Consider the following 57,671-nt stretch of genomic DNA (forward strand, 5'->3'; position numbering starts at 1 on the left):
CTGTCGGCCAAGGCGGCGCTGGACACGGCGCGCATCAACCTGGTCTACACCAAGGTGCTGTCGCCCATCGACGGCATCATCGGCCGTTCGGCGGTGACCGAAGGCGCGCTGGTCACGGCCAACCAGACCACCGCCCTGGCCGCGGTGCAGCAGATCGATCCCATCTACGTCGACGTGACCCAATCCAGCGTCCAGCTGCTGCGCCTGCAGAACGCGCTGGCCAGCGGCCTGCTGAAGAAGGCCGACGGCGAGCAGGCCGCGCTGGTGACGCTGACCCTGGAAGACGGCTCGCAGTACGCCCAGCCGGGCAAGCTGCAGTTCTCCGAAGTCACGGTGGACCAGGGCACGGGCTCGGTCACCTTGCGCGCGGTGTTCCCCAATCCGGAACGCCGCCTGTTGCCGGGCATGTTCGTGCGCGCCCGCCTGGCTGACGGCGTGGCCGCCGACGGCCTGCTGGTGCCGCAGCGCGGCGTGACGCGCAACCAGCGCGGCGTCCCGACGGCGCTGGTGGTCAACGCCAAGAACCAGGTAGAACTGCGTGAACTGAAGACCGACCGCGCCATCGGCGACAAGTGGCTGGTCACCGACGGCCTGGCCGCTGGCGACAAGGTCATCGTGGAAGGTCTGCAGATGGTGCGTCCGGGGGCTGAAGTCGTCGCCACCGAAGCCAGCGCCGCGCAGCCGGCGCAGCAGCCGCAAGCAGCCGCCGCGGCGGCCAAGCAGTAGTAGTCAGGAGCCTTGCATGGCAAAGTTTTTTATCGATAGACCGGTCTTCGCATGGGTGATCGCGATCGTGCTGATGATGGCCGGCGCGCTGTCCATCCTGAAGCTGCCGGTCTCCCAATACCCCAACATCGCGCCGCCAGCCATCGGCATTGCGGTGACCTACCCGGGCGCTTCCGCGCAGACCGTGCAGGACACCGTGGTGCAGGTGATCGAGCAGCAGATGAACGGCCTGGATGGCCTGCAGTACATCTCCTCGGAAAGCAACTCCGACGGCAGCATGTCCATCACCCTGACCTTCACGCAGGGCACCAACCCTGATACCGCGCAGGTCCAGGTGCAGAACAAGCTGTCGCTGGCGCAGCCGCTCTTGCCGCAGGAAGTGCAGCAGCAGGGCATTCGCGTCACCAAGGCCACCAAGAACTTCCTGATCGTGGCGGGCTTCGTGTCCACCGACGGCTCGATGACCAAGGACGACCTGGCCGACTATGTCGCCTCCTATGTCCAGGATCCCATCAGCCGCACGCAGGGCGTGGGCGACTTCCAGCTGTTCGGCTCGCAGTATGCGATGCGCATCTGGCTGGATCCCGCCAAGCTCGTCAACTACGGCCTGACCACGGTCGACGTGGTGGCGGCGATCAAGGAACAGAACGTGCAGGTGTCGTCCGGCCAGCTGGGCGGCCTGCCGTCCGTGCGCGGCCAGCAACTGAACGCCACCATCATCGGGCCGTCGCGCCTGGAGAAGGCGGAAGACTTCGGCCGCATCCTGCTCAAGGTCAACGCCGACGGCTCGCAAGTGCGCCTGGGCGACGTGTCCTCCATCGAACTGGGCGGGCAGACCTACGCCATCGACAGCTTCTACAACGGCAAGCCGGCCTCGGGCCTCGCGGTCAAGCTGGCGCCGGGCGCCAACGCGCTGGATACGGCCCAGGCGGTGCGCGACACCATCAACAACCTGAAGCCTTACTTCCCGCCGGGCATGGACGTCGTCTATCCGTACGACACCACGCCGTTCGTCAGCCTGTCGATCCACGAGGTGTTCAAGACGCTGATCGAGGCCATCATCCTGGTCTTCCTGGTGATGTACCTGTTCCTGCAGAACTTCCGCGCCACCATCATTCCCACCCTGGCGGTGCCGGTGGTGCTGTTGGGCACGTTCGGCGTGCTGGCGGCGTTCGGTTATTCCATCAATACCCTGACCATGTTCGGCATGGTGCTGGCCATCGGCCTGCTGGTGGACGACGCCATCGTGGTGGTGGAAAACGTCGAGCGCGTGATGGCCGAAGAGGGCTTGTCGCCCAAGCAGGCCACCCGGAAGTCCATGTCGCAGATCACCGGCGCCCTGATCGGCATCGCCATGGTGCTGGCGGCCGTGTTCATTCCCATGGCCTTCTTCGGCGGTTCCACGGGCGTGATCTACCGCCAGTTCTCCATCACCATCGTGTCCTCCATGGTGCTGTCGGTGATCGTGGCCATCGTGTTCACGCCGGCCTTGTGCGCGACCTTGCTCAAGCCCATCCCCAAGGGCCATCATGGTTCCAAGAAGGGTTTCTTCGGCTGGTTCAACCGCGCGTTCGACCGCAGCAGCCACGGCTATGCCAATACCGTCGCTCGCGGCCTGAACCGCACCAAACGCCTGATGGTGGTGTACCTGGCGCTGGTTATCGCCATGGGCTGGATGTTCACCCGCATCCCGACCGCGTTCCTGCCGGACGAGGACCAGGGCATTCTGTTCGCCCAGATCCAGACGCCTGCCGGCGCGACGGCGGAAAGCACCAAGGCCGTCATCGACGACGCCACCAAGTATCTGCTGACCGAGGAAAAGGACGCAGTCACCTCGGTGTTCGCCGTCAACGGCTTCAACTTCGGCGGCCGCGGCCAGAACGCGTCCATCCTGTTCATCAAGCTGCGCGACTGGGAAGAACGCGGCGACGCGCGTCTGAAGGCCGGCGCCGTGGCGGGACGGGCCAACGCGCACTTCCGCAAGACGGAGCGCCGTGCGCAATTGTTCGTGGTGCCGCCGCCGTCCGTGATGGAACTGGGCAACGTCACCGGCTTCGACTTCCAGTTGATGGACCGCGCGGGCGTGGGCCATGAGCGGCTGCTTGCCGCGCGCAACCAGCTGCTGGGCGAAGCCGCCAAGAGTCCGGTCCTGCAGGGCGTGCGCCCCAACGGCATCGAAGACGCGCCGCAGTATCAGCTGGACATCGACCGCGAGAAGGCGCGCGCCCTGGGCGTGGCCGTCTCGGACATCAACAGCACGCTGGCCACGGCCTGGGGTTCGTCGTACGTCAACGACTTCATCGACCGCGGCCGCGTGAAGAAGGTGTTCGCGCAGGGCGAGGCGTCGTCGCGCATGCTGCCGGAAGACCTGAACAAATGGTACGTGCGCAACAAAGAGGGCGACATGGTGCCGTTCTCGGCCTTCGCCAAGGCCACCTGGAGCTACGGCCCGCAAAAGCTGAACCGCTATAACGGCGTGCCGTCGTACAACATCCAGGGCCAGGCGGCGCCGGGCTACAGCTCGGGCGCGGCCATGGAGGAAATGGAACGCCTGGCGAGCAAGTTGCCGGTGGGCGTGGGCTTTGAATGGACCGGGCTGTCGTTCGAAGAACGCCTGTCCGGCGCCCAGGCGCCCGCGCTCTACGCGATTTCGCTGATCGTGGTGTTCCTGTGCCTGGCTGCGCTGTACGAAAGCTGGACCATCCCGTCGGCGGTGATGCTGGTGGTGCCGTTGGGCATCATCGGGGCCTTGCTCGCCACCATGATGCGGGGCTTGTCCAACGACGTGTACTTCCAGGTGGGCCTGCTCACAACCATCGGTCTCGCGGCCAAGAACGCCATCCTGATCGTGGAGTTCGCCAAGGAGCACTACGAGCATGGCGCCAGCCTGACGGAATCGGCCATCCACGCCGCGCGGCAGCGCCTGCGTCCCATCCTGATGACGTCGCTGGCGTTCATCCTGGGCGTGACGCCGCTGGCGATCTCGTCGGGGGCGGGTTCGGGCAGCCAGAACGCCATCGGCACGGGCGTGATCGGCGGCATGCTGACCGGCACCTTCCTGGCCATCTTCTTTGTTCCGGCCTTCTTCGTGATCATGCTGCGCGTCTTCAAGGTCAAGCGCATGAGCGAAAACGTCGACGAGCACGACACCAGCGCCAACGGCACGCAGGGCGTCTCGACGGAGGGCCAACCGCAATGACATTCCCGATGAGAACCTTGCTGTCTGTTTCCCTGGCGGCGGCCCTGGCGGGCTGCTCGCTGGCCCCCACCTACGAACGGCCGGACGCGCCGATCGATGCGGCCTATCCCACGGGTCCGTCCTACCAGGCGGCCCAACCCGCCGACGCGGGCGGCCTGATGACGGCCGATATCGGCTGGCGCGATTTCTTCGGCTCGGATCCGCTGCTGCAACAGCTGATCGAACAGTCCTTGGCGAACAACCGCGACCTGCGCGTGGCGGCCCTGAACGTAGAGGCGGCGCGCGCCCAGTACCGCATCCAGCGCGCCGACCTGATGCCCAGCATCGGCATCGCCGGCCAGGAATCGGCCCAGCGCTCGCCGGCCGACTTGTCGGCCAGCGGCCGCGCCACCACCAGCCACAGCTACCAGGTCGGCGCCGCCATGTCGGCCTGGGAGCTGGACCTGTTCGGCCGCATCCGCAGCCTGAGCGACAAGGCGCTGGAATCCTATCTGGCGCTGGATGAAACCCGCACTGCGACCCAGCTGACGCTGATCGCCGAAGTGGCCAATGCCTACCTGACCCTGCGCGCCGACCAGGAACTCGTCGGCCTGACGCGCGACACGCTCAAGAGCCAGCAGGATTCCTTCAAGCTCACGCAGCAGAGCTACGACCAGGGCCTGTCCACGGCGCTGGACCTGAGCCAGGCGGAAGTGTCGCTGCGCACCGCCGAGCGCAACCTGTCGCAATACACGCGCCAGGCCGCGCAGGACCGCAACGCGCTGGTCCTGCTGGTGGGCCAGCCGCTGTCGCCCGAGCTGACGGCGGCGCTGGACAACGCCGTCCAGCTCGACGATGGCATGTTGCCGACCACCTTGCCCGCCGGCCTTCCGTCGGACCTGCTGGCCCGCCGCCCGGACATCCGCGCGGCCGAGCACCAGTTGAAGGGCGCCAACGCCAATATCGGCGCGGCGCGCGCCGCCTTCTTCCCGACCATCAGCCTGACGGGCTCGGCCGGCACCGCCAGCGCCAGCCTGGGCGGGCTGTTCGAAGGCGGCTCGGGCGCCTGGAGCTTCGTGCCCCAGATCACCGTGCCGATCTTCGCGGGCGGCTCGCTGCTTGCCGGCCTGGATCTGGCCAAGGTGCAGAAGAACATCCAGGTCGCGCAGTACGAGAAGTCGATCCAGACGGGGTTCCGCGAAGTGGCGGACGCCCTGGCCGGACGCGGCACCCTGGACGAGCAAATCCAGGCGCAGCGGCTCCTGGTAGCCGCCAACCAGCGCGCCTACGACGCGTCGGACCAGCGTTTCCGCCAGGGTATCGATGACTACCTGAGCGTGCTGGATTCGCAGCGTTCGCTGTACACCGCGCAGCAGGCGCTGGTGGATACGCGCCGGGCCAGGCTGTCCAATCTCGTCACCCTGTACAAGGTGCTGGGCGGCGGCTGGACCGAACGCACGGCGACCGCGCAGGCCCAGCAGCAGTAAGGGCAGGCGAAAAAAACGGGCCGATCTTTCGATCGGCCCGTTTTCATTTCAGGTCCAGCAGAACGTCAAGCGCGTTTCTTGGCGATCAGGCCAACCACGAACAGCACGACGATCGCGCCGACGACCGATCCGATCCACCCGGCGGGTTCGCCCGGCGCGTACCAGCCCAGCGATTGGCCCAGGAAGCCGGCGACGACCGAACCGACGATACCCAGGATGGTGGTCATGATGATCCCCATGTTCTGGTCTCCGGGCATGATGGCGCGGGCGATCAGGCCCACGACGAACCCGACGATGATCATGATGATTATGCTCATGCGCGTACTCCTTGCTGGAAGTAAAAGGGGGCAGTGTGGCTAGATGATACTCACGCCCCGCGCACAGCGGCTGTAACAACTGGTGTATGGGGCGCGTGGGCAACATCGCGCCCTGCTGGCGCTCAGGAAGTCAGGTCGATCAACTGGCGCACGTCCTTGGTCATGGCCTCGATGCTGTCGGTATCCGAAGCCAGCAAGCGCGCCTTGCCGTCCTTGTCGAATATATACACGCCGCGGCTGTGCGTGACTTCGTACATATCGGCGTCGTCCCCGGGGCGCGGCTTCTCGATCTGGTAGGCCACGCGGTAGCGGCGCGCCAGGTCGGCGATCTGCTTTTCATCGCCGGTCACGCCGATGGCGTTGTTGTTGAAGGCGTTGACGTAGGCCTGCAGGATGTCCGGCGTGTCGCGGTGCGGGTCCACGCTGACGAACAGGATGCGCACGTCGCGGGCCTTGTCGCCCAGGTTCTGCAGCACGGCCGTCAACTGCGCCATGGTGGTGGGGCAGACGTCCGGGCAACTGGCGTAGCCGAAGAACAGCAGCACGGTCTTGCCCTTCAAATCGTCGCTGCTGACCATCTTGCCGCCCGCGCCAGGCAGGGAGAACTTCAGGTCGGGCAGGTGCCCCTTCACGTTGTACAGGGTCCAATCGACGTTCCTGTCGCCGCAGGCAGCGAGAAACACGCACAGGGTCAGCAGCAGGCTGCGCAGGGCGCGGCCGGAAATGAGGTGTCGCATGAGTCCAAGGGCCGGTAGGGGGTAAACCTTTTGATTCTACCCGCAAGCCGCGGGCAGGGCGCAGCGGGCAAGGGGCGCCAACTTGGGGGCGGCTTGTCCTGGCGCAAGCCGCGGGGCCGCCCCGCCCACTTGTAAAGCTTTGTCTAGTTATTGTTTGGAAGTGGCGAATTCTCCAGACCGGGTGCCATGGCTGCCGCTACATTCAGGGCCGTGTCAGATTTCAAGATCTAGAGGCGCCACATATGGACATGCCGGTCAGGAATTCCTTGGGCTATCCCTACTATCCGTACTACCCCGTCGTGCTCGACATCCTGCGCAGCCGCCTGGCGGATTCCGTGCTGGACGCGCCTTGCGGATTGGGCTGGCTGGGCGACATGCTGCCCGCCGCCAGCGGCCGGCAGGTCGATATCGATGGCGTGGGTCTGTGGGAGTTTCCGCCGGCGGACGGCGGCTACCGCCAGGTGGCGGAGCACGACCTGGAAACGCCATTGACGGTTTCCGCTGCCTACGATGCCGTGGTCTGCTGCGAGGCGATCCACTTGCTGACCAACCCCGGCGTGCTGATGCAGAGCTTTTATCGCGCGCTGCGGCCGGGCGGCACGCTGATCGTCACCACGCCTAACACCTGGTACTTCCGTTCGCGCCTGCAGTTCCTGCTGCGCGGCTTTCATTCGGGGTTCCGGCCCATGGTCGGACGGCAGCGTGGCGAGGATTACGTCACATACTTTCCGTGGAGCTTTCCGCAGTTGCATCTGCTGTTCAAGCACTACGGCTACACCGACATCACCTTGCACGACGTGGACGAGAACAAGCCCAAGCGCATGGCGGAGCATGTGCTGGCCGTGCCGTCCCGGCTCTACTACGGCCGCAGGCTCAAGCAGGCGCAGGACGAGGAAAGCCGTCGCTACTGGAAGCAGGCCGGTTCCGACCAGTCCGTGCACGGGCGCTGGCTGGTGATGTCGGCGCGCCGGCCGGTGGACGATTCCGCCGCGGCATAGAAAACGGCCCGCCAGGGCGGGCCGTCGGATTGCGCGCGGAGGCGCGGACGCTCAGGCAGGCGTCATGCCGCTATGGCGCAGCAGGGCGTCGATGCGCGGCGCGCGCCCGCGGAAGGCGGCGAAGGACTCTGCCGCCGGGCGCGATCCGCCCACGGCCAGCACCTCGCGGCGGAAGCGTGCGCCCGTTTCGGGATCCAGCGTGCCCAGCGCGTTGCCGGCCTGACGGGCCGCCGCCTCTTCGAAGGCTTCGTAGGCGTCGGCCGACAGCACCTCCGCCCACTTGTAGCTGTAATAGCCCGCGCCGTAGCCGCCCGCGAACAGGTGCGAGAAGGCGTGCGGCAGGCGGTGCCAGGCGGGCGGGAACAGCACGGCCACTTCCTGGCGCACTTCCTGCAGCAGGGCCAGCACTTCGGCAATCGACGCGCCCTGGGCGCGGTCATGCATCAGCATGTCGAACAGCGCGAACTCGATCTGGCGCACGGTCTGCATGCCGCTCTGGTAATTGCGGGCGGCGACCAGGCGGTCATACAGCGCGCGCGGCAGGGGCTCGCCCGTGTCGACGTGGGCGGACAGCTTCTGCACCACCGCCCATTCCCAGCAGAAGTTCTCCATGAACTGCGAGGGCAGTTCGATGGCGTCCCATTCGACGCTGGCGAAGGCCGCGGCGCCGGGTTCGTCCACTTCGGACAGCAGGGCGTGCAGCGCATGGCCGGTCTCATGGAACAGCGTGATGACGTCGTCATGCGTCAGGACGGCCGGCTTGTCGCCGTTGGGGCGCGAGAAATTGCAGGTCAGGTAGGCGATGGGCGTCTGCACCTTGCCAGCCACGACGCGGCGCGTGCGTTCGCTGTCGACCCAGGCGCCGCTCTGCTTGCCGGCGCGGGCGTACAGGTCCAGGTACAGATAACCAATGAGTTCGCCCTTGGGGCTTTCCACGCGCACGCCGCGCACGTCGCCATGCCAGGACGAGACGGGCGTTTCCGCCAGGCGCACGTCGAACAGGGTCTCGATGACCTCGAACAGGCCGGACAGCACGCGCGGTTCGGTGAAATACTGCTTCACCTCGTCTTCGGAATAGGCATAGCGCGATTCGCGCAGGCGCTCGGAAGCGTAGGCCACGTCCCAGGGCTGCAGGTCGTCCAGGCCCAGCTCGCCGGTGGCGTAGGCTTTCAGCTCCGCCAGGTCGCGCTGGGCGTAGGGCTTGGCGCGCGCGGCCAGGTCGCGCAGGAATACGGTGACTTCCTGCGCGTCGCGCGCCATGCGCGTTTGCAGGCGCAGCGCGGCGAAGGTGCCCAGGCCGAGCAGGCCGGCTTCTTCGGCGCGCAGGGACAGCAGCTCTTCGATGAGCGGCGAATTGTCGAACTTGCCATCGCCGTGTTCCGACGCCACGGTGCCGTAGCCGCGGTACAGCGCTTCGCGCAGCGTACGGTCCTGGGCATACTGCATCACGGGCAGGTAGCACGGCATCTTCAGCGTCAGCTTCCAGCCCGGCTTGCCGTCTTCCTCGGCCGCGGCGCGGGCGGCGGCCCGCACGTCGGCCGGAATGCCTGCCAGGCGGGCCTCGTCCTCGACCAGCAGCGACCAGGCGTCGATCGAGTCCAGCACGTTTTCGGAGAATTTCTGCGAGGCCTGGGCCTCGCGGTCGGAAATGGCGGCGTAGCGTTCGCGGTCGGCGCCTTGCAGCTCCACGCCGCTCAGGCGGAAGTCGCGCAGGGCCATTTCCACGATGCGGCGGCGCACCGGCGTCCAGGACGCGAAATCGGGGGCGGCGGCCAGGCGCTGGTACTGCTTGTACAGGCCTTCGTGCAGGCCAACCCAGGTGGAGAATTCGGTCACCAGGGGCAGGGCGGCGTTATACGCTTCGCGCAGCTCCGGGGTGTTGACCACGGCATTCAGGTGGCCGGCGACCGACCAGGCGCGCCACAGGCGTTCCGAGGCGGTATCCAGCGGCTCAACCACGGCTTCCCAGGTGGGCGCCAGCGCAGGGTCGGCGGCGCGGTCCACGGCCAGGCGGGCGATGCCCAGCAGCTCCTCGACTGCCGGCACGATGTGTCCGGGTTTGACGGCCGCATAGTCGACGAGGTCGGAAACAGGGGCGAGCAGGGGATTCTGGGACATGGCGGTAGCGGCGGGAATAGGGACAAGAATCAGTTTGGGGCGATTCGCCGGAATGCAAGTGCGATGGGCGCGGCGCGGGAGTTCTGGCAGAAGAACTCCCGCGCCGCGCCCATGACATGCAAAGTATCAGCCTGCGGCGCGTTCCGCGGCTTCGATGGTGTTGACCAGCAGCATGGCGATGGTCATGGGACCCACGCCGCCCGGAACGGGGGTGATGGCGCCCGCCACTTCCTTGGCCGAGGCGAAGTCCACGTCGCCGCACAGCTTGCCGTCAGCGCCGCGGTTGATGCCCACGTCGATGACGACTGCGCCGGGCTTGATCATCGAACCGTCGATCATGCCGGGCTTGCCGGTGGCGACCACCAGCACGTCGGCGCGGCGGGTCTGGGCCGCCAGGTCGCGCGTCTTGGAATTGCAGATGGTGATGGTGGCGCCGGCCTGCAGCAGCAGCATCGCCATGGGCTTGCCGACGATGTTGCTCGCGCCCACGATCACGGCTTCGGCACCACGCAGCGTCACGCCTTCCGATTCCAGCATCTTCATCACGCCATAGGGCGTGCAGGGGCGGAACAGGGGCTGGCCGGTCATGAGCAGGCCGGCGTTGCTGATATGGAAGCCGTCCACGTCCTTCTCGGCCGCGATGGCTTCGATGACCTTGTGGGAGTCCATGTGCTTGGGCAGCGGCAACTGCACCAGGATGCCGTGGATGGTCGGGTCCTGGTTCAGGATGGCGATGCGGGCCAGCAGCTCGGCCTCGGTCATGTCCGCGGGGTACTGTTCCTTGACGGAATGCAGGCCGGCCTTTTCGCAGGCCGCTACCTTATTGCGGACGTACACCTGGGAAGCGGGGTCTTCACCCACCAGCACCACGGCCAGGCCGGGGCGGGTGCCCTTGGCGGCCAGGGCCGCAACGCGTTGGGCAGCTTCTTCGCGAATGCGCGCCGACAGGGCCGCGCCGTCGATAATCCTTGCAGTCATTCGGCGGCCTCCGCGCTACGCGCTGCGGTATTCGCCTTGGGATCGGCCCGGCGGCTCATGCCGTCGCCTCGGGTTTGGCCAAGGCCACTTTCATCAAATCAGCTACGGTGGTCACTTCAAGTTTTTCCATGATGTTGGCGCGGTGCGCCTCTACGGTCTTGATGCTGATGCCCAGGTCGTCGGCGATCTGCTTGTTCAAGCGGCCCGCGACGATGCGCTCCAGCACCTGCTGCTCGCGCGCGGTCAGGCGCGCCAGCATGGCTTCGTGGTCTTTCTGGGCCTGGTGCTTGCTCACGCGTTGCGTGGCTTGCTCCAGCATGCGCGCCACGATCTCGCGCAAATCGGATTCATTGAACGGCTTTTCCAGGAAGTCGACCGCGCCTTTCTTCATGGTGGACACGGCCATCGGCACGTCGCCGTGGCCGGTGATGAACACGATGGGCAGCGGGGCATTGCGGGCGATCAACTGTTCCTGCAGTTCCAGGCCGCTCATGCCGGGCATGCGCACGTCGGCGATCAGCACGCCGATCTGGCTGGCGTCGTAGTCTTCCAGGAAGGACTCGCCGCTGGCGTAGGCGCGAACGCGATAGCCATTGGCCTCCAATAGCCAGCGCAGCGAATCGCGGACCGCTTCGTCGTCGTCAACAATGAAAACCGTGCTCGACAGGTGGGGCGTGTTCATGCGTGCAACTCCTCGGACTGATCGTTCTGGGCCTGCGACTGGGGTGCAGCGCAGGGCAGGGTAAAGCGGAAAATGGTGCCGCCGGCGGGATTGGGATCCGCCCACAAGCGGCCATGGTGCGATTCAATAATGGTACGGCAGATGTTCAGCCCCATGCCCAGGCCCTGGGTCTTGGTGCTGAAGAAGGGTTCGAACAGGCGTTCGGGTTCGGCCAGGCCGTGGCCGCGGTCCACGACCGCGACCTCGATGTGCTGTTCGTGCAGGATCACGGCGACCTTGAGTTCGTCGGATTCGCTGTTTTCCATGGCCTCCAGCCCGTTCTTCAGCAGGTTCAACAGCACCTGCTCGATCAGGATGGGGTCGGCCAGCACGTCCGGCGCGTTCGATGGCACAAAGCGGTCGATGCGGATGCGGCGCTTGCGGGCGTCGATCTCGGCGAAGCCGATGGCATTGTCGACGATCCGGCTGATGGTCACGCGCTGGCGGCGGGGCTCGCTGCGCTTCACGAATTCGCGGATGCGGCTGATGATCTTGCCGGCGCGCTCGGCCTGCGAGGCGGCCTTTTCCAGGGCCGGCAGCAGCATGTTGGGGCTGGTGTGGCCGGCCTTGACCAGGGCGACCGCGCCCATGCTGTAGTTGGCGATGGCGGTCAGCGGCTGGTTCAGTTCATGCGCCAGCGAGGAGGCCATTTCGCCCATGGTGGTCAGGCGGCTGGTGAGCTGGATCTTTTCCTGCTGCACGCGCGAGGCTTCCTCGTGCACGCGGCGCTCGGTGATGTCGCGCGCCACCTGCATGCGCACGCGGCGGCCATCGGTCCAGGCCAGCATGCGGTGGTGCACTTCGAACCAGCGCTGAACCGAGGGCGCGAAGACTTCGACGGATTCGTCGGTGAAGCGGCCGCGGCGGCCGGCCAGCAGCTCGTCGTGGCCGCCGGTCTGCGCGCCGAACACGCGGCGGTAGGTGCGGTTGGCGAACAGCAGCTCCAGGCCGTCGTGGGTGTCGGCGGTGACCGAGATGGCGTCGTCCAGGCCTTCCAGTACCGTCATGAAGCGTTCGTGCGCGGCGGTCAGGGCCTCGCGGATGCGCTTGGGCTCGGTGATGTCGGTCATGGAGGTCATCCAGCCGATCTGGTTGCCGTTCGGGTCCAGCAGCGGGGACACGTACATCCGCGCCGTGAAACGCGAACCGTCGCGGCGCTGCGCCTCGACTTCCAGGCCGCTGCTGGGCGTCTTGCCGGACATCAGCACGTCCAGGGTGTGCTGATGCTGTTCGTGGCGACCCGGCACCCAATAAGGGAAGGGCGGGCTGCGGCCGATCAGGTCGGCCTCGTTCCAGCCGATCATGCGGCAGAAGGCCGGATTCACGTAGGCGATGCGGCCTTCCATGTCCAGCACCCGCATGCCCGTGGACATGGAGTTCTCCATGGCGCGGCGGAAGCCCGTCTCGGCGATCAGGGCGGCTTCGGCCGCCGAGCGGAAACGGGTATAGCGCCACAGCATCAGCAGGCTGATGACGATCACACAGGACAGGGCCAGCACCACCCAGATCAGGCGCTGCTGGCGCATTTCCTGGTCGATGGTGACAAACATGACGCTGTCGTCATGGATGCGTTGCAGCCAGAAGAACACCGCCATCACACAGATATAGAGGATCAGCACCATGGCTGGCGTGACCCAGTACACCCCGCGTCGGCGAGTGCGGGCGTGATCGTGGAATGGCGTAGGAATATTGGACTTGGGCGCGCTGGACATGGAATTCGGGCCGGATAGACCGCGCATTTTAGTGCGTGTTGGCAGGGATTTGCCGGGAATCGACTCGTCCTTTTGGAGTCCCTGGGTAAAAGTATGACGCCAAAGCGTTCAGCTTGCTTTAAATTTTTCGTATTATGAAATGCCGTACCGCAACATGAAATTTTGCTTGCGACCGGTTAACCTTCTTTCTTAGAATGCCCGCTGATAGGGAACCGACCCAGTAGCAGGTCTCTAGAACAACCCGACCCCATGCCTTGCATGGTAGCCCGGATGATCCCGGCTACCATGCAAGGTCCGCGAGTAGATAAGTAAGCGGGTGCGGTCACGAACAATCCAACAGGAGACACACGATGTCCTCTTACGCCCAGGCTGGCGCCGTACAGGCTGCCAACGACGAAGACACCCTTGAAACCCAGGAGTGGCTCGAAGCCCTGGCGGCTGTCCTTGATCGTGAAGGACCGCAGCGCGCCCACTATCTGCTCGAACGCCTGATCGACGAAGCCCGCCGTTCCGGCGCGCATATCCCGTTCTCGCCCAACACCGCCTACGTCAACACGATTCCCCCCGGCCTGGAGCCGGCCCACCCGGGCAACCTGGAGCTGGAATCGCGCATCCGCTCGTACGTGCGCTGGAACGCCATGGCCATGGTGGTCAAGGCCAACAAGCACAACCCGCCGGACGGCGGCGACCTGGGCGGCCACATCGCCTCCTTCGCCTCGCTGGCCACCATGATCGGCTGCGGCCAGAACCACTTCTGGCACGCCGAAGACGAAAACCACGGCGGCGACCTGGTCTACTTCCAGGGCCACACCTCGCCCGGCATGTACGGCCGCGCCTACCTCGAAGGCCGCCTGACCGAAGACCAGCTGAACCACTTCCGCCAGGAAGTGGACGGCAAGGGCCTGTCCTCGTACCCGCATCCGAAGCTGATGCCGGACTTCTGGCAGTTCCCGACGGTGTCGATGGGCCTGGGCCCGCTGATGGCCATCTACCAGGCCCGCTTCCTGAAGTACCTGCACGCCCGCGGCATCGCCGACACCAGCAAGCGCAAGGTCTGGGTGTTCTGCGGCGACGGCGAAATGGACGAACCCGAATCGCTGGGCGCCATCGCCCTGGCTGCCCGCGAAAAGCTGGACAACCTGATCTTCGTCATCAACTGCAACCTGCAGCGCCTGGACGGTCCGGTGCGCGGCAACGGCAAGATCATCCAGGAACTCGAAGGCGACTTCCGCGGCTCGGGCTGGAACGTGATCAAGCTGATCTGGGGCGGCTACTGGGATCCGCTGCTGGCGCACGACAAGGAAGGCATCCTGCGCAAGATCATGGAAGACACCGTCGACGGCGAGTACCAGGCGTACAAGGCCAACGACGGCAAGTTCGTGCGCGAACACTTCTTCGGCAAGCATCCGAAGCTGCTGGAAGCCGTGTCGCGCATGAGCGACGAAGACATCTGGCGCCTGAACCGCGGCGGCCATGACCCGCACAAGGTGTACGCCGCGTTCAACGCCGCCGCCACCCACGAGGGCCAGCCCACCGTCATCCTGGCCAAGACCATCAAGGGCTACGGCATGGGCCACGTCGGCCAGGCCAAGAACCCGACCCACCAGCAGAAGAAGCTGGAGCTGGACTCGATCCGCGAATTCCGCGACCGTTTCGGCATCCCCATTCCGGACGACCAGCTGGCCGACCTGCCGTACTTCAAGCCGGCCGAAGACTCGCCCGAAATGAAGTACCTGCACGAGCGCCGCGCCGCGCTGGGAGGCTATCTGCCGCGCCGCCGCGCCAAGGCCGACGAACATCTCAAGGCCCCGGCCCTGGACGCCTTCAAGGCCGTGCTGGAACCCACCGCCGAAGGCCGTGAAATCTCCACCACCCAAGCCTTCGTGCGTATCCTGAACCAGGTGCTGCGCGACAAGGAACTGGGTCCGCGCGTCGTGCCGATCCTGGCCGACGAATCGCGTACCTTCGGCATGGAAGGCCTGTTCCGCCAGATCGGCATCTACGCGCCGGAAGGCCAGAAGTACACCCCGGTCGACAAGGACCAGGTCATGTACTACAAGGAAGCGGCCGACGGCCAGCTCCTGCAGGAAGGCATCAACGAAGCGGGCGCGATGAGCTCCTGGATTGCGGCGGCCACGTCGTACTCCTCGAACAACCGCATCATGATCCCGTTCTTCATCTGCTACTCGATGTTCGGGTTCCAGCGCATCGGCGACCTGGCCTGGGCCGCCGGCGACATGCAGGCGCGCGGCTTCCTCCTGGGCGGCACCGCCGGGCGCACCACGCTCAACGGCGAAGGCCTGCAGCACGAAGACGGCCACAGCCACATCCTGGCGTCCACCATCCCGAACTGCGTCTCGTACGACCCGACCTTCGGCCACGAACTGGCCGTGATCATCCAGCATGGCTTGAAGCGCATGGTGGAAGACCAGGAAAACGTCTACTACTACCTGACGGTGATGAACGAAAACTACCCGCAGCCCGGTCTGACCCAGGGCGACGAGGAAGGCATCATCAAGGGCATGTACAAGCTCAAGTCGCACGGCAAGGGCAAGAACCGCGTGCAGCTGATGGGCTCGGGCACCATCCTGCGCGAAGTCATGGCCGCGCAAGAACTGCTGGAAGCCGACTGGGGCGTGGCTTCGGACCTCTGGAGCGTCACCAGCTTCACGGAACTGCGCCGCAACGGCCTGGACGCCGAACGCCACAACATGCTGCACCCCGACGAAAAGAAGCCGCAGGTGGCTTACGTCACGGAACAGCTGGCCAAGACGGAAGGCCCGATCATCGCGTCGACCGACTACATGAAGCTCTTCGCCGACCAGATCCGCCCGTTCGTGCCCAAGGGCCGCGAATACAAGGTGCTGGGCACCGACGGTTTTGGCCGCTCGGATTTCCGCTCGAAGCTGCGCGAGCACTTCGAAGTGGACCGCCACTTCGTCGTGGTCGCCGCGCTGCGCGCGCTGGCCGACGAAGGCAAGGTGCCGGTTGCCAAGGTGGCTGAAGCCATCAAGAAGTACGGCATCAATCCGAACAAAGCCAACCCGCAATACGCCTGAGGGTAAAGAGACATGAGCAACATCGTGCAAATCAAGGTTCCCGACATCGGCGACTTCAAGGAAGTGGAAGTCATCGAAGTGCTGGTGGCGGTGGGCGACACGATCAAGGCCGAACAAAGCCTGATCACGGTCGAATCCGACAAGGCCTCGATGGAGATCCCCGCGTCGCAAGGCGGCGTGGTGAAGTCGATCAGCGTCAAGGTGGGCGACAAGGTTGCCGAAGGCACGGTCGTGCTGGAAGTGGAAGCGTCGGGCGCGGGCGAAGCTGCGGCCCCCGCGGCCGCGCCGGCCAAGGAAGAGGCTCCCAAGGCCGAAGCCAAGGCTGCCGCGCAGCCGGCCGCTGCCGCCGCTGCGCCGGCCGCCTCCAGCGGTCCGGTGAACATCGAAGTGCCCGACATCGGCGACTTCAAGGAAGTCGAAGTCATCGAAGTCATGGTCGCGGTGGGCGACACCATCAAGGCCGAGCAAAGCCTGATCACCGTCGAGTCCGACAAGGCCTCGATGGAAATCCCCGCCTCGCAAGGCGGCGTGGTCAAGGAAGTGAAGGTCAAGGTCGGCGACAAGGTCGCCAAGGGCTCGGTCGTGGTCGTGGTGGAGGGCGCCGCACCCGCTGCCGCCGCGGCCCCGGCCCCGGCCGCCAAGGCGGAAGCCGCTGCCGCGCCCGCCGCCAAGACCGAAGCGCCTGCGCCCGCCGCGCAGCGTCCGGCTCCGGCCGCCGCGCTCGAAGACGCCAACCTCAAGCCGGGCCAGCTGCCGCACGCGTCGCCCTCGGTGCGCAAGTTCGCGCGCGAACTGGGCGTCAACCTGAGCAAGGTCAAGGGCTCCGGTCCCAAGGACCGCATCACCGCCGACGACGTGCGCGGCTTCGTCAAGCAGGCGCTCGCCGCCGGTCCGGTGGCCGCTACGGGCGGTTCGGCCGATGGCGCCGCGCTGGGCCTGTTGCCGTGGCCCAAGATCGACTTCACCAAGTTCGGCCCGATCGAAGCCAAGCCGCTGTCGCGCATCAAGAAGATCTCCGGCGCGAACCTGCACCGCAACTGGGTCATGATCCCGCACGTCACCAACAACGACGAAGCGGACATCACCGACCTGGAAGCGCTGCGCGTCACGCTGAACAAGGAAAACGAGAAGTCGGGCATCAAGGTCACGATGCTGGCCTTCCTGATCAAGGCCGTGGTCGCGGCCCTGAAGAAGTTCCCCGAGTTCAACGCCTCGCTGGACGGCGACAACCTGGTGCTCAAGCAGTACTACCACATCGGCTTCGCCGCCGACACGCCCAATGGGCTGGTAGTGCCGGTGATCCGCGATGCCGACAAGAAGGGCATCCTGCAGATCGCCCAGGAAATGACCGACCTGTCCAAGAAGGCGCGCGACGGCAAGATCTCGCCCGCCGAAATGCAGGGCGGCTGCTTCTCGATCTCGTCCCTGGGCGGCATCGGCGGCACCTCGTTCACACCCATCATCAACGCCCCTGAAGTGGCGATCCTGGGCGTGTCGCGCTCCGCGCACAAGCCCGTGTGGGACGGCAAGCAGTTCGTGCCGCGCCTGATCGTGCCGCTGTCGCTGTCGTACGACCACCGCGTCATCGACGGCGCCTCCGCCGCGCGCTTCAACGCCTATCTGGGCGCCTTGCTGGCCGACTTCCGCCGCATCGCGCTGTAAACGGGGAGCCCCATGAGCAATACCGTTCAAATCAAAGTGCCGGACATCGGCGACTTCAAGGAAGTGGAAGTCATCGAAGTGCTGGTGGCGGTGGGCGACACGATCAAGGCTGAACAAAGCCTGATCACCGTCGAGTCCGACAAGGCCTCCATGGAAATCCCCGCGTCGCAGGGCGGCGTGGTGAAGTCCATCAACGTGAAGGTCGGCGACAAGGTCGCCGAAGGCACGGTCGTGCTGGAAGTGGAAGCTGCAGCGGGTGCCGCAGCCGCCGCCGCGCCTGCCGCCAAGGAAGCCCCCAAGGCCGCCGAGGCGCCCAAGCAGGCTGCCGCGGCGCCTGCCGCCGCGCCCGCCGCGGCCAGCTTCAAGGGCTCGGCCGACGGCGAGTACGACATGCTGGTGCTGGGCGCCGGCCCCGGCGGCTACTCCGCCGCCTTCCGCGCCGCCGACCTGGGCCTGTCCGTGGTCCTGGTGGAACGCTACGACACGCTGGGCGGCGTCTGCCTGAACGTCGGCTGCATTCCGTCCAAGGCGCTGCTGCACAACGCCGCCGTCATCGACGAAGCCCGCGAACTGGCCGCCCACGGCATCAGCTTCGGCGAGCCCAAGATCGACCTGGACAAGCTGCGCGGCTACAAGGACAGCGTGGTCGCCAAGCTGACCGGTGGCCTGGCCGGCATGGCCAAGGCGCGCAAGGTCACCGTGGTGCATGGCGTGGGCGAGTTCGCCGACGCCAACCACCTGACCGTCAAGGCCGCCGACGGCAAGACCCAGACCCTGCGCTTCAAGCAGGCCATCATCGCCGCCGGCAGCCAGTCGGTGAAGCTGCCGTTCCTGCCCCAGGACGACCGCATCGTCGACTCCACCGGCGCCTTGCTGCTGCGTGAAGTCCCCAAGAAGATGCTCATCATCGGCGGCGGCATCATCGGCCTGGAAATGGGCACGGTGTACTCCACGCTGGGTGCGCGCCTGGACGTGGTCGAAATGCTGGACGGCCTGATGCAGGGCGCCGACCGCGACCTGGTCAAGGTATGGCAGAAGAAGAACGCCTACCGCTTCGACAACATCATGTTGAAGACCAAGACCGTGGGTGCCGAAGCCAAGAAGGATGGCATCTACGTCAGCTTCGAAGGCGAAGGCGCGCCCAAGGAGCCGCAGCGCTACGACCTGGTTCTCCAGGCAGTGGGCCGCAGCCCCAACGGCAAGAAAATCGGCGCTGACAAGGCTGGCATTGCCGTGACCGACCGCGGCTTCATCGAGGTCGATCGCCAGATGCGCACCAACGTGCCGCACATCTACGCCATCGGCGACATCGTCGGCCAGCCCATGCTGGCGCACAAGGCCGTGCACGAAGGCCACGTCGCCGCCGAAGCCGCCGCAGGCCAGAAGTCCTTCTTCGACGCCCGCGTCATTCCGTCGGTGGCCTACACCGATCCGGAAGTGGCCTGGGTCGGCTTGACCGAAGACGAGGCCAAGAAGCAGGGCATCAAGATCGAGAAGGGCGTGTTCCCCTGGGCCGCCTCCGGCCGCGCCATCGCCAATGGCCGCGACGAAGGCTTCACCAAGCTCATCTTTGACGCTGAAACGCATCGCATCCTGGGCGGCAGCATCGTCGGCACCCACGCCGGCGACCTGATCAGCGAACTGGCCCTGGCCGTGGAGATGGGCGCCGACGTCGTCGACATCGCCAAGACCATCCACCCGCACCCGACCCTGGGTGAATCGGTGGGCATGGCTGCCGAAGTCGCCGAAGGCGTCTGCACCGACTTGCCGCCGATGAAGAAGAAGTAAGAGGCGCGGCGGCCATGCCGCCCGTGCAAAGCAAAAGCGCCGGCCCTGGACAGGGACCGGCGCTTTTTCTTGTGCGCTTGGGTGTGACGTTCAGGCGTGCGTATCGATGCGCGAACCCAGTGTCGCGTCCACGGCCAGCGCGGGCAGGGATTGCATCAGCGTCAGGGCGGTATCCGCTTGCGCATTGATGGCTTTCTTCAGCACGCGGGCCTGCACTTCCTGCATGACATTCGCGTCCTGCAAAGCCAGGGCGTTATTGACGGTGTTGCTGATCGATGCGTCCATGCTCGGGGTGTCCTAGTGTGTGGATGGTGATTCAGGCCGACAGTGGATTATCGCGTGGACGGCGGCGCAATGCACGGAATTCGTGGCTGCGTAACCTGATATTCATGCAGCGACGGCGATACCCGGATCCAGCAACACGTTAGCCCTGCCTGGGGGATGTTCCTTGTCATTGCGTGCTTCTGCCGGACTCGTACTGGCCCAATATGCAAGCCCTGGCGCCTCACGGCCGGGTAGGACATTCCTTGACGGTGCCCCAGGCGCGATTAGGCTCGCAGAATTGCGTGCGCGCGGCCCAGGAACAGTCGGGGCGTTCAAAGAAACCGAGCGTTGCACAACGCGCCAGCTCGCTCTTCAGCTCGTCGACCCAGGCCATGGGGTCTTCTGCGGGTATCTCGGTTACACGCAGGGTGGACCTGGGAGTGGCGTCCGCCTCGTCCGTCGTGCTTGCTGCCGCGCGCGGCGCCGTTGCGTGCTCGGGCTGCGCAGGGGGGGCAGATTGAGATTCGGCAGACGTGGGCTCTGAGGCGGAGTGGGATCTAGACTGGGGTTCTGCCGAGTCCGAACCCGAATTCGAACCTGGACCGGGATCGGAACCCGGAACGGGTACTGGCGTCGCCGCAGGCGTCAGTTGTTGCTGACTGAGCGCGGGTTCTGTGTGCGGAGGTGGAGCGGGCGTCAGGGGGACTCGTACCGGACCGGCAGCCGTGGCGCCGGAAACGGTCGTGTTCGGTGAACTCCACGAAACCACCAACAGCACCAGCGCGCCGTAGATCGCCAGCGTGTAGAGCACGGTCAATGTGGCATAGCCGACACGTTTGCCGGTAATCGGCCGCGCGTCTTCGCGTCCCACCAGGGCGCGCCAGCTGACCAGCGCGGCGCCAGGCGCGGAAATCAGCCACCAGAACAGCCGCCGCAGCGGACCGGGTTCCTGTGGTGGGGGAGTGGCCTGCGCCTGCGCAACTAGCAATTCACGCAGAGCGCGGTTCTCTTCGCGCAGACGCAAGGTCTGCTCGTCCATCGGCGCCTGGGTATCGGGATCCGTGGTGCTGCCGTGCTGCGTAGCGAGTGGATCGGGAGGCGTCGCGGTCATCTTGTGAAAAATATAGATACAAAAACGTGCAAGCGCGAGTATGAGGCAATCGGAAGAAGTGAAAAAGGGGAATAGTCTGAAAAAAATGGGCTTGATTGGGACTCGGACGACGAGAGGATCAGCGACACGCCCGCAACCGCCTTGCGCGGCTGCGCCGCCATGCCGGTAAGGGACGGCGGGGCTGGCGGGAGGAGTAAGTCACGCATCCCCCGAAAAGAAACAAGCCGGCGTATGCCGGCTTGTTGGTCTCGACGAGGGCGTGAGGGCCCTCGGTCGGTATCGGGAGGGCAGGGCCTTGCGGGGCCCTGCGTCTGCCCGACCGTCAGGCGTTGCGGCGTGATTAACGCAGCAGCGACAGAACGGTTTGCGGCACTTGGTTGGCTTGCGCCAGAACCGAGGTACCAGCTTGCTGGAGGATCTGAGCCTTCGACATGTTCGACACTTCCGTGGCGTAGTCCGCGTCTTGAATACGCGAGCGAGCCGACGACAGGTTGTTCACGACGTTGTTCAGGTTGGCGATCGTCGATTCCAGACGGTTCTGCACGGCACCCAGTTCACCCGTCAGCTTGTCCAGCTTGGTGAAGGCAGCGTCCAGGATCTTCAGCGGGTCGGTAGTCTTGTCGCCCTTGCTGGTGGTTTCGAAGGTCATCGTGCCGTTAGCGCCGATGTACAGCTGCTTGCCGTAGTTGGCGGCATTTTGATCAACTGCCGAAGTGGTTCCGCCAATGGTCGTCGTGCCGCCAGCGATCGAATTGATCTTGCCGGAAATTTGATCAAATTGATAAACGCTGGTGTACGACTGGATGTCCGTCAATTGTCCCTTGCTATCGACTTGAATGGTATCGGTAGCCGCGCCCGTCTTGGTAACGGCACCGCTCGCAAGGATGTCGAGGGTATTCGACAACAATCCTTGACCCATCTTGACCGTCGACGTCGCGCCGGCAGCAGCGATCTTGGACAGGACGACGTCCTTAGAGGCGGTCGCGTTGTTGGTAATCGTGTCATCGCCACCGTTCTTGTAGGTGGTATTGCCAATCGTCAGGCTAGCCGTACCAGCCGTCGCGCCGCTCCCGGTGCCAGCAGTTTTGTCGGCCATGTACGCCGTCAGATCTGACAGTTTGGCTTGCGAATAGGGCGTGCCCGACGAGCCGTTGTCCGTGCTGACCAAGTTGCCCTTGGTATCGGAGTAAAGTTTATTGCCGTTGACGTCGGTGATATTGCCATTGCCGTCAATCTTGATCGAGACCGACTGGGTGCTATTGGTGTAGGTCGCCGTTATCGGAGTGTTGCCAATTTGCGATTGAATGCTGGTATTCAGGGCCGTAGTGTTGGCACCCTTCGTGGTAACGGCTTGATAGTCGTAATTGTCGTTCTTGGCGTTGTAGGTGTACGTAACGCCTCCAGCAGTCACGCTGTCGCCATCCTTGAATTGACCCAGCACGTCGGCGGCTTTCGCGGCAGTGTTGGTGGTCGTCACCGTGTACTTGTTGACGTTTGCGCCGGTGCCTGCTACGACGTTGGGGCCGGTCATGTCGTTCACGTTGGCGGCACGATTGTCGATAACGCCGGAGCCGTTCACGTTGAAGCCATTCAGACCCAGCGTCTTGACGCTGATTTCCGACAGGTTGATCGTGATCGTTTCGCCGTCATTGGCGCCGACTTGCAGCGTCAGGGGCTTGGCCGAACCCGACAGAACCTTCACGCCGTTGAAGTCGGTTTGCTGCGAGATGCGGTCGATGTCCGACAGACGCTGGTTGATTTCGTCTTGCATCGAGTTCAGCTGTTCTTGCGAGTAGCTGCCGTTCGAAGCTTGCACCGACAGTTCGCGCACGCGCTGCAAGTGGGTGTTGATTTCGCCAGCGGCGCCTTCCGTCGTCTGGGCCAGCGAGATACCGTCGTTGGCGTTGCGGGCGGCTTGGGTCAGACCCTTGACGTTCGCGGTGAAGCGGTTGGCAATGGCCATACCGGCGGCGTCGTCCTTGGCGCTGTTGATGCGCAGGCCCGACGACAGGCGTTCGATGGCGGTACCCAGGGCGGACTGGGACTTGTTCAGGTTGTTTTGAGCAACCAGCGACAGGTAGTTGGTATTGATGACTGCAGCCATGTTTAGGCTCCCAAGGAGAGAAAGGCTTCTTCAAACCGGGCAGCTAGGCCGCCCAACTGTAACGAGAAGGTATCGACGTTGTTGCTGAAACTCTTCCGTTGCCAGGATAACGACAGCCTCAAACCAATCTTTAGGCCAAATTTGCGAAGGCCGCACGATTTATTGATTTGGCCTTTTTATGCGGGCTTTCAGCGAAACGGAGGCTCAAGGCCTCCGTCAGCGTGTTACAGGATGGAGCTGGGTAGGGCTGCGCTTATCGCAGCAGCCCTTGGCCACGCAAACCCGCCAGCACGTCGTTCAACAAGGTTTGGGCCACTGGTTCAAGGTTGCGAACCCGTTTCATCGATTTGCCGGAAGGATGGGCAATATCGCCTGCCGCCAAGGCATCGCGAACCAGAGTGCGCAGATCGGAAGTGGAGTGTTTCCCGTCGATGTGGCGGATGATGAACTGAGCGGCCTCGTCGCTGGGTAGCTGCGCGTTTTGATGCCAGAGGTTATACAGGCCTACGGGCAGGTTGCCGTTGGCGGCGCGATCGCGCAGATGTTCCAGTCCTGGGATCCACTCGGGCTTGGGCGCGGAGGCATCGTAGGCGACGCGCTCGAATCGATACTCAAGCGCGTTGACGTTCAACAAGGTTATCAGGTGGTTGAGGACGAGTTCGCTCAGTTGGTCGGGCGGCGTGGCTTTTTTTGCCTTCGCCCGGGCGGCTTCCAGGAGGTCGCCGTACGCAAGGGGTTGGGGCCAGGCGTCACGGAGCGCATCGGCGACCGCGACGAAGGTCGGTTCGATCGAGCCTATGCCGGTGCCTGCCGTGGTGCGGTAGTGGCGCTCTTTCTGGCGAGCATTGGCGGGAGACTTTTGTGCAAAAAGGCGTGCCGCCAGATGCATGCTTTCGAATGCGTTGGCTTCCGGGCGTTCCAGTATGGCGCCGGCCCTGTCTGCATGGACCAGAAGGCTCTTTCGAAATTGACGGCCAATGGCAAAGTCCAGATATTGTTCCCGCATTTCCCGAGCTGCATCAGCAGACAGGGCGTTTTGCAAGATGGCGACGTTGTCGCCGTAGTTGGATGCAATCGAGGACTGGGGTTCGGCGTCGGCCAGATATGCCAGACCCGCTTCCTGTGCTGCGGCAACAAATTCCAGGAAGTAGCACGGCGCGTTGACGGCTTCCAGGTGTTCGTGCATCAGGTAATAGTCGGACTGCTTGCGCAGTTGGCGTACCGCCTGTTGCAAGGCGGAGCCCATGGGATTGCCGCTGGATAGCCCATGTTCCAGCATGCCAAGCACATCCTTGGCCCGCTTAAGGCGTTCCTGCGGGCCATTGGCGCCAAAGCTATTCAGAATCATCGCATCCCGGACGATGTCCGATGCCTTCCAGCCCGGGTACGTGTTGTAGCTGATGTACGCGACGCCCTCGGGCGTCAGATTTTCGCGGCATACGCGCATAATGGCCTGCCGTACTTCGGGAGGCACCCAACTGAAGACGCCGTGGACGATGATGTAGTCGAACTGGCCGAATTCCGGGGTGATGTCGGTGATGCTCATGCCCCGCAGTTCGAGATTCTGCAGCCCCATCGCCTTGACGATGGATTGTCCCGCCTGGACCTGCTGGGGCGACAGATCAATGCCGACGATGTGGGCGTCTGGGTGGGCGACAGCGAAGGGCAACAGATTGCCCCCGGCCGCACATCCCAATTCCAGCACGCGAGCATTCTCTACCGGAGGGGCACTTAGTCCATATAGCGCCGCGATCGCCCGCAAGCGTCCCGGTGCACTGATCGAGAAAGCGTTCGATTGATAGGGGGTCTCGTCGTAGGCGTCGGAGAGAACCTGGGTGAGCACATCGGTGTCGGACATGGAAATTCCTGGGCTTGATGGGGCTGAACCGACGTCTTCATCATGGGCGGTTCAAGTCATGAATGTTGCAGGCTACCCGCAATGGTTCGCGGGAAATGGGAGGAATAGGGCGGAAATTCGGTCGGATATCCGCCAGGCAAGGCATGGCGCCGCTGTCCAGCTCTCGGACTAAATCACCTGTGCGATCTGCCCCTCCTGGGGCAACTCCTGCCACGCCTGTTCCTTCAGCTTCGCGCGTATCCGCGCCGTCGCCTGCGACCTCAGCTGACACACCCGCGCCTCGGTCACATTCAGGATCGCGCCGATTTCCTTCAGGTTCAGTCCCTGCTCGTAACACAGCGACAGCAGCAATTTTTCGCGCTCGGGTAGGGCGTCAATGGCGTGGATCAACGCCTGACGGAAGTCGCCGGCCAGGAGCGAATCCAGCGGGTTGCCGCCGGCCGCCCCATGGTTCAGGGTGGCGGCCCAGTCCGATTGGCCGCCGGCGGAGTCGGGCTCGGTGGCGAAATCTTCGTAATGCACGATCTGCACGCCCTGGGCGTCGTGCAGCAGCGTCTGGTATTCGTCCAGCGGCATGGCCAATTGTTGCGCGATCTCGGCTTCGCTCGGGGCGCGCATCAAACGTTGTTCGAGTTGCTGGATGGCCTGTTCGATCTTGCGCGCCTTGGCGCGGACGCTGCGCGGCAGCCAATCCTGGCCGCGGAGTTCGTCCAGCATCGCGCCGCGGATGCGGGTGGTGGCGTAGGTCTCGAATTGGGCGTCGGCCGTTTCCTGGTAGCGGCGCACGGCATCGAGCAGGCCGATCATGCCGGCCTGGATCAGGTCGTCGAGCTCTACGCTGGCGGGTAGCCGGGCGAGCAATTGCAGGGCCAGCTTCCGCACTAGCGGGGCATATTCGACCAGGCTGTCATCTGCGTGAGGCATTGCGGGAGTGTCGGGCGGTGTCCATCGTGGCGCGTTGTCTGTTGTTGTCAATTTGCGACATTGTCGACAAACGCGCGGCGGTGCTGAAGCTAGGTGGAATTAGTGATCTGCAAGCTGTCATTGTCGGCAAACAACACCGTTTCATTCCTCAAAGTACGCAATGTTTTGAATGCTTATTTGCCAAATTGACGTAAAGTTGGCTGAAATTTATATGTCAAGGTGTATCGGAAACGGCAAGTTGCGCAACATCAACAAAGTTTTGTCATATAAGTCATAGAAAATGACATCAGCTGTGGTAAATTTTACTTAAATTGCGAACAAATGATACATTTCGCATCAAAGCGGAATGCATCGAACGCAATCGCAACGGAATTCCGGTGCTTTTGCTTACACAAGCCCCCGTCGGCGGGATAGGGAATAGGGAGTTGGGCGTGCAACAAGTCGAAAATTCATTGCTGACAGACATTCGTGAAGTGAATCTGTCATATTTGTTACTGGCGCAACGTATGTTGCGAGACGATTACGCGGCATCAATGTTCCGCCTTGGATTCAGCAACGAAGTTGCCGATATCCTGATGCGTCTTTCGCCCGCTCAGCTGGTCAAGCTGGCCAGCTCCAGCTCGCTGCTGTGCCGGTTCCGCTTTGACGATTACAGCCTGCTGTCCGCGCTGACCCATGACGTTCTGGGCGGTGCGTTGCAGCAAGCGCACGCCACCATCCTGCTGGCCAAGCAGCCTGTCGAAGAATTGGCCTGACGGCCTGATCATTCCATCCGGAAGCACGTGTAATGGCCACCAAGAGCGTTTCGCAGGAAGCGGATGACATTCTGCTAGCCAGCTCCATGATCACTTTGGGAGCCCGGCTGCAGGTGCTGGAGGCTGAAACCAGCCTCAGCCACGACCGCCTGGCACGCCTGTACCGCGAAATCCGCGGCTGCTCGCCACCCAAGGGCATGCTGCCCTTTTCGGTTGACTGGTTCATGACCTGGCTGCCGAACATCCATTCCTCGCTCTTCTACAACGTGTATTCGTTCCTGAATACGCGTACCAGCAGCAAAGGCATACGCGCCACCATCGACGCCTATCGCCTCTATCTCGAAAACGCCGGCACCGATGTCGCTGAAGGCGCAGAGCCCGTCCTGAGCTTCACGCGCGCCTGGATGCTGGTGCGTTTTTTCGATAGCGGCATGCTGCAAATGTCCGCCTGCCGCCAGTGCGGGGGGGCATTTCATCGCCCATGCCCACGATCCCCAGTCGGATTTCGTGTGCGCGATCTGCCGGCCGCCACCCCGCGCCGGCAAGACGCGCGCTGCGGCCAAGGCGCGCTCCGGCACCCGCCCCGCACCCGTTGCGAATGCCGCCCGGCTCTGACCGGCGGTATTCAAATACATCAAAAGCCCTGGAAAACCCCCCGTAACCCGCCTTTTTGGGTCGAGGGGAACAGGGGATCATTGACGCCAGTTTTAGACTTCGTTGGCAGGGGCCTGATGTGTTGATTGTTATCGGTTTTCTCGTGGTGGCCGTGTCGGTCGTCGGCAGCTTCATAGCGCTGGGCGGCCATTTGGGCGCGCTATACCAGCCGTTCGAGCTCACGCTGATTTTTGGGGCGGCTTTCGGCGCCTTCCTCGCCAGCAACAGCAAAAAGTCGCTGATGCTGGTCAAGGCCGCCTTGCCCGACGCCTTGAAAAGCTCGCGCTACGGCAAGGACGTGTACATGGAGCTGATGGCGCTCCTGTATGTGTTGCTGAACAAGGCGCGCCGCGAGGGCCTCATGGCCATCGAATCGCATATCGAAGACCCGGAATCCAGTCCGATCTTCAGCGAATATCCCCGTATCGCCAAAGACGCCAAGCTGATGGAGTTCATCACGGACTACCTGCGCATCATGATCAGCGGCAACATGAGCTCGTTTGAAATCGAGACGCTCATGGACGAGGAAATCGAAACCTACCGCCATGAGCGCGAAGTTCCCGTGCGCGCCCTGCAGCAAATGGCCGACGGCCTGCCGGCCTTCGGTATCGTGGCCGCCGTGCTGGGCGTGATCAAGGCGCTGGCCGCCGTGGACCAACCTCCGGCGATCCTGGGTGACCTGATTTCCAAGGCCATGGTGGGCACGTTCCTCGGTATTCTGCTGGCTTACGGCTTTGTCGGTCCTCTGGCCTCGCGCATCGATCGCCGAAGCGACGAGGCCACCAAGGTACTGGAGTGCATCAAGACCACGCTGTTGGCCAGCATGAATGGCTACCCGCCCCAGTTGGCGGTGGAATTCGGCCGCAAGGTGCTGTTCTCGGCTGTGCGCCCGACCTTCGGTGAGCTGGAAGAACACGTCCGGCAAGCCAAGTCCGCCACGACCGGCAAGGCCTGACGGAGCAGGCCATGAGTACGGTAAACAATCACCGCGTGGTGATCCGCCGCAAGAAGGGGGGGCATGGCGGGGGGCACCATGGGGGCAGCTGGAAGATTGCGTACGCCGACTTCATCACCGCGATGATGGCGTTCTTTCTGGTGATGTGGCTGATCAGCGTGGTCCCGCGCGAAGAACTCAAGGGCATTGCGGAGTATTTCCGCATGCCGCTGCGCGTCGCCATCACCGGCGGGCCCAGCAGCTCGGCCGAAACCAGCGCGGTGCCGGGAGGCGGTCGCGACCCCTTGCGCAGCGAGGGCGATGTGCGCCGCGCGCAGGGCAATCGCGTGGAGGCCCAGCCCATGGGCGACGCCGAGCGTCGCGAACAGCATCGCTTGGAAAACCTGAAGAAGCGCATCGAAAACGTCATAGAGACCAGTCCGGTGCTGAAAACGTTCAGGCCGCAACTGCTGATCGACCTGACCACCGAAGGCCTGCGTATCCAGATCATCGACAACCAGAACCGTCCGATGTTTGCCACCGGCCGCGCGGAAGTGCAGCCCTACATGCGCGACATCCTCAGGGAACTGGGCCCGGTCCTGAACGAATTGCCCAACAAGGTCAGCATCTCCGGTCACACCGACGCCTCGCAGTACGCCCGCGGAGAGCGCGCCTACAGCAACTGGGAGCTGTCGGCCGACCGCGCCAACGCGTCGCGCCAGGAGCTGGTGGCGGGCGGCATGAACGAAAGCAAGGTCCTGCGCATCCAGGGGCTGTCGTCCAGCATGAGTCTGGTTAAAGATGACCCGTATGCGGCCGTTAATAGACGTATCAGCCTTGTGGTGCTCAATCAGAGCACCCAGCGGCGCATCGAAAGCGAGAACGCCGCGGCTGCGGACGTCAGCGCCAAGGATGCCCGCGAGGTAGGAACGGCAGTGGAAGCGGCGCAAGCCGCGGCCCAGGCCACGACGGCAACCAAACCAGGCGAGGCGGAGAGCAACCCGCCCGCGGAAGGGGTTCGATAGCAATGGCTGCAACGATTCTTGTGGCGGACGACTCGGCGACGATGCGCATGATCGTCCAGGCGACGTTGACGGGCGCGGGATGGAAAGTCCTGACGGCCGGCAATGGCCAGGAAGCGCTGGAATTGGCCAAGAGCCACCCGGTGGATCTGGTGGTCAGCGACTGGAACATGCCGGTCATGGGCGGCCTGGAGCTGATCCAGGGACTGCGCCAGGAAGACGAGTACCTGGACGTGCCGGTGCTGGTGTTGACCACCGAGGACGACGTGGACAGCAAGATGGCCGCCCGGGATCTGGGGGTCTGTGGCTGGCTCTCCAAGCCGGTCGATCCTGATGTGCTGGTGGAATTGGCGTCTGAACTGCTCGACGAGCAGGCCGGCGCGTAAGCAAGTTCATTTTTGAAGGCGTACGGGTCATGAGTTCTGGTTTGGACCTCAGTCAGTTTTACGAGACCTTTTTCGACGAGGCGGACGAGCTGCTCGCGCAAATGGAGCAGCTGCTGCTCGAGCTGGATGTGGGCGCGCCCGACATCGAACAGCTCAACGCGATCTTCCGCGCCGCCCACTCGATCAAGGGCGGGGCGGCCACGTTCGGCTGTTTCACGCAGCTGGCGGGCACGACCCATTTGCTGGAAAACCATCCTGGATGCGATCCGTCGCGGCGAAATGGCGCTGCGCACGGACATGATCGATATTTTCTTGGAAACAAAAGACGTGCTCAAAAGCCAACTGGATGCCTATCGGGCCTCCGAAGAGCCCGATGAAGCCGTGTTTGAGCGTATCTGCGCCGTACTGAGGCAGCTTGCGCTGGAGCATAAGGATCCCGCCGCGGCAGCCGCGCCGGCCGAGGCCCCTGCAGCCGTGGCAGCGCCGGCTCCGGCCCCCGCACCGGTGGTTGCCCCGGCGCCTGTGGCCGAGCCCGCAGCGCAAGCGCCGGCCGCGGAAGCGGGCAGCCTGCCTCTGCGTGTGCGGATCACCAAGGTTTCGGACAAGGACGCCGCCTCCCTGCTCGAGGAAATGGGCAATCTCGGCAACGTCAAGGCCAGCGAACGCGCCGACGGCACCTTGACCGTATGGATGGACAGCACCTGCACGCCGGACGATATCGAGGCCGTATGCTGCTTCATCGTCGACGGCGACCAGCTGGAAATCAGCCGCGAAGCCGCTCCGGCGGGCGTGACGCAGGCTGCAGCGCCGGTTGCGGCCGCGATGCCTGCGCCAGCCCCTGCGCCTACGGTAGCCGAAGCGCCCGCCGTGGCCGAGTCGGCCGCGGCCGCCGAGGCCATCACACAATCCGCCCGCGTGGCGCGGCCTGCCGCGGCGGCTCCGGCGCACGCGGACAAGGAATCCACCTCGATCCGCGTCGGCGTCGAGAAGGTCGACCAAGTCATCAACCTGGTGGGCGAACTCGTCATCACCCAAGCCATGCTGGCGCAGACCGCTTCCACCCTGGATCCGGTGCTGCACGACCGCCTGCTCAATGGCATGGAACAGCTTGAACGCAATGCCCGCGACCTGCAGGAAGCGGTCATGTCCATCCGGATGATGCCGATGGACTACGTGTTCAGCCGCTTCCCGCGCCTGGTGCGCGACATCGCCAGCAAGATGGGCAAGCAGATCGAACTGCAGACCCACGGCCGCGCGACGGAACTGGACAAGAGCCTGATCGAACGCATCATCGATCCGCTGACGCACCTGGTGCGCAACAGCCTGGATCATGGCATCGAGACGCCCGAAAAGCGCGTTGCCGCTGGCAAGGACCCCGTCGGGCAACTGGTGCTGTCTGCCCAGCATAACGGCGGCAACATCGTCATTGAAGTCAGCGACGACGGCGGCGGGCTGAACCGCGACAAGATCCTGAAAAAGGCGATCGCCCAGGGCCTGCCGGTCAACGAGAATTCGCCGGACGACGAAATCTGGCAACTGATCTTCGCGCCGGGCTTCTCCACCGCCGAAAAGGTGACGGATATCTCCGGCCGCGGCGTGGGCATGGACGTGGTGCGCCGGAACATCCAGGACATGGGCGGCCACGTGCAGCTGTCGTGCGAGCCGGGCAACGGCACCACGACGCGCATCGTCCTGCCGCTGACGCTGGCCATTCTGGACGGCATGTCGGTGCGCGTCGGCGAGGAGACCTTCATCCTGCCGCTGAATCACGTAACCGAATCGCTGCAGCCCACCAATGACCAGATCTACTCGGTGGCGGGCAATGAGCGCGTGATGCACGTGCGCGGCGAGTATCTGCCGCTGGTCGAGATGCACCGGGTGTTTTCGGTCGGTGACGCCCAGACCGATCCCACGCAGGCCATCGCGGTCATCATGCAGGCCGAAGACCGCCGTTTTGCGCTGCTGGTGGATCACCTGATCGGCCAGCACCAGGTCGTGGTGAAGAATCTGGAATCGAATTACCGCAAGGTGCCGGGCATTTCCGCCGCCACCATCCTGGGCGATGGCAGCGTGGCCTTGATTGTCGACGTATTTGCGCTTGCGCGCGCCAACCGCGAGCGTTGGTCGCAGCCCGAAGCCATTCTGAATTGACGGAGAAATAAACCTCATGGCAGCTAACCCGCAAACGCAAGCCCGACGCAAAGAAGATGTCGGCAGCGAGTTCCTGGTCTTTACGCTGGGCGACGAAGAGTACGGCATCGATATCCTGAAGGTGCAGGAGATCCGCGGCTACGACGCCGATTCGGTCACGCGCATCGCGAATGTGCCGCCGTTCATCAAGGGCGTGACAAATCTGCGCGGCATCATCGTGCCCATCGTCGACCTGCGCATCAAGTTCAACCTGGGGCGCGTCGAGTACAACGAACAGACCGTGGTCATCATTCTCAACCTCGATCGCCGCGTCGTCGGCATCGTGGTGGATGGCGTGTCTGACGTGTTGATGCTCAATTTGGGGCAGATCCGCCCGGCGCCGGAGTTTGGCGCAACCCTGTCCACCGAGTACCTGACGGGTCTGGGCACGGTGGACGAGCGCATGCTGATCCTGGTGGATATTGAAAAAATGATGACCAGCGACGAAATGGCGCTGGTGGAGAAGGCCGCGTCCTGATCGGAACGGCCTGCTTGGGAGGTAGAAGCGCCATATTGAACCCAATGTGGCGCTTTCCTTTAACGACTTCAATCTGGGAGTGGTTCTTGTGATGCGCAAGTTCTTCGCAAACATGACGATACGCAGCAGCCTGTTGTGGGTGCTGGCGTTTTTCTCATTCATGTTGGTGATAGGGGCCGCGCTGGGCGTGCTGTCCCTGCGCATCAGCAATGGCACTCTGGCGCAGATCAAGCAATCGCAAGAGCTGGATGACGCGGTCGGCCGTGTGGTTTCCAGCTACAAGGACTCCATGACCGGCCTGGGCCGCGCGGCCGCGGCCAACTATGCTGACATCGTGAAGAGCGTGGGGCAGCCCACCTTGCTGACTCAGGGGCTGTCATCCGAGGCGGCCGGCTTGTTGGAGCGCGCCAAGGCCTCCATGAACAAGGGGCAGGCCGAGTACGAGTATTACAAGAGCCTGGCCCGGCCGGCCGAAGCGGCCGATGCCCTAAAGGAAATCGACGAATCTTATGACGCGCTGGTCCGGCAAGGACTGGCGCCGCTAGTGGCTGCCCTAGAAAAGGCGGACATGCCCGCCTACCAGAAGCAGGTCCAGACGGTACAGGACGCGCTCGAGGGGCGCTACGCGCGAGCCATCGAAGGCTTTGACTTCTGGCGCGCCAGCAAGACGCTGGATGCCCACGAGGTGGCGCAGGTGCGTTACCAGTTCGTCTTGATGGCGGTAGCGGCTGGCGGCGTGATCGCCGCGTTGCTGGTGTTTGCCACCTACGTGTTCCTGCGCCGCCGCGTGCTGCTGCCTCTGAAGGAAGCCGGTCATCATTTCGACCGCATCGCCGGTGGCGACCTCACCGCCCGCGTGGACGTGCGCAATACCAACGAAATCGGCCAGTTGTTCGCCGCGTTGAAGCGCATGCAGGAAAGCCTGACGCGCACCGTGGCGTCGGTGCGCCGCGGGGTGGATGAGATCAACGTCGGCTCGCACGAGATCGCGGCGGGTAATACGGACCTGTCCAGCCGCACCGAGCAGCAGGCAGCCTCGCTGGAAGAAACCGCGGCCTCGATGGAAGAGCTGGCGTCGACCGTGAAGCAGAACGCAGACAATGCGCGCCAGGCCAACCAGCTGGCGGCCAGCGCCTCGGACGTGGCTGAGCGCGGCGGTTCGGCGGTGTCGGAAGTGGTCAGCACCATGCAGGAAATCTCGGCCAGCTCGCGCAAGATCTCCGAGATCGTATCGGTGATCGACGGCATCGCCTTCCAGACCAATATTCTGGCGCTGAACGCGGCGGTGGAAGCGGCGCGCGCCGGTGAGCAAGGCAAGGGTTTCGCAGTAGTGGCGGGCGAAGTGCGCTCGCTGGCGCAACGTAGCGCCCAGGCAGCCAAGGAAATCAAGGGTTTGATCGAGGACTCCGTGACCAAGGTCGGCGCGGGTTCGCAGCAGGTGGAGCGCGCTGGCTCGACGATGCAGGAAATCGTGGCTTCGGTGAAGCGTGTGACGGACATCATGAGCGAGATCTCGGCGGCGTCGGAAGAACAGTCCAGCGGCATCGATCAGGTGAACCGCGCCGTGTCGCAGATGGACGAGGTGACCCAGCAGAACGCGGCGCTGGTGGAAGAGGCGGCGGCTGCCGCGGGTTCCCTGCAAGAACAGGCACAACGCCTGGCCGAAGCGGTATCCGTGTTCAAGATCAATGCGGGCGAGGTCATCGAAGTTCCGGCCCAGCGCCTGTCGTCGGCGCGTTCTTCCGGCGACGATACACGTTTGCAGGCGCCTGACGCGCTTGCGCTTGGGCACTGAGGATAGCAGTGGCTACAGCAGCGGCAACCCAGGCGCCGTCCATTTCGGTGGAACGCCAATTCGATTTTCGCGATGCGGACTTTTCGCGCGTGCGCAAGATGATTCACGCCTACGCGGGCATTTCGTTGGGCACGCACAAGCGCGAAATGGTCTACAGCCGCTTGGCCCGGCGCCTGCGTGCGCTGGGCATGCAGGATTTCGGCAGCTATCTGGACCAGCTGGAAAATGAGCCGAATGCGGCCGAGTGGGAAGATTTCGTCAACGCATTGACGACCAACCTGACCGCTTTCTTCCGCGAAGCCCATCACTTTCCCATCCTGGCCGACTTCGCCAAGCGGCGTGGCGGTCCGGTGTCGGTGTGGTGCTGTGCGGCCTCCACCGGGGAAGAGCCGTATTCGATCGCCATGACGCTGGTGGAAGCGCTGGGCCCGAGGGCCAACGCAAGTTCGGTGCTGGCCACCGATATCGACACCAATGTGCTCAACCGCGCGCGGGCAGGAGTCTATCCGGCCGAGCGCGTGGACAAAATGGACGGCGAGCGCCTGCGGCGTTTCTTCCTGAAGGGCCGCGGCGCCAACGAAGGGCAGGTGCGGGTGCGTCCGGAAATCGCTGACATGGTCCGCTACGAGACCCTGAATCTCTTGGCGCCGGCTTGGCAGATCAATGAGCAGTTCGATGTGATCTTCTGCCGCAACGTCATGATCTATTTCGACAAACCCACCCAGGCCAGGATCCTGGAGCGGTTTGTGCCGCTGCTCAAGCCGGGTGGCTTGCTGTTTGCCGGCCATTCCGAAAACTTCACCTACATCAGCCGGGATTTTCGTCTGCGCGGGCAGACCGTCTATGAATGCGCGGGCAGGTCCTGAGCGGGACGAGGCAGCAAAAAATGAAGAAAATTAGCGTTTTGTGTGTGGACGATTCGGCATTGGTGCGTGGCCTGATGACCGAGATCATCAACAGCCAGCCGGACATGGAGGTGGTCGCAACCGCGCCCGATCCACTGGTGGCGCGCGAACTCATCAAGCGCCACAACCCCGACGTGCTGACGCTGGACGTGGAAATGCCCCGCATGGACGGGCTGGATTTCCTTGAAAAACTGATGCGCCTGCGTCCCATGCCGGTGGTGATGGTGTCGTCGCTGACCGAACGCGGCGGCGAAATCACGCTGCGGGCCTTGGAACTGGGCGCGATCGACTTCGTCACCAAACCCAAGCTGGGCATCCGCGACGGCCTGCTCGAATACACCGAGATCATCGCCGACAAGATACGCGCCGCCTCGCGCGCCAAGCTGCGCGCGCCCACGGCGCATGCCGCGCCCGCCGCACCCGCACCCATGTTGCGCCGCCCGCTGGCCAGCTCGGAAAAACTGGTGATCGTCGGCGCGTCCACGGGGGGCACGGAGGCGATCCGCGAGGTGCTGCAGCCGCTGCCGCCCGACAGCCCGGCCATCCTGATCACGCAACACATGCCGGCGGGTTTCACGCGTTCCTTCGCGCAGCGCCTGGACGCCCTGTGCGCCGTGACCGTCCGCGAAGCCGTGCATGGCGACCGCGTACTGCCCGGACACGTGTATCTGGCGCCGGGCGGCGACATGCACATGCGTTTGGGCCGCAGCGGCGCCAACTACGTGATCGAACTTGAAGCCAGCGAACCCGTCAACCGCCACCGTCCGTCGGTGGACGTGCTGTTCAATTCGGCCGCCGTCGCCGCCGGCAAGAACGCCATCGGCGTCATCCTGACCGGCATGGGCAAGGACGGCGCTGCCGGCATGTTGGCCATGCACCGCGCGGGCGCCCACACGATTGCGCAGGACGAGGCCAGTTGCGTCGTCTTCGGCATGCCCCGCGAAGCGATCGCCTTGGGCGCCGCGGATGAAGTGGTTTCGTTGTCGGCGATAAGCGAACGCATTCTGACTCGCCTGGGCGATCGCGGGCACCGCGTCTGACGCGCAAGGCTCCCCGATCGGTCCAAGCTAAATTTTTTCTGGAGTAGAAGATGGTAGACAAGGGCCTGAAGATTCTGGTGGTGGATGACTTTCCCACCATGCGGCGGATCATCCGCAACCTGCTCAAGGAGCTGGGTTTCGAGAACGTGGATGAAGCCGAAGACGGCGCCATCGGCCTGGAAAAGCTGCGCAACGGCGGTTTCCAGTTCGTGGTGTCCGACTGGAACATGCCCAATCTCGACGGCCTGGAGATGCTCAAGCAGATCCGCGCCGACGCGGCGCTGGCTTCGCTGCCCGTGCTGATGGTGACGGCCGAGGCCAAGAAGGAAAACATCGTTGCCGCGGCCCAGGCCGGCGCCAACGGTTATGTGGTCAAGCCTTTCACGGCGGCGACGCTGGAAGAGAAGCTCAACAAGATCTTCGAGAAAATCGCCGGTTGAGGTGAGCCATGAGCACGACGGAACATGAGAGCCCGGGCGAATCCCCCGACCTGATCCATCGCATCGCGTCGCTGACGCGCATGCTGCGCGACAGCATGCGCGAGCTGGGGCTGGATCAGGCCATCAAGGACGCCGCCAACGCCATTCCCGACGCCCGCGATCGTCTGCGCTACGTGGCGCAGATGACGGAGCAGGCCGCCAACCGCGTCTTGAACGCCACCGAGCAAGCCGGTCCCATCCAGGACGGCCTGTCGCGTTCGGCGCAGGCGCTGGATGCGCGCTGGCAGCAGTGGTACGACCAACCCCTGGAACTGCCCGAGGCGCGCGAACTGGTGAAGGACACCCGCGCCTACCTGCAGGATGTGCCGAAACAGGCGCAGCAGACGCAATCCCAGCTGATGGAAATCATCATGGCGCAGGATTTCCAGGACCTCACGGGCCAGGTCATCATGCGCATGATGGACGTGGTGGGCGCGATCGAGCGCGAACTGCTGCAGGTGCTGCTGGACAACGTCCCGCAAGAACGCCGCGACGAAGCGAACAGCCTGCTCAACGGGCCGCAGATCAGTCCGCAAGGCAAGACCGACGTGGTGACCAGCCAGGATCAGGTCGACGACCTGCTGGCCAGCCTGGGCTTCTAGCCGGGAGCCGCGCCGCCGGACAGGGTCTCCGGCGGCGCGTTTTCCTGGTGGTGCCGCCGCGCATGAAGGTAGTCCGCATGAAGGTAGTCCCTAAGGGCGCAAAGAGCGCCTCATGGATAGACTCCCCTCCAGAAAAATAATCAGGGGCTGTGCAGCGTGAATCATGGCGCGCAATGCGCGCCAGGCAACGGATGCCCATAGAAGGCGATCCGGGCCGGCACAAGGAGGTTGATCATGGCCAGATCCGTATTCCGCCTGGGCGGCATGTGGCGGTTGTTGCGGCGGCTCAATCGCGGCGACGCGACACTGTCGGAACGCACGCTATCCATCAGTCCGGCTGTTTGGCCGCTGTACGGTTTCATGACGCGCATACGCAGCCGCATCATGACCGTACGCCAGTCCAGCATAGAAATCGCGCTGAATGCCGCGCGCACGCAGTTCCAGGCGGGCCATTGCTCGATCCTGGCGCAGGAGCAGGCGCGGGCTGCTGAGGCGCTCGCCGCCAGCGGCGCGCAAATCGCCGCCTTGTCGACATCAACATCCACCCATGCGCGCGAGATTGCCGAGGTGTCGGGGCAGAATCTGCACGCGGCGCAGCAGGCGCTGGCCGAACTGTCGGACGTCAAGGCGCGGGTAGAGCGCATGACGCGGGAGATGGCTTCATTCACCGAGGTGGTCGGGCAACTGACGGACCGCGCCCAGTCGGTCGGCGACATCAGCAAGCTGATCAAGGAGATCGCCCTGCAGACTCAGCTCCTGGCCTTGAACGCCGGGGTCGAGGCGGCCCGGGCAGGGGACGCGGGAAGGGGGTTCGCGGTGGTCGCCAGCGAGGTCGGGCGGCTGGCCGAACGCGTGAACTCGGCCACCAGCGATATCGGCCGACATACCGCCGAGATGTTGGAGCTGGTGGAGACGACCCAGCATCAGACCGGCACGCTGCGCGAGGACGTCAACGCTTCCGGCGTAGTGCTGGATCGGACATGCTCAGGCTTTGAGCGTTTCGTGCGCGACTTCGACAGCATGAACCGCCAGGTCGGCGACGTCGTTCAGGCCATCGGCGAGGTGGACTCGACCAACCACGGCATGAGCGAAGAGGTGGGGCGGATTGCCGCGCTGAGCGCCGACGTGCTGAAACGCGTGGGCCATATGTCCGGCGAAATCGACCGCATCCGCCGCCAGACGGAAAGCGTGCAGGAGGTGCTGGCCGACATGCGCACCGGCAATACCGCTTTTGACGGCCTGTCCCAGGCTCTCGAAGCCTTCCGGGATGCCGCCGTCAACCTGCTGGAAGACGCCAGGAGCCGCGGAGCGGACGTGTTCGACCGCCACTACCGGCGCATTCCCGGCAGCGAACCCGCGCGCTACCACACCAGTTACGACCGGCAGATCGACGAGACGGTGACGCAGCTGCTGGATAGCGTGCTGGATGGCGTGCCGGGCGGGATCTACACGATCCTGGTGGACGGCCGGGGTTACGCGCCGGCCCACAATCGCCGCTTTTCCCAGGCGCCTACCGGCGATCCGAAGCAGGACATCTTGCGGGTGCGCAACAAGCGCATCTTCGATGATCCGGTGGGCTTGCGCCTGGCGACCAATACCGGCGGAATGCTGCTGCAGACCTATTCCCGCGATACGGGCGAAATCGTCAATGACATATCCATTCCGGTCTATCTGGGGTCGGAACATTGGGGCGCGGTGCGGATCGGCCTGGATTTCGGCCGCTTCCAAGCGGCGGCCGGAGAGGGCGAGGCAGACCGGCTGGCGGTCGCCACGGGCGGCTGACGCCGCTGGCCCACCCGGGGCCGGGCGCGTTCCGGGCGGGCCTGGAACGCGCTGCCTGAAACGCATCCGGGAATAGCGCCGCTTTCCCCCCGTTTCTTGGCTTATCGCCGAGCCCCTGGGCCTCCTAGAATCTCGGCGGGCAGCTCGTCATTCCATAATCCGCGAGCCGCGACAATACCGCAGAGCATGGCCGAAGAAAGCGACCTCGAAAAAACCGAAGCCGCCTCTCCCAGGCGCCTGGAAAAGGCGCGCGAGGAGGGGCAGATTGCGCGTTCCCGCGAATTGGGAACGTTCATGATGCTGGCGGCGGGCGTGGGCGCCATCTGGGTGGGCGGCAGTTCGCTCTACCAGACCCTGAGCGGCGTGTTGCGAAACGGCCTGGCGTTTGATCAGCGTATCGTCCTCGATCCCGGCGTGATGGTCGAACGCGCGGTCGAAGGTTTCGGCGAGGCCTTGCTGGTGCTGCTGCCGATTTTCGGGCTGCTGGCTGTCATCGCGGTGCTGTCCAGCGTGCTTTTGGGCGGCATCGTCATCTCGGGCAAGCCCCTGCAGTTCAATTTCTCCAAGCTCAGCCCCATTGCGGGCGTGAAGCGGATGTTCTCGTCGCAGACGGTGGTGGAGCTGATCAAGGCGCTGGCCAAGGCCGCGCTGGTCGGCGGGGTGGCGGTCTGGGTCATCTGGCGCTACCACGACGACATGCTCAGCCTGATGCACGTGGCACCGTCGGCGGCGCTGATCAAGGCGCTGACGCTGGTGGCGATGTGCTGCGCCTTCATCGTGGCTTCGCTGATGGTCATCGTCATGCTGGACGTGCCGTGGCAGATCTGGAGCCACCTGAAGAAGCTGCGCATGTCCAAGGAAGACGTGCGCCAGGAGCACAAGGAAAGCGAAGGCGACCCCCACGTGAAGGCGCGCATCCGGCAGCAGCAGCGCCAGGCGGCGCGCCGCCGCATGATGGCGGAAGTGCCCAAGGCGGACGTGGTGGTGACCAACCCCACGCACTACGCCGTGGCTCTCAAGTACGACGAGGAAAAGAGCGGCGCGCCGCGCGTGCTGGCCAAGGGTACGGGCCTGATCGCGGCCAAGATCCGCGAGCTTGCCGCCGAGAACCGCATCCCGACATTGGAAGCGCCGCCCCTGGCGCGCGCATTGCATCAACACGTGGAGATTGGGCAGGAAATTCCGTCCGAACTCTACACCGCGGTGGCAGAAGTGCTGGCGTGGGTCTTCCAGCTGCGCTCCTGGCGGGCCGGTTGGGGCGCCGAACCGACGGCCCCGACCCGGTTGCCCGTGCCGGTCGAGCTGGACCCGCAAGCCAAAACCGCAGCACAAGGAGCTTAAGGAATGAGCGCTTTGCTCACCATGTTGAAGAGTAACGGGGCCACGCATGCGCGGCTGCTGGCAGGGCCGATCCTGATCGTGATGGTGCTGGGCATGATGGTCTTGCCCCTGCCCACGTTCCTGCTCGACCTGCTGTTCACTTTCAACATCGCGTTGTCGGTGATGATCCTGCTGGTGGCCATGTTCACGCGCAAGCCGCTGGATTTTGCGGCATTCCCGGCCGTGCTGCTGTTCGCCACGCTGCTGCGCCTGTCGTTGAACGTCGCCTCCACCCGCGTGGTGCTGCTCCATGGCCATACCGGGCCCGACGCTGCAGGCAAGGTCATTGAGGCCTTCGGCCACTTCCTGGTCGGCGGCAACTTCGCCGTGGGGATCATCGTCTTCGTGATCCTGACCATCATCAACTTCATCGTCATCACCAAGGGCGCGGGCCGTATCGCCGAGGTGGGCGCGCGCTTCACCCTGGACGCGATGCCGGGCAAGCAGATGGCGATCGATGCGGACCTGAATGCCGGCCTGATCGGCGAAGACGAGGCGCGCAAGCGCCGCGCGGAAGTCTCTCAGGAATCCGACTTCTTCGGCTCGATGGACGGTGCCAGCAAGTTCGTGCGGGGCGACGCCATCGCCGGCCTGCTGATCATGGCGATCAACATCATCGGCGGCCTGATCGTGGGCGTGGCCCAGCATGACATGTCGATGGGTGATTCGGCGCGCGTCTACACGCTGCTGACCATCGGCGACGGTCTGGTGGCGCAGATCCCGGCGCTGGTGATCTCCACCGCCGCGGGCGTGGTGGTATCGCGCGTCTCGACCGACCAGGACATCGGCCAGCAGATTCTCAGCCAGCTGTTCTCCAACCCCAGCGTGCTGTTCCTGACGGCCGGCATCGTCGGCATCATGGGCCTGATCCCCAACATGCCGCACGTTGCGTTCCTGACCCTGGCCGGCGCGCTGGGCTGGGGCGGTTGGATGCTGTACAAGCGGCAAACTGCGGCGGCGGCAGCGGCGGCCGAGGTGCCGCCGCAGGCCGTTACGCAGGCTCAGGCCGCGGCGGCCGAGGCCAGTTGGGACGACGTGTCCATGGTGGACCAGCTGGGCCTCGAGGTCGGCTACCGCCTGATCCCGCTGGTGGATCATGCCCAAAACGGCGAGCTGCTGCACCGGATCCGCAGCCTGCGCAAGAAATTCGCTCAGGACGTGGGCTTTTTGCCGCCGGTCGTGCATATCCGCGACAACCTGGAACTCAAGCCCAACGATTACCGCATCCTGCTGTCCGGCGTGGAGGTCGGCCACGGCGTCGCCATGCCGGGCCAGTGGCTGGCCATCGACCCGGGCGGCGTGACCGTGCAGATCAAGGGCACGCCCACGACCGATCCCGCCTTCGGCTTGCCGGCGCTGTGGATCGACGGCAGCCTGCGCGATCAGGCGCAGGTGGCGGGCTATACGGTGGTGGATGCCGGCACCGTGGTCGCGACGCACCTGAATCACCTGATGCACCGTCACGGTTCCAATCTGCTGGGCCGCCAGGAAGTGCAGCAATTGCTGGACCGCATTGGACGCGACGCGCCCAAGCTGGTCGAGGACCTGGTGCCCAAGACCCTGTCGCTGACGGCGCTGCAGAAGGTGCTGCAGGGCCTGCTGTCGGAAGAAGTGCCGATCCGCGACATGCGCACCATCATCGATACCTTGTCCGAACATGGTCCGCGCCTGGCGGCGCTGGCCGCCGGCACCGGCAGCCAGCCCGACATCAACGAACTGATCGCGCTGACGCGCCGTTCGCTGGGCCGCGCCATTACCCAGCAATGGTTCCCGGGAGAGGGCGAGCTGCGGGTAATCGGCCTGGACGTGAAACTCGAGCGCGTGCTTTCGCAGGCGATGACGACCAGCGGCGGGCTGGAACCCGGGTTGGCCGATACGTTGTTGCGCGAAGCGCAGGCCGCGGTCGAGCGCCAGGAATCGCAAGGCAATGCGCCGGTGTTGCTGGTGTCTCCGGTCTTGCGTGCGCCTTTGTCGCGCTTCCTGCGGCACCATCTGCCGCAGCTGGGCGTGTTGTCGAATACGGAAATACCCGATGAGCGCATGGTGCGTGTTACCGCGCTGATCGGCGGAGGTAATGGGGCATGAAGATAAGCCGATTTTTCGGGGCGAACAGCCGCGATGTGATGCGCCAGGTCCGGCAGGTGCTGGGACCGGACGCGCTGATCGTGTCGAACCGTAGCGTCGATGGCGGCGTCGAGGTGCTGGCTACCGTCGAAGGCGCTTTTGACGATGCCGCCCACGAGCCCGCGCCGCGCCAGGAAGCTGCGCCCGTCCGGCCGCTCGAAGCGCGGCCGCTGCCACCTGCGGGCGCGCCGGCAGGCATGCGCTTCGATGCGTCTGAGCAGGCAGGACGTGCGCCCGCGCCCGTGATGCCCCAGGGCGGATACGCGGCGCCGTCGCGTTCTATCGCCGCATACCAGACCGCTTACGCATCTTCGACACAGCCTGAAGATGAAGCGCCCCAGGCTGCTCCTATAGCGCCCCAGCCGGCGGCGCCCGTGCGGGTTGAATTGCCATCCCTGCCGCCGTTGCGCCAGGTCCCCGCTGATCAGTCCGCCGCATCCGCTGCCGCGCCTGGCGCTCCTGCGGCATCATCCGCGTATGCTGTTGCGCCCGCGGGGCAGGCTCCGGCGGCTGCCGCTGCCTATTCGGGCGTGCCTGCAAGCGCGGCTCCGGCGCCTGCGGCTTATACGCCAGCCACGCCCCAACCGGCGCCTCCGGCTTATACGCCAGCCACGCCCCAACCGGCACCGGCGCCTTACACGCCGGCCGCCCCTCAACCGGCACCCGCGCCTACGATGGCCCGCATGCCGGATGCGCCGTTGCGCCAACCGCCGGTTTTGCCGCCTGCGGCGATGCCGGCTGACGCCGCAGCGGGATTGCAGGACGCCATCAGCGCACTGCGTGGCGCTCTGGAAAGCCGCATGGACGGCCTGCTCTGGGGCGGCCGCCAAGGACCGGGCCGGGAACCCGCGGGCGCGGCGCTGTTCCGCAGCCTGCTGGACGCGGGGTTCAGCACCAAGCTGGTGCGCACCCTGGTGGAGCGCCTCCCGGAAGGAATGACGCCGGAAGCGGCGCTGAGCTGGGCCCGCAACGAGCTGGTGACCCACCTCCCGGTGCTGCGTTCCGAAGATGAGTTCCTGGCCGGCGGCGTATACGCGCTGGTCGGCCCGACCGGGGTGGGCAAGACGACCACGCTGGCCAAGCTGGCCGCGCGTTGCGTGGCGCGCGAGGGCCGCGAGCAGGTCGCGATGCTGACCACCGACAATTTCCGGATCGGCGCGCTGGAACAGTTGCAGATTTACGGGCGCCTGATGGGCGTGCCCGCCCATTCGGTGCGCGATGCAGGCGAGCTGCGCCGCATCCTGGCTGAGTTGGGCAGCCGCAAGATCGTGCTGATCGATACCACTGGCATCAGCCAGCGCGACCGCCAGGTGGCGGAGCAGGCGGCCATGCTGTGCAATGCGGGCAAGCCGGTGCGCCGGCTGCTGGTGCTCAACGCGGCCAGCCAGGGCGACACGCTGGACGAAGTGGCGCATGCGTATCGCAATGGCGTGGGCGAGGATGTCGCCGGCTGCATCATTACCAAGCTGGACGAGGCTACCCGCCTGGGCGCGGCGCTGGATACGGCCATCCGTCATCGTTTGCCGATCCATTACATGTCGGTCGGGCAAAAGGTGCCTGAACACATGGAGCTGGCTCGCGCCGACGTGCTGATCGACCGCGCTTTCTCGATGGTCGAGCGCGCCCGCGCGCTATACACCCCTAGCGAGGCCGACCTGGCGACACTGGTGTCCGCGTCGCGGGAACCCGAAAGTGCGGATCCTGTCCGCAAGCGGCAATTGCTGGCATCGGCCATCTTGCGGCCGCAAGGCGGCGCAGGCTCCATCGAGGCCGCGCAGAATCTGGACGATGCCATTGCCTGGCTTGAAAGCGACCCGGCCTGCGTGCAGGCTCGCGCATCCTGGCGTGGCTATGTCGGGGATGGTTCTGGCGCAGGCCTCGCCGCGCTGGGTGACGAGCCTTTGGCGATGGCGCGCCGCGAATTTTCCTCGGTCTGCGGGCGGCATCTGCTTGCCGTGCACGGCAAAGCCTCCTTGACGGGCGAGGGGTTGCCGGGAGGTGCACTGCTGGGCGCGCTGCTGATGAGCGATCGCGGGACCGCCCTGGCGGCACCTGCGCAGCAGCTAGTGTTGCCGCACGGCATGCTGTCCTCATTCGCGCCGGCGGCGCCCGCCCAGCCGGATGCGGCCCTGGCGTTGCAGACGCGCGTGACCTGGCTGGCCGAAAGACTGGCGCGCGTGCCCGTCGTGCACATGCTGGAAGCCGGCACCGCCGCCTTGTGGCCGACCCTGAGCGAACAAGGCGTCGCCTGGGTGGCGCGTAGCGCCGGCGGCCAGCGTGTCATCCAGGATGACTGCCCGACCAATCTGAATGCCGTGGGCAAGAGCGTGGGCTATCTGCCGGTCGGTCAGCCCGGGGATATGCCGGGGCTGCACACCGTGCAGGGTGGCAAGCGTGTGCCGCTGGCGTTGTGGGCCTCCGGCACGGAAGTGACGTTGCCGGGCCGCAGCGGCGGCGAACCTGTGAGGCTGGTCTGCGCACGCTTGATCGATACGGTCAGCGGCGAGGTGGCGGGACAATTGTTCGGCATGACCAATCTTCCTGCGTCTCAGGCAGACGCCGCTACCGTGGCGCGCTGGCTGGTGTTGCAGGATGAGGCCAAGGCGGGCTTTCGCTATATGGCGAGCGCATGGCAGGCCTTGCCCGCCGTGGATGGCGCTGACGCGTTGGCACGCCAATCGCTGATGGCGGGCCAGATGGGCGCGGCCTGCTGGCAGTTGGCGCATACAGCTGGGGCGGATGTGTTGCGCGCCCCTCTGTCAGGCATCATGGGAACGGACCGCAAGCTGTCCGGCCGTGTGCTGCCGGTGGCCTTGTTGAAGATGTACGCGATGCTGGAGATGACGGCGGCGTAGTGACAATGGCCGCCGTAGTCCAATTGCAGGAGCTCAGGGCTGGAATTCTGGCGGAAGGACGGCGCGTGCGCGGCGTCCTTCCAGTAGCCGATCAATCAGCGCTGATTCGGCCCGTACCGCAGTTCAGCCGGCAACGATAGGCTTGCGGCCAGGGGTGCCACGGGCGCCGCGGCCGCGTGCATCGTACGTGGACGGAGCTCCGCCAGCCGCACCCACATTGCGCAGGGCGTCCAGCGATTGCTGCGTATAGCGCAGGTGAACGTCGATGAGGGCGCCGTTGCGCAGGTTGATTTCGTTGGCGGCCGCCGATTTGCTTAGCAGGGATTGCCACACGCCCGACAGTTGCGGGTGCAGAACGGCTGCTTGTTCGGTGCCGGTGTGCCCAGCCGGCAACCCAATTTCTGCGAGCAGGGAATCACGGACCTGACTCAGATCCACGAGCTTGCGGGCGAGGCCGCCCTTGCGCTCCGTAATTTCCTGCAGCACACCGACGGTTCCCAGCCCCACCAGCACTTCAGTCTCTTCTTCCAGAACGGTCGAGAACTCGGTGATCAGAGTGTCTTCCTGCTGCATGCAGGATTGCAGGGCGTCTACGGTGCTCATGGTCATGCTGCTCGGATCGGAAGGTTGCGGGTTACTTCAACAGGTCTCGGGCGCTGGCGATCAGGCTGTCCGCGATGCGGCCCGTGTCGATCTTGAGCTGACCCGAAGCGATGGCGGCGCGGATGGCGGCCACGCGTTCGACGTTGATGTCATTGGATCCGTTCTGCAGCGCCAACAGCTTGCGCGATGCCGAACTCAGCGCCACCTGCGAGCTGCTGGAGCTGCTGGCGCTGCCGGCGCCATAGGCCTGGGCAACCGCCGAGTCAGCGCGGGGCGCGACGGCGTCAGCCGAAAGGGGGCGGTTGGTGGTGGAATTGATCTTCAAGATTATCTCCGCAGGGCGTCCTGGGTCGGTTGTGCGACGGATTCGCCTACTTATGCCTCTGTAACGGCAGGGCCGGACGGAACTTTAGGGGAGGGCGGTTTCCTGGTGCAATGCAATATGTAACAATAATTACAGTTGTATTTCGACCAGGCCGGCATTGCGCACCACGCCGCTGACCACTTGGCCGCCCGCGGTCCGCACCTGTACGGTGGCGCCCGGCGCAGCGTTGTCCAACGCCTGGCCTTCGCTGCTGACTACGAAACCTTTGCCGCGAGCGTTGATGCGGACATTGGCGCCCCGGATCACCGATTGTGCGTTGCGCAACCCGGAGCCCCGCACCGCTTGCCCGGCGTTGATCCGGTGAACGGCGGTCATGCCTACCACGGTCTGTGGATCCGTGATCGCGCCCGGGGGCAGGGTGACCAGATCGCCGTCCCTAGGGGCGAGGTCGTCCGGTGTCAGGGCCTGTCCGGCGGCAATCATGCGAGCGGCGACGTAATAGTGGCCCGGGACGCTGACTGTCGCCTGGACATAAGCCGTCCATGGTTTGGGCGCGTTGCAACGTATCCCGACCGTCATGCGCGAGCGCAGCTTCATGCCAGATGGCATGAACGGGGACATGGCGTCGCAAGGCGTCAGGCGTTCTGCGCGCGGAGGATCGATCGCTACCGAAGGCTGCCCGGGCAGGCCAGCCAGTTGGTCCAGTAGATAGGTCTGCGCCGCAAGGGCGATGGCCTCGGGAGCCTGAGTCGCCGCTTCCTGTCCCTGCGCGGCAGCCAGGGGCAGCAGCAGGGCGGCCAGGCAGATGGCGCGCGCGCGGAGTCGGGGTGCGGATATTTTCATGATGGAGGAATTGTAGAAGTCCGCGGCATTCGGCAATACGTGAATTGGATGAGAAATGGCGGGTTATTTGGCTGATTGTGTCGCCCCCCCGGCCCCTATGATGCCGTCATCCAATGGGATAACGGTCTGTCCGGTCCCTTGTTTTGTCCGAATTGCAACGCACCAAGGCGCCCCGATGCTAGACAGGCTCAATGAAGATTTCCGGTTTTACCAGCAGGCCCTGGGGCTGCGCGCGCAACGCCAGGAAGTGCTGTCGTCGAACATCGCCAACGCCGATACCCCCAACTACAAGGCGCGCGATTTCGACTTCAAGACGGCCATGGCCAACGCCATGGAAGGCACCAAACGCTTGCCCGATACCTCGCTCACGCTGACGTCCGCGCGCCATATTCCGGCCAAGGCCGTATCCCAGGGGCCGACCGACCTCCTGTACCGCTTGCCGTACCAGCCCAGCATGGATGGAAACACGGTGGACATGGACATCGAACGGGTGCAGTTCGCGGATAACACCCTGCATTACCAAAGCACGATGCAGATGCTGTCTGGCCGTATCCGGACCATGATGGCCGCAATTCAGGAATGATTCTTTAAAGGGAGCGGCAGGCAATGTCCTTGTTGAGCATTTTCGATATCGCTGGTTCGGCGCTCAGCGCGCAATCGCAGCGCATGAACGTGGCGGCCAGCAACATGGCCAACGCCGACAGCGTGGTCGGCCCCGACGGCAAACCCTACCGCGCCCGCCAGGTGGTATTCCAGGTGAATCCCCCGGCCGGTCAGGCGCTGGGCCAGGAGATCGGCGGAGTGCGCGTGGCTGGCGTGGTCGAAGACCAGTCGCCCTTGAAGCAGGTCTATGACCCGCAGCACCCCATGGCCGACGCCCAGGGCTACGTCAGCATGCCCAATGTCGACCCGGTGGCCGAAACCGTGAACATGATCGCGGCCTCGCGCTCTTACCAGGCAAACGTGGAAGTGCTCAACACCGCCAAGGCGTTGATGCAGAAGACCCTGACCATCGGCCAGTCCTAATTTCCGGAACCAGTTAATCCATGACCACTATCGACCAATCGACGAGCAAAACCGGCTTGGGCCTGGCTCAAACTGGCGCCAATAGCAGCAGCACGGCGCAAGGCCTGCAGGACCAGTTCCTGAAACTGCTGGTCACGCAGCTGCAGAACCAGGATCCCCTGAATCCGATGCAAAACGCCGAGCTGACCTCCCAGCTGGCCCAGATCTCCACGGTGGAAGGCATCACCAACCTGAAGAACACCATGCTCGCCATCAGCGGCCAGATCGACGTGTCTCAGTCGATGAACGCCGTGGCCATGATAGGCAAGGGCGTGCTGATCCCTGGTTCCAAGATCAAGTCCGGCGTGGATGCGGAACATCCCGAGGCCCGTGTCGTCACGCCTTATGGTCTGGACCTGCAGGGCGATGCCCAGAAGGTGCAGATCCGCATCTCCGACTCCAACGGCGCGGTCGTGCGCACGATCGAAACGAAGGACCAGAAGCCCGGCGTGTACACGTTGTCGTGGGATGGCAAGAACGATAACGGCGTGGTGCTGGAACCGGGCGCGTACACCGTGTCCGTCCTGGCCACGGATGCCGACGGCAAGAAAGTGAATGCGGAAGTCCTGAGCTACGGCCAGGTCAAGAGCGTCGCGTACTCCACTGAAGGCCTGAGGCTGGATCTGGGCCTGGAAGGCCAGACCAGCATGCTGGACGTGCGCAAGGTGATCGGCGCCTGAAGCTGGCGCAATGCATTGGTGCCGGCGCATGGGCGGCGGCTTCCCCTAGTTAAAGATTAGCGAGAACAAACATGGGTTTCGGACAAGGATTGAGCGGCTTGAACGCCGCGGCGCAGAACCTGGACGTCATCGGCAACAACATCGCCAACTCCGGCACGGTCGGCTTCAAGTCGTCGACTGCGTCGTTTGCTGACGTCTATGCCAGTTCGCGCGTTGGCCTGGGCGTGAAGGTTGCCGGCATCAGCCAGCGCTTCACGGTAGGGGCGGTGAACGGCGGTGGCGGCGAGTACGACATCGCGATCGATGGCGCCAAAGGCATGTTCCGCGTCACCGACCAAAGCGGCGCCGTGATGTACACCCGCAACGGCGAGTTCATGGTCGACAAGAACAACTTCATCGTGAACGCGCAGGGCTATCGCATGACGGGCTATCCGGCGGGCGCGATCGGGGCGAATCCGGTGGAATTGCAGCTTCCGACGGCCAACGTGGCGCCCAAGGCGACGTCGACGGGAACGACCGTGGCGAACCTGGATGCCAATGCGAAGGTCATCTACGAGGTGGATACGCAAACCAAGGCTCCAGTCCCTGGAACGGTCACGTTGGGCGCGGCCCCCGGCACCGTGTATTCCTTCACTCGCGACGCTACCGGCGTCGCCACGCTGGTGGATACGGTTCCCCCGGGTGGTGGGTTGCCCCCCGCCGGTACTTTTACGAATGGTGCGGATAGTGTGGCGGTGAGCGCCACGGGCGTTGTCACCGGCGATCTGTCGAAAATGGCATCGTTCACCGAGTACGTGGCGGCCGTGGTCGAAACCGGCAAGCCGTTCGACCCCAAGCTGTCCAGCACCTACACCAACGCGTCGCCGATGACCGTGTTCGACTCGTTGGGCAATTCCCACCAGGTCATGCAGTACTTCGTGAAGCGTCCGGCGGACGCGGCGGGCAACAGCATCTACGACGTCTATTACACAATGGACGGCCAGGCCATGGCGCCTACCACTGAAGCAGCCGGCGTCTGGGGCAATCCCCAGAAGTTCACGTTCAACAAAGCCGGCGTGATGACCAGCGCGCCGGTGGTGAACCTGTCGTTCGCCGCCCCGGGGGGCGGCGCCACGCCCGCCGATCCGATCAACATCGCGATGAACTACGCAGGCACCACCCAATACGGCAGCGCCTACAAGCTGGTGGCCAAACCTGACGGCTACACCTCGGGTGAATTCAGCGGCATCAACATCGGTGCCGACGGCAGCCTGGTAGCCAGCTACACCAACGGCGAGACCCAGGTCGTTGGCACTATCGTGCTGGCGGACTTTTCCAACCTGCAGGGCCTGCAGCCCGTGGGCAACAACGCCTGGACTGAGACGGCCGCTTCGGGTCAGCCCATCCTGGGCCAGCCCGGCACCAACGGCCTGTCCCGGGTCGTGGGCCAGGCTACCGAAGCGTCCAACGTCGACATGAGCAAGGAACTGGTCAACATGATCATTGCCCAGCGTACCTACCAGGCCAACTCGCAGACCATCAAGACCCAGGACGAAATCATGCAAGTCCTGATGAACCTGAAGTAAGCCCGGCAGGCACGAGAAGACACCGACGGAATAGGCAATGGACCGTATCATCTACACCGCCATGAATGGCGCGGCGCGCATCACCGAGCATCAGGCCGCGCTTTCCAACAATATGGCCAACGTGAACACGGCGGGCTTCCGCGAGCAGATCGCGCTGTACCGTTCCGTGCCCGTCACGGACGGGACGAGTCTGCCCACGCGTGTTTCGACGGTGGCGTCCACGCCGCGCAACAGCTTCCAGATGGGCAATATGCAGACCACGGGCCGGGATCTGGACGTGGCGTTGTCCAGCGAGCGCGGCTGGATCGCCGTGCAGACGCCGCAAGGCGAGGCCTACACCCGCGCCGGCAGCCTGCAGGTCGGCATCAATGGCCTGTTGCAGACCTCTCTCGGTCAACCCGTGCTGTCGGACCAGGGCGGTCCCATCGACGTACCCGACCAGGCTGCGCTGACGATCACCGCGGACGGCACCATTACCGCCATCGGCGCCGGTGACGCGCCGAACAACATTCTGAACCTGGGCCGGATCAAACTGGCCAACCCGCAGAACGAGCAGCTGGTGCACGGCGACGACGGCGTGTTCCGCATGGCGCCCGTCAATGGCCAGCCTGCGCCTCCGGTACCCGCCGACCCCAGCCTGCGGCTGTTGTCGGGCGTGCTGGAAGGCAGCAATACCAATCCGATGGCGGCGATGGTGGGCATGATCGCCAACGCCCGCCGCTTCGAGCAGCAGATGCAGGTGATCCAGCAGTCCGACCGCAACGCCGAGCGCGCCAACGGCATCCTGTCGGTAAGCGCCTGATACGGCAACTGAACTAGAAACAATTTTTGCGCGCGGCCGGGCCGCGACACCAGGAGTACTTCATCATGATGCGTTCGTTGTGGATCGCCAAGACGGGTCTGGAAGGTCAGCAGACCTCCATGGACGTGATTTCGAACAACTTGGCCAACGTTTCGACCAATGGCTTCAAGCGCGGCCGCGCCGTGTTCCAGGACCTGATGTACCAGACGCTGCGTCAGCCTGGCGCCCAGGTCGGCGACGCCACCCAGTTGCCGTCGGGCCTGCAACTGGGTACTGGTGCGCGCGTCGCCGCGACCGAGCGCATCCACACCGCGGGCAACCTGAACAACACCGGCAGCGAGATGGACATCGCCATCAACGGCCGTGGTTTCCTGCAGGTCGAACTACCTGACGGCACCCAAGCCTACACCCGTGACGGTGCACTGCAACGCGACCAGAACGGCCAGTTGACGACCGTCAGCGGCTACGTGATCCAGCCGCCGATGAACATCCCCGACAATGCGCTGTCGATCTCCATCGGCAACGACGGCATCGTTTCGGTTACGCAGCCCGGCGCCGCCGGCATCAACGTACAGATCGGCCAGCTGCAGATCGCCACGTTCATCAACCCCACCGGGTTGCAGAGCGTAGGTGAAAACCTGTATCTGGAAACCGACGCTTCGGGACCCGCCAACCTGTTGCAGCCAGGCGTGGATGGCGCCGGTTCGATCATGCAGAAGTACGTTGAAACCTCCAACGTCAACGTCGCCGAAGAACTGGTCAACATGATCACCACGCAGCGCGCGTACGAAATGAACAGCAAGGCCGTCAAGACCTCGGACGAAATGCTGGCTCGCCTGACTCAACTGTGATGCTTATGTCTGTTCTGCGCCTGGTATCGAGTGCGGCCCTGGCTATGCTGGTGGCCGGTTGCGCCATGATCCCGCCCGAGCCCATCGTGACCGGGCCGACGACGGCGGCGCCGCCGCCTCCGCCTACGGCCATGGCGCAGCCCACGGGCTCGATCTATCAGCCTACGACATACGGCAATTATCCCTTGTTTGAGGACCGCCGGCCGCGCAACGTGGGCGACATCGTCACCATCGTCCTGAACGAGAAGACCAACGCTTCCAAGAACGTCGCCACCAACACCAACCGTAGCGGCAGCGCCTCCCTGGGCATCGCGGCTGCGCCGTCCTTCATGGACAGTTGGGCCAACGCCAACCTGAACACCGACGCCAAGGGCGGCAATGTGTCGCAGGGCAAGGGTGACAGCACGGCGAACAATGCCTTTACCGGCACCATCACCACAACGGTGGTGGGGGTGATGTCCAATGGCAACCTGCAGGTCGCGGGCGAAAAGCAGATCGCCATCAACCGGGGCAGCGAATTCGTGCGCTTCTCCGGCGTGGTCGATCCGCGCTCCATCACCGGCACCAACACCGTGTCGTCCACGCAGGTGGCCGACGCCCGCATCGAGTACCGCAGCAAAGGCGTCATGGACGAAGTCCAGACCATGGGCTGGCTGCAACGCTTCTTCCTGATCGCTTCGCCGTTCTGAACATGAAACAACCGAATCCGATATCCGCCTTGGTGTCCTTGTTGGCGCGCGTCTGCATTTCGGTCGGGCTGGTGGCCGGCGCGGGCGCGGCACACGCCGAACGGCTCAAGGATCTGGCTTCAATCCAGGGCGTGCGGGGCAACCAGCTGATCGGCTATGGCCTGGTCGTGGGCCTGGACGGCAGCGGTGACCAGGTGCGGCAGACGCCGTTCACGCAGCAAAGTCTGACCAATATGCTGTCGCAGCTGGGCATCACCGTTCCGCCCGGCAGCAATATGCAGTTGAAGAACGTGGCCGCGGTCATGGTCACGACCACGCTGCCGGCTTTCGCCCGCCCGGGGCAGACGCTGGACGTGGTGGTGTCGTCCATGGGTAACGCCAAGAGCCTGCGCGGCGGCACGTTGCTGATGACTCCGCTCAAAGGCGCCGACAGCCAGGTCTACGCCATCGCCCAGGGCAATATCCTGGTGGGCGGCGCGGGCGCCTCCGCCGGCGGTTCCAGCGTGCAGATCAACCAGTTGAACGGCGGACGCATCAGCGCCGGCGCCATTGTCGAGCGCGGCGTGCCCACCACGTTCTCGCGCGACGGCTACGTTTACGTGGAACTGAACAACACCGATTTCGGCACGGCGCAGAATGTGTCCATGGCGTTGAACCGCAAGTTCGGCCAAGGCACCGCTACCGCCCTGGACGGGCGCGTGGTGCAGGTCCGTACGCCGATGGACCAGGCGTCGCAGGCGCGTTTCCTGTCGCAGCTCGAAGATTTGCAGGTGACGCGCGCGCCCACCGTGGCCAAGGTCATCATCAATGCGCGCACGGGTTCGGTCGTCATGAACCGTACCGTCATGATCGAAGAGGCCGCCGTGGCGCACGGCAATCTGTCGGTCATCATCAATCGCCAGAACCAGGTGTCTCAGCCTGACACGCCGTTCACCGAAGGGCAGACGGTAGTGGTGCCCAATACCCAGATCGAGGTGCGCCAGGAAAACGGCTCCCTGCAGCGCGTGAGCACCAGCGCCAATCTGGCGGACGTGGTCAAGGGCTTGAACGCCTTGGGCGCCACGCCGCAGGACCTGCTGGCGATTCTGCAGGCCATGAAGACGGCCGGCGCCTTGCGCGCCGAACTGGAAATCATCTGACGGCCATGGCTTACACCAATGATGCGGCGCGCGGCGCCAGCCGGCAGGATTCGGTCTTCGACATGGGCCGCCTGTCGGACTTGAAGCGCGACGTCAAGAAAGATCCTGAGGGGACGGAGCAGCAGAAGCAGGTCGCCAAGCAGTTCGAGGCCCTGTTCCTGCAGATGATGGTCAAGCGCATGCGCGAGGCGACGCCCAAGGAGGGGCTGTTCGACTCGCAGCAGACGCAGATGCTGCAGTCCATGGCGGACGAGCAACTGGCCTTGCATCTGGCGTCGCCCGGCATCGGATTGTCTGGTGCCATCTTGGCGCAGATGCAGCAGGGCAAGCCCGGCGAGCTGGGCGCGGATGCCGTCAAGCGCCTGGGAGAGGGTTCGGATCTCGATTTCCGCTCGGCCGGCTCGCGCGAAGTCTCGGCCCTGTTGAATGTGATGCGCAACAACAGCGCGCAGAACCGGGCGCTGGCCGCCGCGGAAGGCGCGCCCGACCACGTGGTCGCTTTCGTGTCCAAAATGTCGCGCGCCGCCAATCTCGCTTCCCAGCAAAGCGGCGTGCCGGCCCGCCTGATCATGGGCCAGGCGGCGCTGGAGTCGGGCTGGGGCAAGCGCGAGATCAAGCACCAGGACGGCAGCACCAGCTACAACCTGTTCGGCATCAAGGCGGGTTCCAGCTGGAAGGGTCAGGTCGTCAACGTGTTGACCACCGAATACGAAGATGGCGTGGCGAAAAAGGTGACGCAACCTTTCCGCGCCTACGCGTCCTACGAGGAATCGTTCGCGGATTACGCCCGGCTGATCGGCAACAGCCCGCGCTACGAGGGTGTCACGCAGGCGCGAAACGAGATCGAGGCGGCGCGCCGGATCCAGGATGCGGGCTATGCGACCGATCCGCAGTACGCGCAAAAATTGATCGGCGTGATGAGCCAGCTGCGAGGCGCGGCATCCAAGGTGGAAATTTCTCGCCAGATGCTGGAAGGACTCTAAATTCCGATCACCTCCTGCCGTTAATTGGATATCCAGGCATATCAGCGGTTAAATACGGGGCATTGTCAGCATGAACATGTATAAATTGGCACTGGGCGGGCTGAACGCCGCTCAGGCAGGCTTGGCCACCACCAGCCACAATATCAACAATGCCACCACGGCCGGGTACAACCGCCAGCGCGTCATGGTTTCGACCGCCGGCGCTCAGGCCACCAGCAACGGCTTCATCGGCCGTGGCGTGCAGGTCGACACGGTCGTGCGCAGCTACGACAGTTTCCTGTACAAGCAACTGGTCGGCGCGCAGGGTAGCGGCGCCCAGCTTCAGACCCAGTTCGACCAGGTCTCGCAGATCAATAATCTGTTTGCTGACCGCACGGTGGGCATCGCTCCCGGCCTGACCAATTTCTTTACCAGCATGAACACGGTCGCCAGCAAGCCGGCTGACCCGGCCGCACGCCAGGATCTGTTGGGAAAAGCCAATAGCCTGGCCACGCAGATCCGTTCGGCTTATTCGGAAATGCAGAACCAGCGCATGGGTTTGAATGCGCAGATCACGACCACGGTCGACCAGGTCAACAGCTATCTGTCGCGTATCGACGACTTGAATCAGCAGATTTCGCTGGCGACGGGCAAGGCTGGCGGCAGCCCCCCGAACGATCTCCTGGATCAGCGCGACCAGGCGGTGATGGAACTGAACCAGCTGGTGGGCGTCACCACCTACGAACAAGGCGACAAGATCAGCATTTCGCTGGCCAACGGTGGCCAGGCGCTGCTGTCGGGCAATACGATCTACCCCTTGCAGGCGGTGTCTTCGTCCCAGGATACTAGCCGTACTGTCATCGCCTACACCTTGCCTGCTGGCACCGGCAAGACGGTTGCGGTGGAATTGAATGATGCGGAAGTGACCGGCGGCAAGCTCGGCGGCCTGCTCCAGTTCCGGGCATCGTCCCTGGACGTCATGCAGAGCCAATTGGGCCAGATGGCGGTAGGCCTGGCTTTGTCCTTCAACGAACAGCATAAGCAAGGGCTCGACCAAAGCGGCAAGCCCGGCACGGACTTCTTCGGCATCAGCAACCCGCAGGGCGTGCCGAACGCGAACAACAAGGGCAACGCGCAGATTTCCGGTCAGTTCACCGATCTGAACAACATCAACGCCAAAGACTACGAAATCTCGTTCGATGGCAGTTCTTACCGGGTGTTGCGCATGCCGGAAGGCACGCAAGTCTACAACGGCCCGGCCACCGGCACGCCGCCCTCGGCGACGCTCGACCTGCGGTCCGAAATGGGCGTGACCTTGACGATCGACGCACCGCCTCAGGCGGGTGACAAGTGGTCCTTGTCCCCCACGCGCGACGCGGCCCGCGACCTGCAAGTGCTGATCACGGATCCCGACAAGATTGCCGCGGCTGACGCCGCCGGCGGCGACAGCAACGGCAAGAACGCCCTGAAGCTGGCTCAACTGCAAACTGCAAAGGTGTTGGGCCGCGGCACGATGAACATTACCGAGATGTTCTCCCAGGTGGTCAACACCGTTGGCGTGCAGACCGCGCAAATCAAGACTGCTGCCATCGCGCAGGGGAATCTGATCGCGCAGAAGACCGCAGCGCAGCAGGCCGTGTCGGGTGTCAACTTGAACGAAGAGTACGTCAGCCTGTCGCTGTACCAGGAACAGTATCAAGCCAGCGCCCGCATCATTGATGTGGCCAGCACCATGTTCGACACGTTGCTGGGTCTGCGCGGCTGATCGAATCATTGACTCGTGACCAATAAAGATAAATCCGGAGCTTCACCATGCGCCTGAGCACCTCGATGATGTACTCGAATGGCCTGAAGGGCGTTCTCTCTCAGGAATCCGACATGAACCGCCTGGTCGAACAGGTGGGCAGCGGCCGCAAGTTCCTGAGTCCGGCGGATGATCCGCTGTCGGCGTCGCTGGCGATCAACGTCGCCCAGACGCAGGCAATGAACTCCACCTACCAGCTGAACCGCAATACTGCCAAGACCAACCTGTCCCAGGAAAACAACATCCTGGATTCGGTTACGACCGCGCTGACTGATGTGCGCACCCGGGTGATCAATGCAGGCAACGGCACGTTCGCGGACAGCGACCGTCAATCCCTGTCGACGGCCCTGAAGAGTGCGCGCGACGCCTTGCTCGGCCTGGCGAACAGTACGGACGGCAACGGTCAGTACCTGTTCTCAGGCTACCAGGGCGGACAGATTCCTTACGCGCAAGACGCCACGGGCAAGATCGTGTATAGCGGAGCCACCGGCGAACGCACCGTGCAGATCGACCAGTCGCGCCAGGTTTCCTCCAGCGACATTGGCAGCGACGTGTTCAGCCGGGCCAACCCTGGTTCGCAAGCCTACGTCAGCACCGCTGCGGCGGCGAACACCGGCACCGCCCAGTTCAGCACCGTATCGGTGACGCCCGGCAGCGCCAACATCGGCAAGAATTTCAGCTTGCAGTTTGAAGCGGACCCGGCCACGGGCACCATGGGCTATCGGGTGACGACGACGGATCCGAACGCGAATCCGCCGGTTCCGCCTGTGATCACGCCGATGCCGCCTGCAGCTCCCACGGCTTATACCGAGGGCTCCGCGATCGATCTTGGCGGAATCTCGGTGGTAATCAAGGGGGCTCCCCAGAACGGTGACGTGATCAACGTGGAGAGCATCCAGTCGGCCGACGTGGACCTGTTCAATACGCTTGACAGCCTGATCAAGGTGCTCGATTCCCCCATCGCGGGCGACGAGGTTGCGCTTGCGAGGCTGAACAACGAATTGGCGACCGCCAATAAGAAACTGGCGAGCAATTTCGACAATGTGCAGACCGTGGCGGCGTCTGTCGGCGCCCGCGTGAATGAAATTGAAGCGCTGGACGCGACCGGCACGAACAAGGGCCTGTCCTATAGCAAATCGCTGTCCGATCTCGAAGACCTGGATTACTACGCGGGCGCTAGCCAGCTTGCGCTGCGCCAGGTGGCGTTGCAAGCGGCCTCG

General features: G+C 64.2%; 46 protein-coding genes and 2 pseudogenes (2 of these 48 cut by a window edge). 34 read left to right on the top strand and 14 right to left on the bottom strand.

The window, feature by feature from the left end; all coding sequences use genetic code 11:
* The 3 genes in view from ACZ5YA_RS02865 to adeC are tightly spaced (at most 16 nt apart) and all read left to right on the top strand, a layout consistent with a single transcriptional unit that may run on beyond the window.
* Positions 1-726: the 3' portion of an efflux RND transporter periplasmic adaptor subunit gene (locus ACZ5YA_RS02865; RefSeq protein ID WP_059374384.1), read on the top strand. Its footprint begins 471 nt before the window's first position; 726 of the gene's 1,197 nt are visible here — the last part of the coding sequence; its start codon lies beyond the left edge, outside the window; it ends in the stop codon at positions 724-726.
* A 16-nt stretch (positions 727-742) separates the two neighbouring features.
* The gene (locus ACZ5YA_RS02870) at positions 743-3,925 is read left to right on the top strand and encodes an efflux RND transporter permease subunit (protein WP_251880548.1); all 3,183 of its coding nucleotides are present in this window, start codon (positions 743-745) and stop codon (positions 3,923-3,925) included.
* Positions 3,922-5,391, top strand: a complete 1,470-nt coding sequence (gene adeC / locus ACZ5YA_RS02875; RefSeq protein WP_059374389.1) for an AdeC/AdeK/OprM family multidrug efflux complex outer membrane factor — start codon at positions 3,922-3,924, stop codon at positions 5,389-5,391. Before ACZ5YA_RS02870 ends, adeC begins: the two co-directional genes overlap by 4 nt.
* A gap of 65 nt (positions 5,392-5,456) precedes the next feature.
* Here adeC and ACZ5YA_RS02880 read toward each other — a convergent pair whose 3' ends face one another.
* Both ACZ5YA_RS02880 and ACZ5YA_RS02885 read right to left on the bottom strand, forming a co-directional pair.
* Complete coding sequence (locus ACZ5YA_RS02880) at positions 5,457-5,708, bottom strand: GlsB/YeaQ/YmgE family stress response membrane protein (protein ID WP_013393352.1); 252 nt, start codon at positions 5,706-5,708, stop codon at positions 5,457-5,459.
* A 122-nt stretch (positions 5,709-5,830) separates the two neighbouring features.
* The gene (locus ACZ5YA_RS02885) at positions 5,831-6,445 is read right to left on the bottom strand and encodes an SCO family protein (RefSeq protein ID WP_059374390.1); all 615 of its coding nucleotides are present in this window, start codon (positions 6,443-6,445) and stop codon (positions 5,831-5,833) included.
* Between the two features lie 242 nt (positions 6,446-6,687).
* Here ACZ5YA_RS02885 and ACZ5YA_RS02890 point away from each other — a divergent pair, with 242 nt between their 5' ends.
* Entirely contained in the window at positions 6,688-7,443 is a 756-nt protein-coding gene (locus ACZ5YA_RS02890) for a class I SAM-dependent methyltransferase (protein WP_251880544.1), read from the top strand.
* Between the two features lie 51 nt (positions 7,444-7,494).
* On the opposite strand, the gene ACZ5YA_RS02895 is transcribed toward ACZ5YA_RS02890, so the two are convergent.
* From ACZ5YA_RS02895 to ACZ5YA_RS02910, 4 genes are all read right to left on the bottom strand, one after another.
* Positions 7,495-9,561 (bottom strand): M3 family metallopeptidase, encoded by a 2,067-nt coding sequence (locus tag ACZ5YA_RS02895; protein ID WP_118933565.1) that lies wholly within the window; start codon positions 9,559-9,561, stop codon positions 7,495-7,497.
* Positions 9,562-9,687: 126 nt separating this feature from the next.
* Positions 9,688-10,539 (bottom strand): bifunctional methylenetetrahydrofolate dehydrogenase/methenyltetrahydrofolate cyclohydrolase FolD, encoded by an 852-nt coding sequence (folD, locus tag ACZ5YA_RS02900; RefSeq protein WP_118933566.1) that lies wholly within the window; start codon positions 10,537-10,539, stop codon positions 9,688-9,690.
* Positions 10,540-10,594: 55 nt separating this feature from the next.
* Positions 10,595-11,221, bottom strand: a complete 627-nt coding sequence (locus tag ACZ5YA_RS02905) for a response regulator transcription factor (RefSeq protein ID WP_054456641.1) — start codon at positions 11,219-11,221, stop codon at positions 10,595-10,597.
* The gene (locus ACZ5YA_RS02910) at positions 11,218-12,972 is read right to left on the bottom strand and encodes a PAS domain-containing sensor histidine kinase (RefSeq protein WP_059374396.1); all 1,755 of its coding nucleotides are present in this window, start codon (positions 12,970-12,972) and stop codon (positions 11,218-11,220) included. Before ACZ5YA_RS02910 ends, ACZ5YA_RS02905 begins: the two co-directional genes overlap by 4 nt.
* Positions 12,973-13,322: 350 nt before the next feature.
* Between ACZ5YA_RS02910 and aceE the strand changes: the two genes are divergently transcribed.
* From aceE to lpdA, 3 genes are read left to right on the top strand one after another with little or no spacing between them, the layout of a single operon-like run.
* Positions 13,323-16,031, top strand: a complete 2,709-nt coding sequence (gene aceE, locus ACZ5YA_RS02915) for a pyruvate dehydrogenase (acetyl-transferring), homodimeric type (RefSeq protein ID WP_464091986.1) — start codon at positions 13,323-13,325, stop codon at positions 16,029-16,031.
* A gap of 12 nt (positions 16,032-16,043) precedes the next feature.
* Positions 16,044-17,693: a dihydrolipoyllysine-residue acetyltransferase gene (aceF, locus tag ACZ5YA_RS02920; protein ID WP_464091987.1), complete on the top strand. Its 1,650-nt coding sequence runs from the start codon at positions 16,044-16,046 to the stop codon at positions 17,691-17,693.
* Positions 17,694-17,705: 12 nt separating this feature from the next.
* Positions 17,706-19,481 carry a dihydrolipoyl dehydrogenase gene (gene lpdA / locus ACZ5YA_RS02925; protein WP_419343113.1) on the top strand — a complete coding sequence of 592 codons (1,776 nt, stop codon included), beginning with the start codon at positions 17,706-17,708 and terminating at the stop codon, positions 19,479-19,481.
* A gap of 90 nt (positions 19,482-19,571) precedes the next feature.
* Here the strand turns inward: lpdA and ACZ5YA_RS02930 are convergent, their stop codons facing one another.
* From ACZ5YA_RS02930 to ACZ5YA_RS02950, 5 genes are all read right to left on the bottom strand, one after another.
* On the bottom strand, positions 19,572-19,766 hold the full coding sequence (locus ACZ5YA_RS02930; protein ID WP_118934073.1) for a YjfB family protein: 195 nt from the start codon (positions 19,764-19,766) through the stop codon (positions 19,572-19,574).
* Positions 19,767-19,986: 220 nt separating this feature from the next.
* On the bottom strand, positions 19,987-20,784 hold the full coding sequence (locus ACZ5YA_RS02935) for a hypothetical protein (protein ID WP_464091988.1): 798 nt from the start codon (positions 20,782-20,784) through the stop codon (positions 19,987-19,989).
* 412 nt (positions 20,785-21,196) lie between these two features.
* On the bottom strand, positions 21,197-22,960 hold the full coding sequence (locus tag ACZ5YA_RS02940; protein WP_464091989.1) for a flagellin N-terminal helical domain-containing protein: 1,764 nt from the start codon (positions 22,958-22,960) through the stop codon (positions 21,197-21,199).
* Positions 22,961-23,213: 253 nt separating this feature from the next.
* On the bottom strand, positions 23,214-24,818 hold the full coding sequence (locus ACZ5YA_RS02945) for a methyltransferase regulatory domain-containing protein (protein WP_464091990.1): 1,605 nt from the start codon (positions 24,816-24,818) through the stop codon (positions 23,214-23,216).
* Positions 24,819-24,986: 168 nt separating this feature from the next.
* On the bottom strand, positions 24,987-25,742 hold the full coding sequence (locus ACZ5YA_RS02950) for an RNA polymerase sigma factor FliA (RefSeq protein ID WP_464091991.1): 756 nt from the start codon (positions 25,740-25,742) through the stop codon (positions 24,987-24,989).
* A gap of 431 nt (positions 25,743-26,173) precedes the next feature.
* On the opposite strand from ACZ5YA_RS02950, the gene flhD reads away from it, so the two are divergent.
* From flhD to flhF, 16 genes and pseudogenes are all read left to right on the top strand, one after another.
* The gene (flhD, locus tag ACZ5YA_RS02955) at positions 26,174-26,497 is read left to right on the top strand and encodes a flagellar transcriptional regulator FlhD (protein WP_013393369.1); all 324 of its coding nucleotides are present in this window, start codon (positions 26,174-26,176) and stop codon (positions 26,495-26,497) included.
* A gap of 32 nt (positions 26,498-26,529) precedes the next feature.
* Positions 26,530-27,112 (top strand): annotated as a pseudogene (flhC, locus tag ACZ5YA_RS02960) (flagellar transcriptional regulator FlhC).
* Between the two features lie 118 nt (positions 27,113-27,230).
* Positions 27,231-28,106 carry a flagellar motor stator protein MotA gene (motA, locus tag ACZ5YA_RS02965; RefSeq protein WP_059374415.1) on the top strand — a complete coding sequence of 292 codons (876 nt, stop codon included), beginning with the start codon at positions 27,231-27,233 and terminating at the stop codon, positions 28,104-28,106.
* An 11-nt stretch (positions 28,107-28,117) separates the two neighbouring features.
* Positions 28,118-29,110 (top strand): flagellar motor protein MotB, encoded by a 993-nt coding sequence (gene motB, locus ACZ5YA_RS02970; RefSeq protein ID WP_059374417.1) that lies wholly within the window; start codon positions 28,118-28,120, stop codon positions 29,108-29,110.
* A 2-nt stretch (positions 29,111-29,112) separates the two neighbouring features.
* The gene (locus ACZ5YA_RS02975; RefSeq protein WP_054456659.1) at positions 29,113-29,493 is read left to right on the top strand and encodes a response regulator; all 381 of its coding nucleotides are present in this window, start codon (positions 29,113-29,115) and stop codon (positions 29,491-29,493) included.
* 29 nt (positions 29,494-29,522) lie between these two features.
* Positions 29,523-31,644 (top strand): annotated as a pseudogene (gene cheA / locus ACZ5YA_RS02980) (chemotaxis protein CheA).
* 16 nt (positions 31,645-31,660) lie between these two features.
* Entirely contained in the window at positions 31,661-32,161 is a 501-nt protein-coding gene (gene cheW / locus ACZ5YA_RS02985; RefSeq protein WP_059374423.1) for a chemotaxis protein CheW, read from the top strand.
* 91 nt (positions 32,162-32,252) lie between these two features.
* Positions 32,253-33,956 (top strand): methyl-accepting chemotaxis protein, encoded by a 1,704-nt coding sequence (locus tag ACZ5YA_RS02990; RefSeq protein ID WP_464091992.1) that lies wholly within the window; start codon positions 32,253-32,255, stop codon positions 33,954-33,956.
* 98 nt (positions 33,957-34,054) lie between these two features.
* Complete coding sequence (locus ACZ5YA_RS02995; RefSeq protein WP_464092822.1) at positions 34,055-34,822, top strand: CheR family methyltransferase; 768 nt, start codon at positions 34,055-34,057, stop codon at positions 34,820-34,822.
* Between the two features lie 20 nt (positions 34,823-34,842).
* The gene (locus ACZ5YA_RS03000) at positions 34,843-35,901 is read left to right on the top strand and encodes a protein-glutamate methylesterase/protein-glutamine glutaminase (protein ID WP_059374430.1); all 1,059 of its coding nucleotides are present in this window, start codon (positions 34,843-34,845) and stop codon (positions 35,899-35,901) included.
* Between the two features lie 50 nt (positions 35,902-35,951).
* The gene (gene cheY, locus ACZ5YA_RS03005) at positions 35,952-36,341 is read left to right on the top strand and encodes a chemotaxis response regulator CheY (RefSeq protein WP_013393379.1); all 390 of its coding nucleotides are present in this window, start codon (positions 35,952-35,954) and stop codon (positions 36,339-36,341) included.
* A gap of 8 nt (positions 36,342-36,349) precedes the next feature.
* Positions 36,350-36,982 (top strand): protein phosphatase CheZ, encoded by a 633-nt coding sequence (cheZ, locus tag ACZ5YA_RS03010; RefSeq protein WP_054456663.1) that lies wholly within the window; start codon positions 36,350-36,352, stop codon positions 36,980-36,982.
* 234 nt (positions 36,983-37,216) lie between these two features.
* A complete protein-coding gene (locus ACZ5YA_RS03015) occupies positions 37,217-38,764 on the top strand; it encodes a methyl-accepting chemotaxis protein (protein WP_223283474.1) in 1,548 nt (515 codons plus the stop codon).
* Positions 38,765-38,950: 186 nt separating this feature from the next.
* Positions 38,951-40,105, top strand: a complete 1,155-nt coding sequence (gene flhB, locus ACZ5YA_RS03020) for a flagellar biosynthesis protein FlhB (protein WP_059374432.1) — start codon at positions 38,951-38,953, stop codon at positions 40,103-40,105.
* Positions 40,106-40,108: 3 nt separating this feature from the next.
* A complete protein-coding gene (gene flhA / locus ACZ5YA_RS03025) occupies positions 40,109-42,229 on the top strand; it encodes a flagellar biosynthesis protein FlhA (protein ID WP_059374434.1) in 2,121 nt (706 codons plus the stop codon).
* Positions 42,226-45,123 carry a flagellar biosynthesis protein FlhF gene (gene flhF, locus ACZ5YA_RS03030; RefSeq protein WP_464091993.1) on the top strand — a complete coding sequence of 966 codons (2,898 nt, stop codon included), beginning with the start codon at positions 42,226-42,228 and terminating at the stop codon, positions 45,121-45,123. Before flhA ends, flhF begins: the two co-directional genes overlap by 4 nt.
* A 123-nt stretch (positions 45,124-45,246) precedes the next feature.
* Here flhF and ACZ5YA_RS03035 read toward each other — a convergent pair whose 3' ends face one another.
* The 3 genes from ACZ5YA_RS03035 to flgA all read right to left on the bottom strand — a co-directional run bounded on the left by ACZ5YA_RS03035 (position 45,247) and on the right by flgA (position 46,894).
* Positions 45,247-45,726 carry a flagella synthesis protein FlgN gene (locus ACZ5YA_RS03035; RefSeq protein ID WP_165867943.1) on the bottom strand — a complete coding sequence of 160 codons (480 nt, stop codon included), beginning with the start codon at positions 45,724-45,726 and terminating at the stop codon, positions 45,247-45,249.
* Positions 45,727-45,757: 31 nt separating this feature from the next.
* Positions 45,758-46,051, bottom strand: a complete 294-nt coding sequence (flgM, locus tag ACZ5YA_RS03040) for a flagellar biosynthesis anti-sigma factor FlgM (protein ID WP_464091994.1) — start codon at positions 46,049-46,051, stop codon at positions 45,758-45,760.
* Positions 46,052-46,180: 129 nt separating this feature from the next.
* On the bottom strand, positions 46,181-46,894 hold the full coding sequence (gene flgA, locus ACZ5YA_RS03045) for a flagellar basal body P-ring formation chaperone FlgA (RefSeq protein ID WP_118934117.1): 714 nt from the start codon (positions 46,892-46,894) through the stop codon (positions 46,181-46,183).
* 175 nt (positions 46,895-47,069) lie between these two features.
* Here flgA and flgB point away from each other — a divergent pair, with 175 nt between their 5' ends.
* The 11 genes from flgB to flgL form a co-directional block, all read left to right on the top strand.
* A complete protein-coding gene (gene flgB / locus ACZ5YA_RS03050; protein ID WP_118934099.1) occupies positions 47,070-47,477 on the top strand; it encodes a flagellar basal body rod protein FlgB in 408 nt (135 codons plus the stop codon).
* A gap of 23 nt (positions 47,478-47,500) precedes the next feature.
* Entirely contained in the window at positions 47,501-47,920 is a 420-nt protein-coding gene (gene flgC, locus ACZ5YA_RS03055) for a flagellar basal body rod protein FlgC (protein ID WP_054456669.1), read from the top strand.
* 20 nt (positions 47,921-47,940) lie between these two features.
* Positions 47,941-48,639 carry a flagellar hook capping FlgD N-terminal domain-containing protein gene (locus ACZ5YA_RS03060; RefSeq protein ID WP_118934101.1) on the top strand — a complete coding sequence of 233 codons (699 nt, stop codon included), beginning with the start codon at positions 47,941-47,943 and terminating at the stop codon, positions 48,637-48,639.
* Between the two features lie 71 nt (positions 48,640-48,710).
* Positions 48,711-50,204: a flagellar hook-basal body complex protein gene (locus ACZ5YA_RS03065; protein WP_464091995.1), complete on the top strand. Its 1,494-nt coding sequence runs from the start codon at positions 48,711-48,713 to the stop codon at positions 50,202-50,204.
* A gap of 37 nt (positions 50,205-50,241) precedes the next feature.
* Positions 50,242-51,006 (top strand): flagellar basal body rod protein FlgF, encoded by a 765-nt coding sequence (locus tag ACZ5YA_RS03070; protein ID WP_059374449.1) that lies wholly within the window; start codon positions 50,242-50,244, stop codon positions 51,004-51,006.
* A gap of 65 nt (positions 51,007-51,071) precedes the next feature.
* Entirely contained in the window at positions 51,072-51,857 is a 786-nt protein-coding gene (gene flgG / locus ACZ5YA_RS03075; protein ID WP_054456673.1) for a flagellar basal-body rod protein FlgG, read from the top strand.
* Complete coding sequence (locus ACZ5YA_RS03080; protein ID WP_280016703.1) at positions 51,857-52,546, top strand: flagellar basal body L-ring protein FlgH; 690 nt, start codon at positions 51,857-51,859, stop codon at positions 52,544-52,546. Before flgG ends, ACZ5YA_RS03080 begins: the two co-directional genes overlap by 1 nt.
* A gap of 2 nt (positions 52,547-52,548) precedes the next feature.
* The gene (locus tag ACZ5YA_RS03085; RefSeq protein WP_059374452.1) at positions 52,549-53,685 is read left to right on the top strand and encodes a flagellar basal body P-ring protein FlgI; all 1,137 of its coding nucleotides are present in this window, start codon (positions 52,549-52,551) and stop codon (positions 53,683-53,685) included.
* A gap of 5 nt (positions 53,686-53,690) precedes the next feature.
* Positions 53,691-54,668 carry a flagellar assembly peptidoglycan hydrolase FlgJ gene (gene flgJ, locus ACZ5YA_RS03090; protein ID WP_306632830.1) on the top strand — a complete coding sequence of 326 codons (978 nt, stop codon included), beginning with the start codon at positions 53,691-53,693 and terminating at the stop codon, positions 54,666-54,668.
* Positions 54,669-54,738: 70 nt separating this feature from the next.
* Positions 54,739-56,412 (top strand): flagellar hook-associated protein FlgK, encoded by a 1,674-nt coding sequence (gene flgK, locus ACZ5YA_RS03095; protein WP_464091996.1) that lies wholly within the window; start codon positions 54,739-54,741, stop codon positions 56,410-56,412.
* Between the two features lie 47 nt (positions 56,413-56,459).
* A protein-coding gene (gene flgL, locus ACZ5YA_RS03100) for a flagellar hook-associated protein FlgL (protein WP_118934111.1) crosses the window boundary here: on the top strand, positions 56,460-57,671 show its 5' portion. The gene runs 48 nt beyond the window's last position; only the first 1,212 of its 1,260 coding nucleotides appear in the window; it begins with the start codon at positions 56,460-56,462; its stop codon lies beyond the right edge, outside the window.

The sequence above is a fragment of the Achromobacter sp. JCM 18799 genome, from assembly GCF_055395645.1.

What these genes read in the sequence shown, in the direction of transcription:
- ACZ5YA_RS02870 (WP_251880548.1), top strand. Translation starts at nt 743, where the DNA reads ATGGCAAAGTTTTTTATCGATAGACCGGTCTTCGCATGGGTGATCGCG.
- adeC (WP_059374389.1), top strand. Translation starts at nt 3,922, where the DNA reads ATGACATTCCCGATGAGAACCTTGCTGTCTGTTTCCCTGGCGGCGGCC.
- ACZ5YA_RS02880 (WP_013393352.1), bottom strand. Translation starts at nt 5,708, where the DNA reads ATGAGCATAATCATCATGATCATCGTCGGGTTCGTCGTGGGCCTGATC.
- ACZ5YA_RS02885 (WP_059374390.1), bottom strand. Translation starts at nt 6,445, where the DNA reads ATGCGACACCTCATTTCCGGCCGCGCCCTGCGCAGCCTGCTGCTGACC.
- ACZ5YA_RS02890 (WP_251880544.1), top strand. Translation starts at nt 6,688, where the DNA reads ATGGACATGCCGGTCAGGAATTCCTTGGGCTATCCCTACTATCCGTAC.
- ACZ5YA_RS02895 (WP_118933565.1), bottom strand. Translation starts at nt 9,561, where the DNA reads ATGTCCCAGAATCCCCTGCTCGCCCCTGTTTCCGACCTCGTCGACTAT.
- folD (WP_118933566.1), bottom strand. Translation starts at nt 10,539, where the DNA reads ATGACTGCAAGGATTATCGACGGCGCGGCCCTGTCGGCGCGCATTCGC.
- ACZ5YA_RS02905 (WP_054456641.1), bottom strand. Translation starts at nt 11,221, where the DNA reads ATGAACACGCCCCACCTGTCGAGCACGGTTTTCATTGTTGACGACGAC.
- ACZ5YA_RS02910 (WP_059374396.1), bottom strand. Translation starts at nt 12,972, where the DNA reads ATGTCCAGCGCGCCCAAGTCCAATATTCCTACGCCATTCCACGATCAC.
- aceE (WP_464091986.1), top strand. Translation starts at nt 13,323, where the DNA reads ATGTCCTCTTACGCCCAGGCTGGCGCCGTACAGGCTGCCAACGACGAA.
- aceF (WP_464091987.1), top strand. Translation starts at nt 16,044, where the DNA reads ATGAGCAACATCGTGCAAATCAAGGTTCCCGACATCGGCGACTTCAAG.
- lpdA (WP_419343113.1), top strand. Translation starts at nt 17,706, where the DNA reads ATGAGCAATACCGTTCAAATCAAAGTGCCGGACATCGGCGACTTCAAG.
- ACZ5YA_RS02930 (WP_118934073.1), bottom strand. Translation starts at nt 19,766, where the DNA reads ATGGACGCATCGATCAGCAACACCGTCAATAACGCCCTGGCTTTGCAG.
- ACZ5YA_RS02935 (WP_464091988.1), bottom strand. Translation starts at nt 20,784, where the DNA reads ATGGACGAGCAGACCTTGCGTCTGCGCGAAGAGAACCGCGCTCTGCGT.
- ACZ5YA_RS02940 (WP_464091989.1), bottom strand. Translation starts at nt 22,960, where the DNA reads ATGGCTGCAGTCATCAATACCAACTACCTGTCGCTGGTTGCTCAAAAC.
- ACZ5YA_RS02945 (WP_464091990.1), bottom strand. Translation starts at nt 24,818, where the DNA reads ATGTCCGACACCGATGTGCTCACCCAGGTTCTCTCCGACGCCTACGAC.
- ACZ5YA_RS02950 (WP_464091991.1), bottom strand. Translation starts at nt 25,742, where the DNA reads ATGCCTCACGCAGATGACAGCCTGGTCGAATATGCCCCGCTAGTGCGG.
- motB (WP_059374417.1), top strand. Translation starts at nt 28,118, where the DNA reads ATGAGTACGGTAAACAATCACCGCGTGGTGATCCGCCGCAAGAAGGGG.
- ACZ5YA_RS02975 (WP_054456659.1), top strand. Translation starts at nt 29,113, where the DNA reads ATGGCTGCAACGATTCTTGTGGCGGACGACTCGGCGACGATGCGCATG.
- cheW (WP_059374423.1), top strand. Translation starts at nt 31,661, where the DNA reads ATGGCAGCTAACCCGCAAACGCAAGCCCGACGCAAAGAAGATGTCGGC.
- ACZ5YA_RS02990 (WP_464091992.1), top strand. Translation starts at nt 32,253, where the DNA reads ATGCGCAAGTTCTTCGCAAACATGACGATACGCAGCAGCCTGTTGTGG.
- ACZ5YA_RS02995 (WP_464092822.1), top strand. Translation starts at nt 34,055, where the DNA reads ATGATTCACGCCTACGCGGGCATTTCGTTGGGCACGCACAAGCGCGAA.
- ACZ5YA_RS03000 (WP_059374430.1), top strand. Translation starts at nt 34,843, where the DNA reads ATGAAGAAAATTAGCGTTTTGTGTGTGGACGATTCGGCATTGGTGCGT.
- cheY (WP_013393379.1), top strand. Translation starts at nt 35,952, where the DNA reads ATGGTAGACAAGGGCCTGAAGATTCTGGTGGTGGATGACTTTCCCACC.
- cheZ (WP_054456663.1), top strand. Translation starts at nt 36,350, where the DNA reads ATGAGCACGACGGAACATGAGAGCCCGGGCGAATCCCCCGACCTGATC.
- ACZ5YA_RS03015 (WP_223283474.1), top strand. Translation starts at nt 37,217, where the DNA reads ATGGCCAGATCCGTATTCCGCCTGGGCGGCATGTGGCGGTTGTTGCGG.
- flhB (WP_059374432.1), top strand. Translation starts at nt 38,951, where the DNA reads ATGGCCGAAGAAAGCGACCTCGAAAAAACCGAAGCCGCCTCTCCCAGG.
- flhA (WP_059374434.1), top strand. Translation starts at nt 40,109, where the DNA reads ATGAGCGCTTTGCTCACCATGTTGAAGAGTAACGGGGCCACGCATGCG.
- flhF (WP_464091993.1), top strand. Translation starts at nt 42,226, where the DNA reads ATGAAGATAAGCCGATTTTTCGGGGCGAACAGCCGCGATGTGATGCGC.
- ACZ5YA_RS03035 (WP_165867943.1), bottom strand. Translation starts at nt 45,726, where the DNA reads ATGAGCACCGTAGACGCCCTGCAATCCTGCATGCAGCAGGAAGACACT.
- flgA (WP_118934117.1), bottom strand. Translation starts at nt 46,894, where the DNA reads ATGAAAATATCCGCACCCCGACTCCGCGCGCGCGCCATCTGCCTGGCC.
- flgB (WP_118934099.1), top strand. Translation starts at nt 47,070, where the DNA reads ATGCTAGACAGGCTCAATGAAGATTTCCGGTTTTACCAGCAGGCCCTG.
- flgC (WP_054456669.1), top strand. Translation starts at nt 47,501, where the DNA reads ATGTCCTTGTTGAGCATTTTCGATATCGCTGGTTCGGCGCTCAGCGCG.
- ACZ5YA_RS03060 (WP_118934101.1), top strand. Translation starts at nt 47,941, where the DNA reads ATGACCACTATCGACCAATCGACGAGCAAAACCGGCTTGGGCCTGGCT.
- ACZ5YA_RS03065 (WP_464091995.1), top strand. Translation starts at nt 48,711, where the DNA reads ATGGGTTTCGGACAAGGATTGAGCGGCTTGAACGCCGCGGCGCAGAAC.
- ACZ5YA_RS03070 (WP_059374449.1), top strand. Translation starts at nt 50,242, where the DNA reads ATGGACCGTATCATCTACACCGCCATGAATGGCGCGGCGCGCATCACC.
- flgG (WP_054456673.1), top strand. Translation starts at nt 51,072, where the DNA reads ATGATGCGTTCGTTGTGGATCGCCAAGACGGGTCTGGAAGGTCAGCAG.
- ACZ5YA_RS03080 (WP_280016703.1), top strand. Translation starts at nt 51,857, where the DNA reads ATGCTTATGTCTGTTCTGCGCCTGGTATCGAGTGCGGCCCTGGCTATG.
- ACZ5YA_RS03085 (WP_059374452.1), top strand. Translation starts at nt 52,549, where the DNA reads ATGAAACAACCGAATCCGATATCCGCCTTGGTGTCCTTGTTGGCGCGC.
- flgJ (WP_306632830.1), top strand. Translation starts at nt 53,691, where the DNA reads ATGGCTTACACCAATGATGCGGCGCGCGGCGCCAGCCGGCAGGATTCG.
- flgK (WP_464091996.1), top strand. Translation starts at nt 54,739, where the DNA reads ATGAACATGTATAAATTGGCACTGGGCGGGCTGAACGCCGCTCAGGCA.